Raw genomic sequence first — 53,046 nt, forward strand, 5'->3', positions numbered from 1 at the left:
TCGGCAAAGCCACCCAAACCCACCAGGGAGAAGCCACGAAACTTGACCGCCACCTGACCGCCGACCACCATCAGCCCGGGTCAATTCTCAGTGGAAATCCAGGGTCAGTTCTTCGCGGAAATCAACACGCACGGTATATGAATACGTGTGACCGCTTTCCCCTCGGGGCAGAAAGGCTCTAGGCTCGACGCCATGAACTGGTCCCTGCCGCTGGTCTCCAGCCACATCGCCGTGCTGATCGGCTATCTCCTCGGCTCGATCCCGTTCGGGCTGATCCTGACGCGGCTTGCCGGCACGCAGGACATACGCTCGATCGGCTCGGGCAATATCGGCGCCACCAATGTGCTGCGAACCGGCCGCAAGGGGCTGGCTGCGGCCACCCTGCTCGGCGACGCGCTCAAAGGCACGGTGGCGGTGCTGCTGGTCGGCCGTCTCTACGGCTTCGAGGGCGCGCTGCTCGGCGGGCTGGGTGGCTTCATCGGCCATGTCTTCCCGGTCTGGCTGCGCTTTCGCGGCGGCAAGGGGGTGGCGACCTTCCTCGGCGTCACGCTCGGCCTCGCCTGGCCCTGCGCGCTGGTCTTTGCGGCGCTCTGGCTCGGCACCGCCTTCGCCGCGCGCTATTCCTCGCTGGCCGCGCTCGTCGCCTCGCTCGGCACCGCGGCCAGCGCCTTCTTCCTTGCGCCAACGCCGGTGGGCGTGCTGCTTAGCGTGCTCGCCGCGCTGCTGTGGATCATGCACCGGGCCAACATCGCCCGTCTGCTGGCCGGAACCGAGAGCCGCATCGGCAGCAAGGGCTGAGCGGTGGCGGGGCGCGGGGTTCAGCTCGACGAGACACAGCGCCGCGACTGGCTTCGCCTGATCCGCACCGAGAATGTCGGCCCGCGCGCCTTCCGCAATCTGGTGAACCGCTTCGGCGGCGCGGCTGCGGCGCTGGAAGCGTTGCCCGCCATGGCGCGGCGGGGCGGCGGGCTGTTTCCCCCGCGCATCCCGTCCGTCTCGGAGATCGAGGCGGAAATGGAGGCGCTCGCGCGGCTCGGCGGGCGCTTTATCGCGCTGGGCGAACCGGACTACCCGGCCCTGCTGCGCGAGATCGACGATGCCCCGCCGCTGATCGCGGTGCGTGGCCGCCTGCCGCTGCTCAATCGGCCGACCGTCGGCGTGGTCGGCTCGCGCAACGCCTCGGGCGCCGGGCGGACCATGACGGCGCGGATCGCGCGCGGTCTCGGCGAGGCCGGCTGGGTGGTGGCCTCGGGGCTGGCGCGCGGCATCGACACCACCGCCCATGAGGCCAGCCTCGCCAGCGGCACCATCGCCGTCATCGCTGGCGGGCAGGACCGGCCCTATCCGCGCGAGAACGAGGCCCTGATGGCGCGCATTGCCGAAGAGGGGCTGGTGCTCACCGAAATGCCGATGGGCTGGGAGCCGCGCGCCCGCGATTTTCCCCGCCGCAACCGGCTGGTGTCGGGCTTGTCGCTCGGCATCGTCGTGGTCGAGGCGGCGGAGCGCTCCGGCTCGCTGATCACCGCGCGGCTCGCCGGTGAACAGGGGCGCGAGGTGTTCGCCGTACCCGGCTCGCCGCTCGATCCGCGCGCGGGCGGCGCCAACGCGTTGATCCAGCAGGGCGCCGGGCTGGTGACCAGCGCGCGCGACATCATCGAGGCGCTCGCGCCGCTGCGCGAGCATCTCGGCGCACGATCGATGGAGGAGCCGGCAGGCGAACTAGCCGACGAGGAGCCGAGCGAGGATACGCGCTCGCGCATCGTCACGCTGCTCTCGCCCTCGCCAATGAAGGTCGACGATCTGGTGCAGCTTTCCGGCGCGAGCGTCGCCGAGGTGCTGATCGTGCTGCTGGAGATCGAGTTGGCCGGCCGGCTGGAGCGTCACTCGGGCGGCAGCGTTTCCCTGCTGTGACCGTCCGACGCCACTGAGGCCGCCTCCTCGCGCGCCATCTCCAGGAGATAGCGCAGCACAGGCAGGCTGGCGGCGTCGGCCATTTCGGCCAGTTCACCGGCGAGTGAGGCGATGTAATGCGCCGTGTCGCGCGCACCATTCCGCCGGTCGCGAAGGGGGTCGGTCAAGGTCGACTCGTCGCTGTCCAAGGATGGCGAAACGCTAACATCGAAACCAGCCACAATCTATCAGTGGTTTATTCGGCGGCCATAAAAAACACCAGAAGTTGTAATTTCGCACGATTCATCCCGATTGACCGACACTCCAGCCGCCCTGCGGCAGCTTCCCCGCCTGTCGGATGCCCATCCCGCGGGCAGCGGAACCGATTGCCCATTTGACAGGGCGTGAAGGCTACCCCATTTTCCGCCCTCTTCCGGGGGACGGGCCTCTCTTTCAAGGACACGGCGGGCGCATGCAGGTCGTCATCGTCGAATCGCCTGCCAAGGCGAAGACGATCAACAAATATCTGGGTTCGGACTACGAGGTCATCGCCTCGTACGGCCATGTTCGCGATCTTCCGGCCAAGGATGGCTCGGTGGACCCCGAGCAGGATTTCCGCATGCTGTGGGATGTCGATCCGAAGGCGCAGAAGCGCCTGTCCGACATCGCGAAGGCGGTGAAGGCGGCCGACGGCCTGATCCTCGCCACCGACCCCGATCGCGAGGGCGAGGCGATTTCCTGGCATGTCCTGGAAATCCTGAAGGAGAAGCGCGCGCTCAAGGACCAGCCGGTCTCGCGCGTGGTGTTCAACGCCATCACCAAGCAGTCGGTGCTGGAGGCGATGAAGAACCCGCGCCAGATCGACGCCGCGCTGGTCGACGCCTATCTCGCCCGCCGCGCGCTGGACTATCTGGTCGGCTTCACCCTGTCGCCGGTGCTGTGGCGCAAGCTGCCCGGCGCCCGCTCGGCGGGGCGCGTGCAGTCGGTGGCGCTGCGCCTGGTCTGCGACCGCGAGCGCGAGATCGAGACCTTCGTCAAGCGCGAGTACTGGTCGATCGCCGCGACGCTGGCGACGCCGCGCGCCGAGACCTTCGAAGCGCGCCTCACCGGGGCGGACGGCAAGAAGATCACCCGGCTCGACGTCGGCACCGCCGAGGAAGCCGCCGATTTCCGCAAGGCGCTGGAAGCGGCGGACTATGTGGTGCGCTCGGTGGAGGCCAAGCCCGCCCGCCGGCACCCCTACCCGCCCTTCACCACCTCGACCCTGCAGCAGGAGGCCAGCCGCAAGCTCGGCCTCGCCCCGGCGCAGACCATGCGCATCGCGCAGCGGCTCTATGAGGGCGTCGATGTCGGCGGCGAGACCGTCGGCCTCATCACCTATATGCGTACCGACGGCGTCGACATGGCGCCGGAAGCGGTCGCGGGGGCGCGCAGCGTCATCGGCCGCGACTATGGCGCGCGCTATGTGCCCTCCGTTCCGCGCAAATACACCACCAAGGCCAAGAACGCGCAGGAAGCGCACGAGGCGGTGCGCCCCACCGACCTGTCGCGCCGCCCGAAGGATGTCGTGCGCCATCTCGAACCCGAGCAGGCGAAGCTCTATGAGCTGATCTGGCTGCGCACGGTCGCGAGCCAGATGGAATCGGCCGAGCTGGAACGCACCACGGTCGAAATCGAGGCCAAGGCCGCCGGCCGGGCGCTGGAGCTGCGCGCCACCGGCTCGGTCATCAAGTTCGACGGCTTCCTCACCCTCTATCGCGAGGGGCAGGACGATGCCGCCGAGGGCGACGACGACGAGAATCGCCGCCTGCCCGCCATGTCGTCCGGCGAGAGTCTGGCGAACAAGGGCATCAAGGCCGACCAGCACTTCACCGAGCCGCCGCCGCGCTATTCCGAAGCCTCGCTGGTCAAGCGCATGGAAGAGCTCGGCATCGGCCGGCCCTCGACCTATGCCTCGGTGCTCGCCGTGCTGCGCGACCGCGAATATGTGAAGCTCGACAAGCGCCGGCTGGTGCCCGAGGACAAGGGCCGGCTGGTCACCGCCTTCCTGCAGAGCTTCTTCGACCGCTATGTCGAATACGACTTCACCGCCGATCTGGAGGAGAAGCTCGACCAGATTTCCGCCGGCGACCTCGACTGGAAGCAGGTGCTGCGCGACTTCTGGGAGAACTTCGCCGCCGCCATCGGCGAGACCAAGGATCTGCGCGTCTCCGAGGTGATCGAGCGGCTCGACGAGTTGCTGACCGCTCACATCTTCCCGCCGAAGGAAGACGGCAGCGACCCGCGCCTGTGCCCGACCTGCGGCACGGGGCGTCTCTCGCTCAAGGTCGGCAAGTTCGGCGCGTTCATCGGCTGCTCGAACTATCCCGAGTGCAAATACACCCGCCCGCTCGCGGTTCAGGGCGAAGGCGACGGCGACGGAGCCGCCAATGGCACCCGCGTGCTGGGCACCGATCCGGTCACCGGGCTTGAGGTCACGGTGCGCGACGGGCGCTTCGGCACCTATCTCCAGCTCGGCGAGGGCAAGGACGGCGAGAAGCCCAAGCGCTCCAGCCTGCCCAAGGGGCTGGCCCCGGCGGATGTCGATCTGGAGACCGCGCTCGCCTTGCTCTCTCTGCCGCGCGAGATCGGCCGCCACCCCGACACCGGCGAACCCATCCTCGCCGGCATCGGCCGCTTCGGCCCCTATGTCCAGACCGGCAAGACCTACGCCAATCTCGACAAGGGCGACGACGTGCTCTCGGTCGGCCTCAACCGGGCGGTCGCGCTGATCGCGGACAAGCAGAACAAGGGACCGGGACGCGGGCGCGGCGCCACGGGGGGCCGCGAACTCGGCGAGCATCCCTCGCTCGGCGGGCCAGTTACGGTGCGGCCCGGCAAGTTCGGCGCCTATGTCAGCCATGGAAAGGTCAACGCCACCCTGCCCAAGAGCATGGACCCGGAACAGGTCACGCTCGAACAGGCCGTGGAGCTGATCACCGCCAAGGCCGCCTCGGCGCCCGCCAAGCCCGCGCGCCGTACGGCGGCGAAAAGCGCGGACAAGCCCGCCGCGCCCCGCAAGGCACCGGCGGCCAAGAAGACCACCAAGACCGCCGCCGAGAAGAAGCCGGCCACGAAGAAGGCCAAGAGCGCCGAATAAGCGAAGCAGCTGAGATACGGCGGGGCGCCGGTGAACTGGCGCCCCGCCGTCACTCGCTGAGCGGGGGCGGCGTGCTGGAGCGCAGCGGGCGCTCCTCCATCGCGATCATGCCGGCGAGCGACAGCACCAGCGCGCCCGCCGCCGCGATGAACACCCAGCGGAACGCATCCGCCAGCGGCCCCGTCGTGGCCTGACCGTCCAGCATCCGCTCCAGTATCTCGTGGCCTTGCAGACCCGACATGCCGATCACGATGGCGCCGAAGCCGGCCGTGATCACCGCGCTGCCGAGCGAGCGGAAGAAGTTGATCACGCCCGTCACGATGCCGAGCTGTGGCATCGGCACCGCGTTCTGCACCGAGACCGTGGCCAGCGGCAGCACCGTGCCGAGCCCGATGCCGGTCAGCGCCAGCACGCCGCCCAGCACCGCGACCGGCAGCCCCGCCGGCATCAGCGCCAGCACGGCGAGCGAGGCGATGCCCATGGTCAGCCCGACCAGCGGGATGCGCTTGTAATGCGTCAGCCGGCCCATCAGCTTGCCGCTGCCAGTGGCGCCCACCACCACGCCGGCCATCAGCGGGATCAGCGCGAGGCCCGACTGGCTGGCGCTGAGGCCGAGCACGCCTTCGAGATAGAGCGGCAGTTCGATCGACAGGCCCACCAGCGTGCCCATGGCGAAGGCCGCCGACACCACGCCGGTGCGCACCACACGGTTGGACAGCACGGCCAGCGGCAGCAGCGGCTCGGTGGTCGAGACCAGCCGCAGCCCGAAGCCGACCCACAGCACCACCGACGCGCCCAGCAGGCCGAGGATGGGCGCTGAGCCCCAGGCGAAGCGCACCCCGCCCCAGCTCAGCGCCAGCATCATCGCGATGGTCGCCGCGCACATCAGCAGCGCGCCCACCACGTCGAGCCGGTGCGGATGATGATGCGCCGGCAGCTTTGTGAGCGCGCGAAAACTCATTGCCGCCGCGACGAGGCCGAGCGGAACGTTGATCCAGAAGATCAGCGACCAGTGCAGATGCTCGGCGAAGAAGCCCCCGAGCACCGGCCCGGCGATCGAGGAGGTGATGAACACGGTGGCGAAATAGCCCTGGTAGCGTCCGCGCTCGCGCGGGGCGACCATGATGCCGATGATGATCTGCGCCAGGGCGATCAGCCCGCCGCCGCCCAGCCCCTGCACCGCGCGCGCCAGGATCAGCCACAGCATGTTGGGCGCCACCGCGCACAGCACCGAACCGACGAGGAACAGCCCGATGCTGCCCATCAGCACCGGACGCGGCCCGTGGATGTCGGCGAGCTTGCCGATCAGCGGCGTGACCGCCGTGCCGGTCAGCAGATAGGCCGTCACCACCCAGGACAAGCTTTCGAGGTCGCGAAACTGGACGCCGATGGTCGGCAGCGCCGTGGCGACGATGGTCTGGTCGAGGGCACTGAGGAACATGGCGAGCATCACGCCGGTCAATACCGACCGAATCTCCTCGTGCCCCAGCACAGGAGAGCCGGGTTGCTCGGAACGCGCATCCATCCGTTGATTCTTTCTGTCGCGGCTGCCCCCGCGCGGGCGGCAAAATCGGCGCTCGGGCGAGGAAATGCAAGTGGATACGCCGATACCGCGCTCCGGGGGTGGCGAAGACGGGAGGCTGACGCGAGGAGGTCGACGCCGGGCCGGGATGGGTCTAGCGTCGCCACGACCCATCCGATGGACGAGGAATCGTGCGAAAGCCCGTCAGACCGAAAGTGAAGAAGCCCCCGGCGCCGCGTCTGAAGCAGGGCCTGCCCTCGCGCGAAGATCTGATCGCCTTCATCTCGTCCCATGGCGGCGATGTCGGCAAGCGCGAGATTTCGCGCGCCTTCGGCCTCGACGGCTCGGATCGCATCGCGCTCAAGCAGATGCTGCGCGAGCTGGCGGACGAGGGCATCGTCGGCACCAAGCGCCGCAAGCTGCATCTGCCGGGCGCCCTGCCCGCCGTGGTGATGGCGGAGGTGATCGAGCGCGACGAGGACGGCGAACTGATCGCCACCCCCATCGACTGGGACGAGGAGGAACACGGCGCGCCGCCGCGCATTCTGGTGCGCCTTGCCCGTCGCGGCCGCCTCGCCGGCCCTGCCCCGGCCATCGGCGACCGGGTGTTGCTCAAGACCGAGGAAATTCCCGAGGCCGACGGCGTCATCCGCCACAATGGCCGCGTGCTCAAGCTGATCGAGAAGGCGCGCGCGCTCACGCTCGGCATCTATCGGCGCGACCCGAAGGGCGATGGCGGCCGGCTGATCCCGGTCGACAAGCGCAATATGGGCCGCGAGCTCGCCATTCCCCCCGGCGCGGAAGGCGGTGCCGAGGATGGCGACCTGGTGTCGGTGGAGATTCTGCGTCACCACGCCTATGGCCTGCCCACCGCCAAGGTAAAGGAGCGGCTCGGCTCGCTCGCCACCGAGAAGGCGGTGAGCCTGATCGCCATCCACGCCCACGGCATTCCCAGCGTGTTCCGGCGCGAGGCGCTGGCCGAGGCGGAAGCCGCCAAGCCCGCCACACTGTCCGGCCGCGAGGACTGGCGCGACCTTCCCCTCCTCACCATCGACCCGCCCGACGCCAAGGACCATGACGACGCGGTGCACGCCGCGCCGGATGACGACCCGGCCAATGCCGGCGGCTTCATCGTCACCGTCGCCATTGCCGATGTCGCGGCCTATGTGCGGCCCGGCACCGCGCTCGACCGCGAGGCGCTGGTGCGCGGCAACTCGGTCTATTTCCCCGACCGCGTGGTGCCGATGCTGCCCGAGCGCATCTCCAATGACCTGTGCTCGCTCCGCCCGGACGAGGATCGCCCGGCGCTGGCCGTGCGCATGGTGATCGGCCCGAACGGGCGCAAGAAAACCCACTCCTTCCACCGCATCATGATGCGCTCGGCTGCCAAGCTCGCTTATGCGCAGGCGCAGGCCGCCATCGAGGGCCGCGCCGACGAGGCGGCGGAGGCGCTGGTGGAGCCGGTGCTGCGCCCGCTCTATGCCGCCTATGAGGCGGTGAAGAAGGCGCGCGACGCCCGCTCGCCGCTGGAACTCGACCTCCCGGAGCGCAAGATCCTGCTCACCCCCGAGGGCACCGTCGACAAGGTGGTGATCCCCGAGCGGCTCGCGGCGCACAAGCTGATCGAGGAGTTCATGATCCTCGCCAATGTCGCCGCCGCCGAGACGCTGGAGGAGAAGCAGACCCCGCTGATCTACCGGGTGCACGACCAGCCCTCGATGGAGAAGATGCTGTCGCTGCGCGAGTTCCTGCAGACGCTCGACATCAAGATGGCGAAGACCGAGACCGTCCGCCCCGCGCAGTTCAACGAGATTCTGGCGCGGGTCGAGGACACGGAGATGGCGCCGCTGGTCAATCAGGTGATCCTGCGCTCGCAGGCGCAGGCGGAATACGCCAACGAGAATTACGGCCATTTCGGCCTGCACCTGCGCCGCTACGCGCATTTCACCTCGCCGATCCGCCGCTATGCCGACCTGATCGTGCACCGCGCGCTGATCCGGGCGCTGCATTTCGGCCGCGACGGCCTGCCGGACGGCACCACGCCGGAGGGCCTCGCCGAGACCGCCGCCCGCATCTCGGCGAGCGAGCGCCGCGCCATGGCGGCCGAGCGCGAGACCATCGACCGGCTGATCGCCCATCACATGGCCGAGCAGATCGGCGCCACCTTCAAGGGCCGCATCGCCGGGGTGACGCGGGCGGGACTTTTCGTCGCGCTCGACGACACCGGCGCGGACGGTTTCATCCCCGCCGCCACGCTCGGGCAGGATTATTACCGCTATGACGAGACCCGCCACGCCCTGATCGGCGAGCAGACCGGCGAAATGCACCGTCTCGGCGATCCGGTGGATGTCAAGCTGGTCGAGGCGGCGCCGGTCGCCGGCGCGCTGCGGTTTGAGCTTCTGAGCGAGGGGCGCTATGTACCCGGGGGCAAGCGGCCCATGCGCGGCCGGCGCGGCGACGGGCCGGTGCGCGCGCGCCAGGCCCAGCGCCCCACGCCGCCCTCTCGCCGCGGTCCGCCGCGCGGCAAGCGCAAGTAGCGGCACGCGCGAATAGACGCCCTCCTGCGGGCGGGAAGGATGACATGACCATGGCGCAGATGCCCCCGAGGTCGATCGGCATGGCGATGATGAACGGCCTGCGCCTGCGCTGCCCCGCCTGCGGCGAGGGCAAGCTGTTCTGCGGCTATCTCAAGGTCAACGAGCATTGCCCGTCCTGCCATGAGGAACTGTGGCACCAGCGCGCCGACGACGCGCCGCCCTACATGGTCATCACCCTTGTCGGCCACATCGTGGTGCCGCTGCTACTGGCGGTGGAGATGGCGTTCCGCCCGGCGATCTGGATCCACCTCGTGACCTGGCTGCCGATGACGCTGGTGCTGTGCCTCGTGCTGCTGCCGCCGGTGAAGGGGGCGCTGATCGGCTATCAATGGGCGATGCGCATGCACGGCTTCGACCCGGCCGACCCGGAGCGCGAACCGACGCCGCCGAGCCGGCGCGACCTGCCCAAGGCCAGCCAGCCCGCGGGTGCCCGCCCGCTATGACCCTCACCGAAAGCCCGAGCCTTCCCGATCCCGCCCTCGGCACCCATCCCAATCTCCGCCCCGCCGACGCCGCGACGCTGATCCTCGTCGACCGCTCGCAGCGCGCGCCGCGCCTGCTGCTCGGCCGGCGCAATGCCCGGCAGGCCTTCATGCCCGGCATGTTCGTGTTCCCCGGTGGCCGGGTCGAGGCGCAGGACCGGCAGATGCCGGTGTTCGGCATGCTCGACGAGGTGACCGAGCGCCGGCTCAATGCCCGCGTCTCCCGCCCCAGCGCCAGCCGCCCCCGCGCCCTCGCGCTCGCCGCCATTCGCGAGACCTGCGAGGAAACCGGCCTGCTGCTCGGCACCACCGACGCCGGCGCGCCCGAGACCGCCGCTGCCGGCTGGTCCGCCTTCGTCGAGGCCGGCGTCTATCCCGATCTCGAAGCCCTGACCTTCGTCGCCCGCGCCGTCACCCCGCCACGGCACTCCCGGCGCTTCGATACCCGTTTCTTCATGGCGGAGGCGAGCAACATCGCCCATCGGCTGGAGGGCGTGGTCGGCCCGGATTCCGAATTCGTCGACGTGCAGTGGATGACCTTCGCACAGGCCCGCAAGGCCGAGGTGCCCGCCATCACCCTCGCCGTGATCGAGGAGATCGAGACCCGGCTGGAGCGCGGCAACAAGCCGTGGCTGCCCGTGCCGTACTTCTTCTCGCGCAACGGACGCTTCCACCGCGAGACGCTGGACTAGCCACGCGCGAGGGCCTAGAGCAGCGGGGCGTGCCGGCCGAAGCGCCGCCACGATGGGTTCAATCGACTGTGTGATAATACTTTTCGCGTCCGCCCACCGCGGTGCGAAAGGGCGCTCCGCGTGATCGCGACAGCATCACGCTCACGTCCAGGTGCCTTTCCATGCATGCCTCCGCTTCCTCGCGCGGCGTCGACATCGGCTCGATCTCCGCCGCGATCGCCGCCATCTCCATCGTCGGCTTCGGCCTGACGCTCTCGATCCCGCTGCTCGCCATCGAGCTCGACCAGCGCGGCATCTCCAGCACCTGGATCGGGGTGAACACCGCGTTCGGCGGGATCGCGACCATCGTCACCGCGCCGTTCCTGCCGCGGCTGGTGCGGCTGCTCGGTGCCGGTCCGCTGCTGATGGCGGCGATCGCGGCGGCGGCGCTCAGCCTGCTGGCGTTCAAGGTCACCGGCTCCTTCGCGCTGTGGTTCCCGCTGCGCTTCATCTTCGGCATGGCGCTGTGCGTGCTGTTCGTGGTGAGCGAGTTCTGGATCAACGCCGCCGCCCCGCCCGACCGGCGCGGCCTGGTGATCGGCATCTACGCCACCGTGCTCTCTGCCGGCTTCGCCGCCGGGCCGCTGGCGCTCGCCCTCGTCGGCACGCAGGGCTGGACGCCCTATCTCGTCGGCGCCGGCTTCTTCATGCTCGGCGCGATCCCGGTCCTGCTCGGCGCGTCCAGCGCGCCCGCCATCGAGAAGGACAGTGCGCGCGGCGTGTTCAGCCTGATGCGCATCGCTCCGGCGGCGACGCTCGCCGCCTTCATTTTCGGCGCGGTGGAAACCGGGCTCATCAACTTCCTGCCGCTCTATGGCCTGCGGCGCGGGCTGATGGAGGGCGAGGCGACGATCCTGCTCACCGTCGCCGAACTGGGCAATGTCGCGCTCCAGCTCCCGCTCGGCCTGCTGAGCGACCGCGTGGACCGGCGCAAGCTGCTGCTCGGCTGCGGGCTGGTCGGCCTTGGCGGATCGGCGCTGATTCCCTTCCTCGCCATCGACGGCTGGGCGATGTGGGGAGCCGTGTTCGTGACCACCGGCATCGTCGCCGGGCTCTACACGCTCGGGCTGGCCTTGCTCGGCGCGCGATTCGACGGCGCGGCGCTCGCCACTGCCAATGCCGCCTTCGTGATGCTGTACGCGGTCGGCCTCATCGTCGGCCCCACCGCGGTCGGCGCCGGCATGGAAGCGATGAACCCGGACGGATTCGCCTGGGTTCTGGCGGCGTTGCTGGGTTTCTACGTCGTGGTGGTGGCCGCCCAGATGGCGCGCGAGCGTTGAAATCGCGCCGCCTTCCTTGACAATCGGGCCGCGATCACGGATAGGAACGCGCAACGAGCGGCACGGATGCCGCGCGAACCCATAGATTTCGACGTGGCCTAGGCCACGCCTCCAGGAGAGCGGTCAATGGCCAAGGCAACGACCATCAAGATCCGGCTCGTGTCGAGCGCCGACACCGGCTTTTTCTACGTGACGAAGAAGAACTCGCGCACCATGACCGACAAGCTGGTCGTCAAGAAGTACGACCCGGTCGCGAAGAAGCATGTCGAGTTCCGCGAAGGCAAGATCAAGTGATCGCTTGATCGCCACGCTTTGAACGACGAAAGGCGCCGCGAGGCGCCTTTTTCGTTTTCGGGCTTGGTCGTTTCCGGCCGGCCGTTCAGCGTCGCTCAGTCCAGCGGCACGAACTGGCGCACCTTTTCCAGGAACTTCGCCACCGAGATCGGCTTGGACAGGTAAGCCTCGCAGCCGCCCTCGCGAATCCGCTCCTCGTCGCCCTTCATCGCGAAAGCGGTGACGGCGATGACGGGGATCGCCTTCAGCTCGGGATCGGCCTTCAGCCAGCGCGTGACGTCGAGCCCGGAGACTTCGGGAAGCTGGATGTCCATGAGGATGAGGTCGGGCCGGTGCTTGCGGGCAAGGTCCATAGCCTCCACGCCATTGCGCGTACCCAGCGTCACATAGCCGTGGGCCTCCAGCAGATCGTTGAAGAGCTTCATGTTGAGCTCATTGTCTTCCACGATCAGAACGGTCTTGGACATGAAGCGCTCGGCATGTGAGTCTGAAGAGGGAGTCGGGCACGCACCGTAGCGCAAACCCGTATAATCCTAGTGGCCCATTCCTTACGGAACCCCAAATGCTGAACCGTAAAAGCCGCCCTATCTCCACCGAGACCGCCGCCCGCGAGGTGGCGATGGGCGCCCTGCTCTATCTCGCCGGCGATCCCGAGCGCATCGGCCCCTTCCTCGCGCAGAGCGGGCTGGCACCTGGCGACCTGCGCGGGGTCGCCGGCCAGCCGGCCTTTCATGTCGCCGTGCTGGATTATCTGATCGAGCGGCAGGACCTCCTGATCGCCCATGCCGGGGAAGCGGGCATCGATCCGGGCCATGTGGTCGCCGCCCGCGAGATACTGGCCCATAAGGGCCACCGGGCGCTATGATCGCGCCTCACCATGACCCGCGAGCCCGCCTTCTGCCGTGATTGCCTGAAGGATGCCGGCGCCGCCCCGCGCTGCCCGCATTGCGGCAGCCCGCGCCTTGCGCGCCATGCCGAATTGCACACGCTGCACATCGCCCATATCGACTGCGACGCCTTCTACGCCGCGGTGGAGAAGCGCGACGACCCGGCCTTGCGCGACGTGCCGGTGATAATCGGCGGCGGCAAGCGCGGCGTTGTCTCCACCTGCTGCTATCTCGCCCGTGTGAAGGGCGTGCGCTCGGCGATGCCGATGTTCAAGGCGCTGGCGCTGTGCCCGGAAGCGGTGGTGGTGAAGCCGAACATGGCGAAATATGTCGCGGTCGGCCGGCAGGTGCGCGAGCGCATGCTGGCGCTGACCCCGCTGGTCGAGCCGCTCTCCATCGACGAGGCGTTCCTCGACCTCGCCGGCACCGAGAAGCTGCACGGCGCCTCCCCGGCCCGCTCGCTGGCGCGGCTCGCGCGCGAGGTGGAAGCGGAGATCGGCATCACCCTGTCGATCGGGCTCGCGGCCAACAAGTTCCTCGCGAAGATCGCCTCCGACCTCGACAAGCCGCGCGGCTTCGCCATCATCGGCCAGTCCGAGGCGGCGGCGTTCCTCGCCCCGCGCGATGTCGGCACCATCTGGGGCGTCGGCAAGGCCACGCAGGAGCGGCTCGCCCGCGAGGGCTTCCGCCTGATCGCCGACCTTCAGGCGGCCGACGAGGCGACGCTGATGCGCCGCTTCGGGGCGGAAGGGCTGCGGCTCGGCCGGCTGGCACGCGGCATCGATCCGCGCCCGGTGAACCCGGAGCGCGAGACCAAAAGCGTCTCGACCGAGACGACATTCGACAATGATATCCGTGACTTCCGCGAACTTGAGCAGACGCTGCACAAGCTCTCGGGCAAGGTGTCCGCGCGGCTGAAGGCGGCAGGCTTCGCCGGGCGCACCATCACGCTGAAGCTGAAGACCGCCGAGTTCCGGCTGATCACCCGCTCCCGCTCGCTGGAGGACCCGACCCGCCTCGCCCACCGCATCTTCGATCACGCCCGCGAGCTGCTGCGCCGCGAGGCGGACGGGCGGGCGTTCCGGCTGATCGGCGTGGGCGTGTCGGAACTCACCGACCCTGCATCGGCCGACCCGGACGATCTGGTGGACGTGCAGGCCACCAAGCGCAGCAAGGCCGAACTGGCGGCGGATGCGCTGCGCGCCCGATTCGGCCGCAGCGTGGTGGAGCACGGCATCGCGCTCGACGCCCCGCGCCGGCCGGGCGCCGGGCGCGAGAGCACCGACCGGCCCGCTATTTCGGGCACGCCTCCTGAGGCAGGGGCTCGTAGGAAGTGAGCGTGCCGCGCAGGGCGAAGTCGCCATAATCGAGCCGCAGCGCGCGGCTGACGCCGTTGTCGTAGAGGTCGAAGCTGATCACATAATCCGGCGTGGTCTCGGCCCCGCCCTTCTCGTAATAGCTGATGACCACCGGATAGCGGGTGCGCCCGGCGAGGTCGCCCTTCGCCGCGCTCGCCTCCAGACCGTCGCTGCCGGTCAGCGGCTTGCCGATCACCGAGAGCGTCTCGTAGATCTTGCGCGCGTCCGGCGAGCCGTCGAACACCGGCGCCTGCAGGATGGCGTCGCCGCGCGCGGCGGCGTCCAGCACTTCCAGCACGTGCTGGGTCGGCAGCAGCACGCCCTTGGCCAGTTCGATGGTCTCGACCTCCGGCTTGGTGGCCTTCACCACCAGCTTGCCGTCGCGCCGCTCGGCCACGCCGTCGGCCTCGTCCGGCCGCTCGCCATTCACGGTGTTGGTGACGCGGAAGCGGTAGGCATTGCCCTCGCCGTCCTCCCAGGTCGCGGTGGACAGCGCCGTGGAGAGGCGCCCGCCGCCCTCGGTGTCGAGGTCGGTGCTCTGGCGAAGCTGAATGGAATAGCCGGCGCAGGCACTGCCGCGCATCTCATAGACGATCTGCCCCTGCGCCGAGCTGACCCGCTTGGCAGCCTTGGCGGCGTCCAGCGAGATCGTATAGGTGGCGCGGTGCGGCGAAAGCTGGATCGCCGCCTGCGCGCCCGAGCCGGCGGACAGGCCCGCCAGCAGCAGCGGCGCGAGAGTGAAGGCACGAAAGGCGGTGGCCGCAGACATCAATACTCGCTCCCGAATGCCGGCCCGCCCGCTTGCGCGCGGGAGGCCGATCGGCCAAACATCACCAACCGAATATCCTGCAAAAACATGAGCCAAAGTTGGCGCCTGTCAACAGCGGCCCGCCTCGTGGAGAACCGAATGTCCGGCACCGTCGAAGCCAAACTCGCCACCCTCGGCATCACCGTCCCGGTCGCCAATCCGCCGGTGGCCAATTATGTGCCGACCGTGATCAGCGGCAACCAGCTCTGGATTTCCGGGCAGATCTCCGCCGCTGACGGCAAGCCGATCGCCGGCAAGCTCGCCACCGCCGACGACATCGCCCACGGCCAGACGGCCGCCCGCGCCTGCGCCATCAACCTCATGGCGCAGATGAAGGCCGCGCTCGGCGACCTCGACCGGGTGAAGCGGATCGTGAAGCTGGTCGCTTTCGTGAACTCGGCCCCCGACTTCACCGACCAGCCCAAGGTGGTGAACGGCGCTTCCGACCTGTTCGTCGAAGCCTTCGGTGATGCCGGCCGCCATGCCCGCTCCGCCGTGGGCGTGGCCGCCCTGCCGATGAATGTCAGCGTGGAAATCGACGCCGTCGTCGAATTCGTCTGATCCCCAGACTCATGAATGCCCCCGGCTGGCTCACCGCGCGCCCTGTCGCCCATCGTGCCCTGCACGATGCGGCGCGGGGCATCATCGAGAACACGCCCTCGGCGGTGGCGGCCGCGCTCGCGCGCAACTACGCCATCGAGGTGGACATCCAGCTCTCCGCCGATGGCGAGGCGCTGGTGTTCCACGACGATGATCTCGATCGCCTGACCCACGCCACCGGGCCGTTCCACGCGCTGAACGCGGCCGCGCTCAAGGCGGTCGAGATGCGCGGCACCGCCGACCGCATGATGACGCTGCGCGAGCTGCTGGATCAGGTCGCCGGGCGCGTGCCGCTGGTGATCGAGCTGAAAAGCCGGTTCGACGGCGACACGGCGGTGGCCGCCCGCGCGGCCGAGGTGCTGGCGGGCTATGACGGGCCGGCGGCGCTGATGTCGTTCGATCCCGATCTGGTCGCCGCCGTGCGCCGGTTCGCCCCGCATATACCGCGCGGCATCACCATGGAGCATCGCTATGACGATCCCGAATGGGACATGCTCTCGCCGGCCACCAAATTCGCGTGGGGCAACCTGCTGCACTTTCCGCGCACGCGGCCGGACTTCATCGCCCATTACGTGAAGGAGCTGCCCGCCACCGCGCCTTCGATCCTCAAGCGCGTCACCGGCCTGCCGATCCTCACCTGGACGGTCCGCAGCGAGGAAGACCGCCGCACGGCCGCGCGGCATGCCGACCAGATGATCTTCGAGGGCTTCACGCCCTGACGGCCGGAACGTCGCAATCGCGTGAGAAGGGCTTTCGCGCCGCGCCACCAGCGCGCACATTCACCTTCATGATCGCAGCCGCGCCTCCGCCCCTTGCCGACACGATTCCCGCATGAGCGACCCGACCTTCACCCTGCGCGTCGGGAGCGAGATCGCCCGGATTCCGGCTGCGGCGTGGAATGCGCTCGCGCGCAGCGGCTCGTGCGTCGGTTTAGATAATTCCATCAACCCGTTTATATCACACGAATTCCTGTCCTCTCTTGAGGAGTCGCGCTGCGTCGCGGCCGAGACCGGCTGGCTGCCGCAGCATCTGGTGCTCGAAGCGCCGGACGGGGTGGTGCTTGGCGTCTGCCCGGCCTATCTCAAGTCGCACTCGCAGGGCGAATATGTGTTCGACCATGGCTGGGCGGACGCCTATGAGCGCGCCGGCGGGCGCTATTATCCCAAGCTTCAGGTCAGCGTGCCCTTCACCCCCGCCACCGGCCCGCGCCTGCTGGTCGGCACCGGCGCGCCGGCGCAGACCGCCCGCCTTGCGCTCGCACAGGGGCTGAAGGCACTGGCCGGCATGCGTAACGCATCCTCGGTCCACGCGACCTTCCTCACCGAGGCGGATGCGGCCGCGCTGGAGGCGGAAGACTTCCTGCCCCGCATCGACCAGCAGTTCCACTGGACCAATAAGGGCTATGGCAGCTTCGAGGATTTCCTCGGTGAGCTGGCCTCGCGCAAGCGCAAGGCGATCAGGCGCGAGCGGCGCGAGGCGCTGGCGGACGGCATCGAGATCGAGGCGCTCACCGGCGCGGCGATCACCGAGGAGGCGTGGGACGCCTTCTTCCGCTTCTACATGGACACCGGCTCACGCAAATGGGGCCGCCCTTACCTCAATCGCCAATTCTACACGCTTATCGGCGAGCGCATGGCGGATCGCGTGCTGCTGGTCATGGCCCGCCGCGCCGGGCGCTACATCGCCGGGGCGATCAATTTCATCGGCGCCGACACGCTCTATGGCCGGCACTGGGGCTGCATCGAGGACCACCCCTTCCTGCACTTCGAGGTCTGCTATCATCAGGCCATCGACTTCGCCATCGCGCGCGGCCTCACCACCGTGGAAGCCGGCGCGCAGGGCGAGCACAAGCTGGCGCGGGGTTATCTCCCCGTCACCACGCGCTCGGCGCATTACATCGCCGATCCCGGCTTCCGCGAGGCGGTCGCGCAGTATCTCGTGCGCGAGCGGCGCCATGTGGAAAGCGCGGGCGAGGAACTGGCGGCGCTCGGCCCGTTCCACCGCATCCCGGACGAGGCGTGAGGGCGATCGCCGCTTGACCCCGGCCCGCCGGCTTGCCATCGAAGCGCACCCGATTTGAAGGAGCCTGCGATGACCTATGATCCCGGCAACATCTTCGCGAAGATCCTGCGCGGCGAAATCCCCGCCTTCAAGGTCCATGAGGATGACAGCGTGCTCGCCTTCCTCGATATCTTCCCGCGCGCACCGGGCCACACGCTGGTCATCCCCAAGGCGCCGGCCCGCAATCTGCTCGACGTCGAGCCGGCCGATCTGTCCAAGGTGATGGCGGTCGCCCAGCGCATCGCGCGGGCGCAGCTCACGGCGTTCGACGCCGAGGGCATCACCCTCACCCAGCACAATGAGCCGGCGGGCGGGCAGGAAGTGTTCCACCTCCACGTCCACGTCATCCCGCGCGTGGCCGGCGTCGAGTTGAAGGCCCCGCTGTCCTATAAGGAAGAGATGGACGTTCTGGCCGCGCAGGCGGAAAGGCTCAAGGCCGCGCTGGCGGCCTGAGCGGGTGCGTCAGGCGGCCCCTAACCACCAGGCGCCGCCGGCCAGCACCGCCTCGCCGAGCAGCACGCCCGCGAGCACGGAACGACGCATCGCGATGAAGCCGCCGACCCCGGCGCCGACCGCGGCGAGGCGTAGCCACAGCGGCAGCGCCACCAGCGCGCCGCTCGGGATCAGGATCAGCCGGGCGACCACGGCGGCCAGCAGCGCCGTCGCCACCGCCTTGACCCATTGCATCCACGCGCCTTCCTCGTCGATGCCGCGCCCCAGCAGCGCGCCGAGCACGCGCCACACCTCGTTCGGCAGGAAGCCGACGATCAGCACCACCATGATGGCGGCATATTCGCTCTGATAGGCGCTCATGCCCGCCGCCTCTGCCAGATCCGCGCGGCGAAGAAGGCAAGCGTGCCCCCGCCCACCCCGCTCCAGAACAGATCGAGCCCGCCAGGCGAATTCGCCACCAGCGGCGACAGCGCCGCGCCCAGCCCGATCGCCAGCCAGTCCACCGCCGCCTTGGCATTGCGCACCAGCAGGATGGTGAAGGAAATCGGCGTCACCAGCAGCAGCGCCACCGCCAGCGGTCCCGGCAGGGCGCCGGAAAGATAGAAGCCGAGCAGCGTGCCCGCGCAGCTTATCGCGATCAGCCCGGTGCCGATGCCGATGGTGAAGGCCGGCCGCGCATCACGCTCGACGCCCGGCAAGATGCGGAAGCCCTCGACCCACAGCGTGACGGCGACGAAATGGGCACAGATCAGCTCGACGACGATATTGGAGCGCCGCCCGCGCATCAGCGGCATCAGCGACACCACCATCGGAAACAGCCGCACGCCGGACAGGCACACCGCGAGCGCCAGCGCCGGCAGCGAGGCACCCGCCGCCAGCCCGCCGATCAGAATCACCTGCGCCGGCAGCGCCCATATCAGGATGGTCGACAGCAGCCCGGCGATGATGGGAAAGCCGACATCGTGCATCAGCCCGCCAAAGCCGACAAAGGTCGCCACCAGCACGAGGCCGGGCGCGCTGACGCAGGCCCGCATTCCCTGCAGGAACCAGAGCAGCGGGCGGCCGGATGCGGCACGAGGGGAACTGGATGATGAATGCATTGACGACCTGTGGCGGCCGTTGATCCTCCCCCGCACCCGCGAGGTCAAGCCGAACCTTGGTTCGCGGAGCGGCCATGCCGAAATCGCAGAGCTTCCACTCTCTGGGCGCCGGCCGGCGGCCCGGCGGGAGGGCGACAGTCCTGAAACGCGAACGGCCCCGCCGGGGTGTCTCCCGGCGGGGCCGTCTGTGTCGGTTGAAGCGATGCCGCGATCAGGCCTTGACCAGCGGCACCTTCGGCACGCGCGAGCCGGAAGGGCGCGACTTCGCCTCGCTGGCCGGCTTCTTCGCCTTGGCGGCCGGCTTGCGGCGCGGCGCGCGCTTGGGCTTCTCGGCGACGATCTTGTCCGGCTTCGGCGTGACCGGCCCTTCCGGGAACTCGAAGCCGAGTTCGCTCATGCCGTCCTCGTCCTTCGTCACCACCACGCGGACATGCCCGCCATTCTTCAGCTTGCCGAACAGCACCTCGTCGGCCAGCGCCTTCTTGATGTGCTCCTGGATCACGCGCCCCATCGGGCGCGCGCCCATCTGCACGTCATAGCCGCGCTCCACCAGCCAGGCGGTGGCGTCGTCCGAGAGCTCGATCGTCACGTTGCGGTCCGCAAGCTGCGCTTCGAGCTGAAGCACGAACTTCTCCACCACCAGCGCGATGATGTCGTTGGTGAGGTGCGCGAACGGGATGATCGCGTCGAGCCGGTTGCGGAATTCGGGGGCGAACAGGCGGTTGATCGCCTCCACATCGTCCCCTTCCCGCTTCGAGCGGGTGAAGCCATAGGCCGACTTCGACAGATCGGCGGCGCCCGCATTGGTCGTCATGATGAGAATGACGTTGCGGAAGCTCACCTGCTTGCCGTTATGGTCGGTCAGCTGGCCGTGGTCCATCACCTGCAACAGGATGTTGAACAGGTCGGGATGCGCCTTCTCGATCTCGTCGAGCAGCAGCACGCAATGCGGATGCTGGTCGACGCCATCGGTCAGCAGGCCGCCCTGGTCGAAGCCGACATAGCCGGGAGGCGCGCCGATCAGCCGGCTGACCGTGTGGCGCTCCATATATTCCGACATGTCGAAGCGCAGCAGCTCGACGCCGAGCGACGACGCCAATTGCTTGGCGACCTCGGTCTTGCCGACGCCGGTGGGGCCCGAGAACAGGTAGGAGCCGATCGGCTTCTCCGGCTCACGCAGCCCGGCCCGCGCCAGCTTGATCGCGGAGGACAGCGCCTCGATCGCCTTGTCCTGCCCGTAGACCACGCGCTTGAGCGTGGTCTCCAGCCCGGCCAGCACCTCGGTATCGTCCTTGGAGACGGTCTTGGGCGGGATGCGGGCGATGGTGGCGATGGTCGCCTCGATCTCCTTCACGCCGATGGTCTTCTTGCGCCGGCCCTCCGGCAGAAGCATCTGCGCCGCGCCGGATTCGTCGATGATGTCGATCGCCTTGTCCGGCAGCTTGCGGTCATGGATGTAGCGCGCGGAAAGCTCCACCGCCGCCTTGATGGCGTCGTTGGTGTAGCGCAGCCGGTGATAGTCCTCGAAATAGGGCTTGAGGCCCTTCAGGATCTCGATCGCGTCCGGCACGGTCGGCTCCGGCACGTCGATCTTCTGGAACCGGCGCACCAGCGCGCGGTCCTTCTCGAAATACTGGCGGTATTCCTTGTAGGTCGTGGAGCCGATGCAGCGCAGCGTGCCCGAAGCCAGGGCAGGCTTGAGCAGATTGGAGGCATCCATCGCCCCGCCGGAAGTCGCGCCGGCGCCGATCACCGTGTGGATTTCATCGATGAACATGATGGCGTCGGGATAGGCCTCGATCTCCTTGACCACCTGCTTGAGGCGCTCCTCGAAGTCGCCGCGATAGCGGGTGCCGGCCAGCAGCGTGCCCATGTCGAGCGAGAACACCGTGGCCTTGCGCAGCACCTCCGGCACCTCGCCATTGACGATGCGCCGCGCGAGGCCCTCGGCGATGGCGGTCTTGCCCACGCCGGGATCGCCCACGAAGAGCGGGTTGTTCTTGGAGCGACGGCACAGCACCTGGATCGTGCGCTGGATCTGGTCGTCGCGGCCGATCAGCGGATCGATCTTGCCCTCGCGCGCCTTCTTGTTGAGGTTCACGCAATAGGCGTCGAGTGCGTCGGCCTTCTTCTTGGTATCCTCTCCCGCTTTCGTCTCAGTCTCCTCCTCGGCGCCGCGGACAGGACGACTTTCCGACATGCCGGCGCGCTTGGCGATGCCGTGACTGATGTAATTGACCGCGTCGTAGCGGGTCATGTCCTGCTCTTGCAGGAAATAGGCCGCGTGGCTCTCGCGCTCGGCGAAAATCGCCACAAGCACGTTGGCCCCGGTCACCTCCTCGCGGCCGGACGACTGGACATGGATCACCGCGCGCTGGATCACGCGCTGGAAGCCGGCGGTCGGCTTGGAATCCTCGCCCGCGTCCTGGACCAGATTGTCGAGTTCGGTGTCGATATATTCGACGAGGTTGCGGCGCAGCTTTTCGAGATCGACATTGCACGCGCGCATCACGGCGGCGGAGTCCTGATCGTCGACCAGCGACAGCAGCAGGTGTTCCAGCGTCGCGTATTCGTGGTGACGCTCATTGGCAAGCGCCAGCGCCCGGTGGAGAGATTGCTCGAGGCTGCGGGAGAAGGTAGGCATCGGGACCTCTTCGTTTAGCCGCTGCGGAGCGTCACTTCTTCTCCATGACGCACTGCAAAGGATGCTGGTGCTTTCGGGCGAAGTCCATCACCTGCGTGACTTTTGTTTCGGCCACTTCGTAAGTGAAGACACCGCATTCACCCACGCCATGCTGATGCACATGCAGCATGATCTGGGTGGCCTCCTCCCTGTTCTTCGCGAAGAAGTGCTCCAGCACGTGCACGACGAACTCCATTGGCGTGTAGTCGTCGTTGAGCAGAAGCACCCGATAGAGACTCGGCCGCTTGACCTGCGGCTTGGTACGCGTGATCACCGCCGTCCCGGGCACATTGTCGCCGCGCCGGCGACGCTCGTCGTCGGACATCGTAAGCGGGGTGAAGCGGAGCGGATGAGGCACGGGCATTGAGGCTCGGTTCGGGCCGGCCGGGGTGGCCGGGTTCGCGAGACTTATAATAGGTACGCCAGATGGAGCGCGCCAGAGTCTTCCGCCAACATCTCCTGTCGCAATCCGGTGACAAATGCGGCATCGCCCGTCGCCACGCCTTGGAAACGCAGGCGTCGCGCGGCTCTTCGCAGATTGCGCGAACATGACGCACCGCACGGCCGGCGTTCAAAAACAAAAAGGCCCGGCGTGAACCGGGCCTTTATTGCCTGCTTTGGAAGGCTTCGCCGCCGCGTCAGGGCGTCTGTCTGGATCAGCTAAAATAACATGACCGATCGATAAAAATTCGAAACTTCAAAAGATCGGGCATAAACCCTTTGCCCGCCCCCACAAACCGACCAGACACGTCCCGTGACGCGGCGACGAATTCACTTGGCAAGCGGAAGCTTGCCGATCATGCCCTCATACGGCTTGTACACTTCCTTCGCGAGGTCAGCGTACAGCTCGCCGAGCTTGGTCGCCTGGGCCACGAAGCCCTCATAGGCGCCCTTGAAATAATCGGTCTGGATCTCGACCGCCTTGTCGAGGGTCTTGGCGCCGAGCAGCTTCTCAGCCGCGGCAGTGCCATCCTCGAAGGACTTCTTGGAATAGTCGGCAACTTCGACGGCGATCGCCTGCACGCCCTTCGAGACCACGCCGAAACCCTTCATCGCGTTCTCGAGGTTATCCTTGCCGAGCTTCTGTAGCTCGTCGATGTTCTGGACCATGGGCCGCCTCCTAAATCGTGCTTCCTCGCGTCCCATGCGCCGTTAGCGCTGGCACGCCCCGGGAATTTCTCCCTGCACCAATGAATAATGCAGCGCACCATCGCCGTCAAGAATTTTGTGCATCGCACAACGCAACCGGATACCCCTCGCGCAACGCCTGCCGCATGGTGTCCATGATATTGCCAAATCCGGCAGGTTCATAAGCTCCGGTTTACGACTTCGTAACCGCGCTCTCCCTAACATTCGGGGAGTGTTCGTCCGGCAACGTTTTTCGAAACACCCGCCCGCTCACCGATTGGATCGGGGCGGCGGATTTCGGGCATTTTCCGGGACGTTCAAGGACTTGGGTGGTATCCGGCGTCAGCCGGCTGTGAGTAACGGGACGGATTCATGCGGGCTCCGGGCAGTGTCGGCACCTATTTCCTGCGTGCGGGAATGGTGCTTCTGGCGGCTTCTCTGGTCAGCGGCGGCGTCGCCGAGGCGGCGACGAAGAAGAAGAAGACAGTCGCGAAGCCGACCGCTTCACGCGTCGTCGACAGCGGCGTCTGGCAGCGCGGCTATTCGGATATCGTCATCGACGCCAATACCGGGCGCATCCTGCATCAGGACAATCCCGACGCTCTGCGCCATCCCGCCTCCGTCACCAAGGTGATGACGCTCTATCTCCTGTTCGAGCAGCTCGAAGCGCGGCGCCTGCGCCTTGATTCCCAGCTCCAGGTCTCCGCCAACGCCGCCCGCCAGCAGCCGTCCAAGCTCGGCGTGAAGGCCGGCCAGACCATCTCGGTCGAAGACGCGATCCAGGCTCTCGTCACCCGCTCGGCCAATGACGTCGCCGTGGTGATCGCCGAGAACATTTCCGGCGACACGAACAGCTTCGCCCAGCTCATGACCCGCCGCGCCCGCCAGCTTGGCATGTCGCGCACCACCTTCAAGAATCCCCACGGCCTGCCCAATCCGCAGCAGGTGACCACCGCGCGCGACCTCGCCACCCTTGGCCGCGCGGTGCAGGAGCGCTTCCCGCGCTACTACGCCTATTTCGAGACCCGGTCGTTCAACTATCGCGGCGCCACCATCCGCACCCATAACCGGCTGCTCGGCCGCATCGACGGCGTGGACGGCATCAAGACCGGCTACACCAACGCCTCCGGCTTCAACCTGCTGACCAGCGTGAAGCGCGACGGCCGCTATGTGATCGGCGTGGTGCTCGGCGGCACCAGCGGCGCCTCGCGCGACAACCGCATGGCCGCCCTCATCACCGAGGCGCTGCCCAAGGCCTATTCCGGCCGCCAGCAGGTCGCCCGCATGGACCGGGCCCCGAGTGGCGCCGTCGACGACACGCCGGTCGAGATCGCCAGCGCTCCCGCCCCGACGCCGGCGCCCAACCCGGTCGCCCTCATCGAGCCGGTCGCCTCCGCTGCGCCGGCCGTCATTCCCGTGCCGCAGAGCAATCCGCGCATCGCCATGGCCTCCGCCGCCGGCCCTGTCGCCACGGCCGAGGCTGATCCGGTGGTGACCGGCGCCGTGCCGACGCCGCCGGCCGCTCCGGTCCGCGTCGCCTCGATCGATCCGGCCGCCGCGCTGCCGGCCGCCGGCTCCGCCGCGCCGATCGTTCCCACCACGGTGAAGACCGTCGCCGTGGTCCGCCCCTCCGCCGCGCCCACCGCGACGTTCAGCAACCAGCCCGGCATTCTCGGCACGCTGTCCTTCTCCAGCCCCGAGGCGTCCTCGCAGAAGGTCGCCGCCGCTCCGGCCCAGCAGGCCCTCAAGAAGGCGGCGCCCGCGCAGCCGGTGCAGGTCGCGAGCCTCGGCTCCGGCGACATCCCGCTCCAGGCCGCGCAGGCCGCCGGTCAGGCCGCCGCGCCGCGTTCGGGCTGGGCGATCCAGATCGGGGCTTTCGGCTCCGAGGCCGACGCCCGCGCCCAGCTCGCCAAGGCCAAGGGCAAGGCGCCGCAGGCGCTGTCCAACGTCGACCCGTACACGGAGACCGCGGTGAAGGGCTCGACCCCGATCGTACGCGCCCGTTTCGCCGGCTTCGACGCCGAATCCGCCGCGCGCAAGGCCTGCCAGGCCCTGAAGCGCAGCGACTTCGGCTGCATGGTCTTCCGCAACTGAGAGGGGTCGTGCTCAATGACCCTGGATCAGGATATCCTTGGCTTCGTTCACCCGGGCGGCCAGATAGTTCGACCCGCCCTGGTCGGGATGCAGTTTCTTCATAAGGGATCGGTGGGCCTTGCGGATGTCGTCCGGCCCCGCCCCCGGCTGAAGCCCCAGGACTTCGTAGGCCTCCTCTTCCGTCATCGCGCCGCGGCGCGCCGGATGAGCATTCCCCCCGCCCGCTTCGCCCTGAGCGTGTTCACGCCAGCCGGGCGCCCGGCGGTCCAGATAAGCTTCGAGTAGCTGCCGACTTTCGGCATCGACCTCCAGCGCCAGACGCGCGACGGCGCTGGTCTCCAGCCCGTCGAGTTCCCTCCCCGCCAGAGCCCCGGCGATCACCGTTCCGCTCAGTTTTCCGCTGTCATGGTCGAGCCGCATGTCCAGCATGGCGGTGCGCACCGTGGATGTCCGCCCCGGCGTGCGGCGCGAACGGCCGGGAATGCCGCGCCACGGCATGCGCTGCCCGAGATTCCAGCCCAGCAGCGAGAGGCCGAACAGGCCGAGCGGGATCGCGGTGGCGATCTGCCCGCGCGCGCCGAGAAACCCGGCGAGCAGCACCGTCGCCCAGCCGCCGCCGCTGCGGGCCAGCCGCGCGAGCTTTTTCGGGTCGCTGCGGCTGAACGACTTCAGCCCCCAATAGAGCAGCCCGACGATGATGGCGGCCATCAGCAGCGTGATCATCGCGCGTCCTGCATGGCGGCGATCAGGGCCCGGGCGCCGGGCGAGGCACCCGCCAGCGCGGTCAAAGCCTTCTGACCGCCGGCCGCATAGCTCGCTGCCGCCCTCAGCAGCGCCCGAAGCTGCGCCGAGGCGCCGGCATCAAAGCGGCACCAGGCGCCTTTGGTCAGCCGGGCGATCTCGCGGAATGCCCGCTCGGCATGCGGGTCGGCGCCCTCCTGGAACAGAAACACCGGCACGCCGTGCAGCGCGAGCGCCCCGGCCTGCGCGCAGAGCTCGTCGACCGTCTCTTCCATGGCGTCACCGACGAAGACCAGCGCCCCCACCGGCCCGCTCGCCGCCTCGCGCCCGGCATGGCCGAGCACGCGCCCGATCTGGGTGCGCCCTCCCCGGCAGTCGATCTTCGCCATCATCGCGCCGAGCTTGCGCGGCTCCGTGATCCAGGGCGAGGCGCGGCACTCATCGAGGCCGCGATAATAGACGAGTTGCACGTCGAGCCCGCCGACCGCGGCCGCCTCCTCGAACATCTCGGCCTGCAGCGCGCAGGCGAGGTCCCAGGTCGCCTGCCGGCTCATGGTGGCGTCCATGGCGAAGATCAGCCGCCCGCGCTGCGACGCCGCCACCGGCGGGCGCGCCTTCACCTCGGCGAGGAACGCCGCAACGCCGGCGGAAGCGGGCGCGCCGGCTAGCTCGGCGGCAAGCTTGTCGGGACGGGTCTTCTTCAGGTCGGAACTCATCGTGTCTCGAAACGCGGGCACGCCCGCAGCCACGGGAATCGTGGCCCGGCACGGCCGGATGTCAGGGTTAAGTTAGGGTAAAGACCGCCGCCCGCAACCGCCATCGACGGCGAGGCCTGGTTGACCCGCGACCTTCGTCTGATAGGTTCGCGCGCCCGGACGGGACAGTTGCGAGCCGCTCACATGCCTTCCACCGCCCCCGCCTTCTCTCCGAACGTTGCGGTCGTCCACACGGTCGCCGATCTGCGCGCGCAGGTAGGCGCGTGGCGAAAGGCGGGGAAGAGCGTCGCGCTGGTGCCGACCATGGGCGCGCTCCACGCCGGCCATGTCGCGCTGATGGAGGCCGCGCGCCGGCAGGCGGATATGGTCGTGCTCTCGATCTTCGTGAACCCGACTCAGTTCGCCCCGACCGAAGATCTCAGCCGCTACCCGCGCACGCTGGAAGCCGACCTCGCCAAGGCGCAGGGCGCCGGCGTCGCGCTCGCCTTCGTCCCGTCGGCGGCCGACATGTATCCGGACGGCTTTTGCACCACCATCTCGCTCGCCGGCCCGGCGCTGGGGCTGGAGACCGATTTTCGCCCGACCCATTTCGCCGGCGTCGCCACCGTGGTTGCCAAGCTGCTGATACAGGTTGCGCCGGATATCGCGCTGTTCGGCGAGAAAGATTACCAGCAGCTCGCCGTGGTGAGCCAGCTCGCGCGCGACATCGATCTGCCGGTCACCATCCAAGGCGTGCAGACGGTGCGCGAGGCGGACGGTCTCGCCCTCTCCTCGCGCAATGTCTATCTCTCGCCCACTGAGCGCGCGACGGCGCCAGTTCTCCACCGCGCGCTGACCCAGGCGGCAAAGGCCATCGCCGAAGGCGCGCAGCCTGCCGCCGCCGTCGAGACCGCGCGGGTGCAGGTGACCGCGGCAGGCTTTGCGCTCGATTATCTCGAACTGCGCCACGCCCGCACGCTGGCGCCGGTGGCCTCGGTGACCGAGGGCCCGCTGCGCCTGCTGGTCGCCGCGCGGATCGGCACCACGCGGCTCATCGACAATATTCCCGTCCCGCTGTGACGGAAGATCAGGTCAGCGGGTTCAGGTGAAGCTGATATAGCTGATCGCCATGCCGATGATCACGGCCGCGAGCCCGATACCGAGCACGTAGCGCATCGGCTTCACTTCCACCGCCTGCCGCTCCTCGGTATCCGCCTTCACCACCACCTCGCCATTCTCGACGACGCGATGATCGTCAGAATCCTGATGCGTCATGTTGTCGGCCATCTTCGCCTCCTCTGCGTTCTGCCTTCCCAAAGGCAACGCATGAAAGGCGGATTTGCTCCCGCGCGCGATCAGATCAGCCCGAGCGAGCGCAATTCCCGGCGCATCTCTTCCGGCAGCACGGGCGCCGCGCCCCCCGCGCCGAGGTCCGCCGGCGCCTCCTTGGGCTGAAGGTAGCGCCAGCCCTGGAACGGACGATGCGGGCGCGGCTCGACCCGGTGCACGACGGGATCGAGGATCAGCCGGCAGCGGCGGATGCCGTCGCTGTCGACAAAGGGGCGGATATCCACCAGCGCCTGCCGGCACGCGGTCTCCCCCTTGATCACCCAATACAGCGAGCCGCCATCCAGCAGCTCGCCGGTACGCGTCGGCACCATGCGCGTGGTGTGGAAGGTCTCGACCGCCTCGCCGCGCGCGGCCTTCTCCGCGCGCTTCTCCACGATCCACTCCTCAAGGTCCTGGATCGATTCGGCACCAACGCAGAGCTTGAGCAGATGAAGGGGCATGGCATTCCGGCAGGCGGCGACGGGAGGAGGCCCCTCTATACCCGCTTCACGACGGGCCAGTCGACCTCGTCCTCGGCGAGAATCCCGGTCTCCTTCAGCGCGGCATCCTTCCACGCCACGAAGGCCGGGTGCTCGTGTATCGCCGTGACATAGGCGTCGAGTTCCGGCTCGATCGGCAGCGCGTAGGTGCGGATGCGGGTGGCGACCGGAGCATACATCGCGTCGGCGGCACTGAAGGCGCCATAGAGGAAGGGGCCGCTCTGCCCGAAGCGGTCACGCGCTTCCAGCCAGCGGCGGCCGATCTTGCGCAGGTCGCTGGCAGCGGCCTCAGGCACCACGCGCGCCTCGACCGGGCGCCAGAGGTTCATCGGGAAGGCAGAGCGCACGCCGCCGAAGCCGTTGTGCATCTCGGTCGCCAGCGAGCGAGCATGGGCGCGGGCGGCCGGCTCGGACGGCCAGAGCGGGCGGTCGGGGAAACGCTCGGCGAGATGTTCGAGGATCGCGATCGATTCCCAGACCACGGCCTCGCCGTCGATCAGCACCGGCACCTTGCCAGCCGGCGAATGCTCGCGGACGCGCTCCTTGAAGTCCGGCGCGTCCAGAGGCACCAGCACTTCCTCGAAGGGAATCGAGAAGGCGGTCAGCGCCAGCCAGGGCCGCAATGACCAGGACGAATAATTCTTGTTTCCGATGATGAGCCTGAGCGCCATCGCCATCCCCCGTGCGATTGAACAGGTGAGCAGCATCGGCCAGCCGGCGACGTTCGGCAAACGCGCAATGTTGATGGCCGTCATCACCGCCCGCAATGGGAACCGCACACCGGCGCGGGCGCCGTAGCGTGTGCCGCCGCGGGCGCCGCACAATGAAAAAGCCCCGGCTTGAGAACCGGGGCTTTCAATTGCTGGGGCGGTGCCGCGCGGGTCGCTGCGGCGATGTGCCGGAACTGAACCGGAAGCCCGGTGTCAGCTGGCCATCTGGGTGGCGGACTGGAAGCCGCCGAACAGGTAAACCAGTGCAACTGCCGTCAAAAACGCCACAACGGCCCAGCGTGCGACTCCCCAACAGGAGCGCTCGGAAACCGAATTCATGTGGAACTCCGGGATTAAACCTTGCCACCGCGCCGACATGTGGGAACGACTCCCTGTCCGACGCTCGGAACGAAACAATATTTAATAAAAGGTTACCGATTTCGCAATCGCAATATCGTCACAATCCACTGCACCAGGCGCAGGTCTCGTGCGTGGGACGCGCATGCCGCAGCGCGATGCGGCCTCCCCTTGCCCGCACTTGAACCGCGGCGTGCGGGCCGTCATCCTGCGCCGGCCGGGCATCGCCTCCCGCCCGGGCAGCCGCTGGAAAGACGGGTCCAACCCCATGATGGGTTTCAGTTTTCTCGATGCCATTGCCTTTGCGGCCTTCATTGCCGCCTGGATCGCCTACCATTACCTGATGGAGGGCGATTGGTCCGAGCGCCGCACGCTCAACCGGCGCATGGACGCCTACCGGATCGAGTGGATGCAGCGCATGCTGTCGCGCGAGAATCGCATCGTCGACGCCCAGATCGTCGCCGCGCTGCAAAACGGCACGGCGTTCTTCGCCTCAACCTCGCTGCTGGCCATCGGCGCCGCGCTCGCGATTCTGCAATCCACCGACGCGGTGATGAAGCTGTTCGCGGACCTGCCCTTCGTCTCGCCCCACCGCACCAGCTGGGAGCTGAAGACGCTCGGCATCACGCTGATCTTCGCCAACGCGTTCTTCAAGTTCGGCTGGGCCTACCGGCTGTTCAACTACACCACCATCCTGCTCGGCTCGACGCCCCCTCCCTCCGAGGCCCACACCCCGCAGGCCAAGGCCCATGTGCTCAAGGCCGCGCGCATGGCGACGCTGGCCGGCCGGCACTTCAACCGGGGACAGCGCTCGTTCTTCTTCGCCATCGGCTATCTGGGCTGGTACATCAACGCCTGGGCCTTCATGGCCGCCACGCTCGCGATCTTCATCGTGATGACCAATCGGCAATTCGGCCCGGATTCCCACTGGGTGCTCGACGATCAGGAGCCGCTATGACCGCCGAAATGACCGCCGATCTTGCGCCGGAAGGCGCCGATTCCGCCGATCCGATCGCCGCCGATGCCGTGGCCGACGCCATCCTCGCCGCTGCCGGCCAGCCCGATGCCGGCCGCAGCATCGCCCCCGAACAGGTCGCGCGCACGCTCGCCGACGGCGCGGACTGGCAGCGCCTGCTGCCGTCGGTCCGGCAGGCGGCGGTTCGCCTCGCGCGCGAGGGACGGCTGGTCATCTATCGCAAGGGCAAGCCGGTCGATCCCGAGAATTTCCGCGGCGTCTACCGGCTCGGCCTGCCGCAGCGCGACGAAGCGTAACCCGTTCAGGGAGCGGGCATCGGCGCGTCGGTGCGGCCGGTCAGGTAGTAGACCGCGAGCCCGACCCACTCGCGCAGCGCAAGGTCGGTGAAGGCCAAACCCTCGGCCACATTGCGGAAAGGCTCGGTCCAGCGTGGATGGCCGGTGGTGCGGAAGTCCACCGGATAGGCCGTGACGTCGAAATCGGCGACGCGGAAACAACCCATGGCGCGGGGCATGTGATAGGCCGAGGTCACGAGCAGCCAGCGCTCGCCCGGCTTGGGATCGACCAGATCGCGGCTGAAGGCGGCGTTCTCGGCGGTGTTGCGCGAACGGCTCTCGAAGCTGACGCGCTCGACCGAAATACCGAGCTGGGGTAGCGCCATGCGCACCACATCGGCCTCGCTCATGCGGGCCGAGGGGACAAGCTCCCCATTGCCGCCCGAGAACACCACGCGCGCGTCCGGATAGCGGCGGGCAAGGTCCGCCAGCGCGGTGATGCGCTCGCCAGCCTCCTGGAACGTCGCCTGCCCCCGCGCTTGAGTGACCAGAGGCAGTTCGCCCCCGCCGAGCACCACGACGCCGTGCACCGGCTTGCCGTCGTCGACGAAGATCGGGAAGCGGTTCTCCAGCGGCACCATCATCGCCCGTCCCGGAGCACCGAGACCGAATACCACGAGGCCAACGAGCCCGACGCAGATCAGCGAGAGGCCGGTGCGTCGCAGCCGGCACAGCAGCAGCACCACACCGAGCAGGGCAACGAAGGTCAGGAAGGTCGAGGGGACGGCGATCGCCCAGAAGATCTTGGAAAGCTGAAAGAACATGCGTCCGGGCCGTTCTCCTCACACCCGCTGGCGGCGGTGGTGCGTCACGCTGTTGGGACTGGCCGTGCGCTCAAGATAGCGCCCGACACTCTCCACCGGCATCGGCCCGGCGAGCAGGAAGCCCTGCACATGGTGGCAACCGACCGATTGCAGGTAGCGAAGCTGCTCGCGCGTCTCGACCCCTTCCGCCGTGACCGTGATCGCCAGCGCGCGCGCGAGGCGCACCACGCAATCGATGATGGCGGCGGCATCGTCAGTGTGGGCGATGTTCTGGGTGAAGCTGCGGTCGATCTTGATGGTGTCGACCCGGAAGCGGCGCAGATAGCCGAGCGAGGAATAGCCGGAGCCGAAATCGTCCAGCGCGATGCGCACACCCATGTGCCGCAGTGCCGAGAGCGCGGCAAACGCCTCCGGCTGGTTCTCGAACAGCAGGTTCTCGGTGATCTCGATCTCCAGCCGTTCCGCCGGAAAGCCCGTCTCCGCGAGAATCGCCGCCACAGCGCCCGCAAGGTCCGGCGCGCGGAAATCAACCGGCGACAGGTTGACCGCCAGCCGCGTTTCACCCCAGCCCCTCGCCTGCTCGCAGCCGCGGCGCAGCACCATCATGTCGAGCTCGGTCACGAGCCCGGTACGCTCGGCGATCGGCACGAACTCGGCCGGCGAGATGAGGCCCTTGACCGGGTGAATCCAGCGCACCAGCGCCTCGAACCCGATCACGCTTTCTCCGTCGACCGAGAATTGCGGCTGGTAATAGACGGTCAGTTCGTTCTCCACGAGGGCGCGCTGCAGTTCGAGCTCGATGTCCCGCCGGCGCAGCAGTTCGCTTTCCATCTGGGGCTCGAACACGATCATCGTGCCGCGGGCCTCGGTCTTGGCGCGGTAGAGCGCGATGTCGGCGAGGCGGATGAGCTGGGTCGCCTCGCGGCTGTGGTCCGGCACCAGCGTCGCGCCGATGGTGCCACCGACGACCATGGTCTGGCCGGCGATCGACATCGGCTGGCGCACGGTGTCGATGATCACCGCGCCGGCCTCGGCCACTGCCTGCGGGCCCGGCCCCACCGGCACCAGCACCACGAACTGGTCGCCGCCGAAGCGCGAGGCCACGCCGTCGGGAAACGGCAGGGTCTGGAGCCGCGTGCCGATCTCCATCAGCAGCATGTCGCCGACATGATGACCCAGCGTGTCGTTGATGTCCTTGAACCCGTCCAGGTCGAGGAAGAACACGGCAAGCCGCTCGCCATTCTCCAGTTCCATGATGCGGGAATCCAGTTCGCGCATCAGCATGGCGCGGTTGGCGAGCCCACAGAGCGGATCGACATACGCAAGATGGGTCGCGAGCGCCTCGCTATGGGCGAGGTCCTGCGTGGCGCGGCGGGCGTACCACAGCACGATGGCCGCCGAGGACAGCAGCAGAACCGCCGTCCCGAGCAGCGCCGGCAGCAGCGCCCGGATCAGCGAGCCGCCGGGATTTTCGGGTTGCCAGCTCAGCCAGGCCGGCACCGCGTTCGCGCTTGCGAACGGGATCGCCACCGCTTCAAAGTCGGCTGGCGGCGGCTGGTCCGAGATGGCCGGTTTGACGATCTGCAATTCGCCGAGCAGGTCGCGCAGGAATCCCTCGTCGAGGAACAGCACGGTAACGGCGATGGGCGTCATGTGGTCCGGCGAGACCACCCGACCGTAATCGGGCGTGATGCTGATGGCACCGACCAGCGCCGGTCGGCCTTCCACGCGAACATAGCCGGATTCAAAAACCGGCTGCAGGTTGCCGAGGTCCTGCGGAGCGGCCTCGGCCATCCGCTCGACGCGGCTAACGCGGTCGAGATAGGACGCCCGCACCTTCTCGACCACCGGCATGATGGCGTGTTCGTCGAAAGTGGCGACGTCGGGCGGGACCAGATCGCCGTCGATGGATGCGTAGGCAACCCCGCTCTCGACGACGATATAGGAGCGGTCGTGCTGCTGGGTGTCATGCAGCCAGCGGCCGAAATTGCGATGCACCCATTCGGTGTCGAGATAATAGGCGGTGCGCAGCACCGACTCGTCCCAATGGGCGAAGCTCGCGAGATCGCGCTGCAGCGACACGGCCCGGCGTTCCAGCGAATTACGCACCAATTCGGTGCCGCGGACGCGGGCAGCCGCGTCGATGCGCTCGGCGGCCAGCAGCGAGAATGCGCCCATGGCCACGACCGCCGCCAGGATGACCAGAATGACCGCGGCGATCATCCGGTCGCCGGCCCGGATCGACACCGAGCCGCGCAAGCCTTCGGAAGACCATCCACGCATCATGACCGACACGTAACCTTTTGGCGGAGCCCGATGAAGGGCGCCGGTGGGCGTCCTCATTAGCTCCTCCCGCTCACGGAGCAATCTAGACGCGATCGGTTAATGCTGCGCGAAGCGGCGGGATTTTTCCAGTGCCCTTTGCGGTATTTAGAACCACAGCGACGCTATGCCGAGAAAGGCGAAGAATCCGACAACATCGGTGATCGTTGTCACAAACGGCCCCGACGAGACCGCCGGATCGACCTTCAGCCGATCAAGCATCAGAGGGATCAGGATACCTCCCAGCGCCGCCGCCACCAGATTGATGATCATGGCGAGTCCGATGACGTATCCCAGATCGGCGATGCCGAAGCGCGCGAACACCACGCCGGCCATGATCACCGCGAACACCACGCCGTTGAACAGGCCGACCAGCAGCTCGCGCGCGATGACCCGCCGGGCGTTGCTCGGGCGCAGATCGCGGGTCGCCAGCGCGCGCACCGCGACCGTCATGGTCTGGGTGCCGGCATTGCCGCCCTGGCTGGCGACGATCGGCATCAGCACCGCGAGCGCGACCATTCGCTGCAGTTCGTTCTCGAACAGCGAGATCACGAAGGACGCGATGTTGGCGGCGATCAGGTTCAGCAGCAGCCAGGAGAAGCGGCTGCGGGCGATGTACCAGAAGCTGTCGGACAGTTCTTCGTCGCCGGCGACGCCGCCCAGCGCCTTCAGGTCCTCGTCCGCCTCTTCCTGGATCACGTCCACGATGTCGTCGACGGTAAGCACGCCGACGAGACGGCCGGCATCGTCGACGACGGGCGCGGAGATCAGGTTGTAGCGCTCGAAGACGCGCGCGACGTCCTCCTGGTCGTCCACCGCCTTGACCACGTGGCGGTCGGGCGTCACCACGTCGCCGAGCTTCATGCCGCGCTTGGTGCGCAGCAGCCGGTCGAGCGGCACCGAGCCGGTGAGCCGGTAGGTCGGATCGACCACGAACACCTCGAAGAAGGTCTCGGGCAGCCCCTCGGTCTCGCCGAGATAATCCAGCGTCTGCCCCACGGTCCAGAACGGCGGCAGCGCGATGAACTCGGTCTGCATGCGCCGGCCGGCGCTTTCTTCCGGGTAGTCGAGGCTGCGCTGCAGCGCAGCGCGCTCAAGCGTCGGCAGATGACCGAGAATCTCCTGCTTGTCGGCATCGTCGAGGTCTTCGAGAATGTAGACCGCATCGTCGGAATCGAGGTCGCGCACGCCCTCGACCACGGTCTTGGTCGACAGTTCCTCAAGGATCTGCACGCGGACGGTTTCGTCGAGCTCGGTGAGCGCGGTAAAGTCGAAGTCCGAGCCGAGCAGTTCGATCAGGCGGGGCCGCTCGGCGGCGGGCAGCGCTTCCAGCAACCGGGCGAGGTCGGTCTCGTGCAGGTCGGCGATCTGCGCGCGTAGCGCGTCGACGTCACCCTCGTCGACGGCGGCGACCACGCGCTCGATGAAGGCGGGCTCTTCGGCCGGGTTGCGCTCCGGCTCCGGCGGGCGCGCAGCCGGAGCGCCGGCGAGCTCGTCTTCGTCGCGCATGCCGCACTCCGGGTTCGGCCACTGAATCGAGGGATGGGTTCGTTCTATGAAGCATTTGCGCCGAACGCAAATCGGCTTTCGCCCCGCGTGGCGCCCGGAAACGACCGGCTTCCCGCACAGGCGCGCCGCTCGGCACGGGACCGTGCGCGGGGCGGTATCATGACGGCGGAAAAGGCGGTCCGCCTGCTGGTTCACGGCCGGGTTCAGGGCGTTGGCTACCGGGCCTGGCTGGCGAGCGAGGCACGTCGCCGCAGCTTGCGGGGATGGGTGCGAAATCGCCGCGACGGTACGGTGGAAGCCGAGATCGAAGGCGAGGCCGGTGCGGTGGTACAGATGATCGCCGCCTGCCGTCAGGGGCCGCCGGCGGCGAGCGTCGGCGACATCGAGGTGTCCGAGGTTGCCGGATCGGGGGACGTCGGCTTCGAGGTGCGGCCGACCGTGTGAGGCCAGCTATTCGGTCGGGCCGAACAGCGTCTCGAATTCGCGGCGCAGGGCGATGTCAACATCGGCCATGGTCACCGGCAGGCCAAGTTCCACCAGGCTGGTCACACCGTGCTCGCGCACGCCGCACGGTACGATGCCCTCGAAATGCGACAGCTCGGGGTCCACGTTCAGCGAGATACCGTGCATGGTCACCCAGCGCCGCACGCGGATGCCCAGAGCAGCGATCTTGTCCTCGCCCGGACCGGCCTTGGTGGGATGCACCACCCACACCCCCACGCGGTCCTCGCGCCGCTCGCCGCGGACATGGAACGACCACAGCGTACGGATCAGCCATTCCTCCAGTGTCGCCACATAGCGCCGCAGGTCGGGCGTGCGCCGTTTCAGGTCCAGCATCACATAGGCTACGCGCTGGCCGGGGCCGTGATAGGTGAACTGCCCGCCCCTGCCGGTCTCGAACACCGGGAAGCGCTCCGGCTCCACCAGATCCTCGCGCCGCGCGCTGGTGCCGGCGGTGTAAAGCGGGGGATGTTCCAGCAGCCAGACCGTCTCCGGCTCGCGCCCGCTCGCGATCGCCTCGGCGAGGCGGTCCATCTCCGCCAGCGCCTCGGAATAATCGACAAGACCGTCCGACACGCGCCAGCGTACCGGCGCCGCGCCGGGCGACGGCAGCAATGTGGTTTCCAGCTCCTGCCGCGCAGGCGCGCGCATGGTCTCGGTGGTGTTCATGTGCGGCTCCTGCCCACACACATAATCATCGCCGCGCCCGCTGTCTGCCCTGCCGGCATGCAGAGCAAGGATGACGAGCCCGCACGACTGTTCACAGCCCTGTGCGGAACTGCTCCTCGCGGGTCTTGTGGACGCTCAGGCGATCTGTTAGACGATGCCCGCCCGCGTCGGGAGCCACTCTTCGGCTTTTCCGGCGATTGGCGATGCGGTCGTGGCGGAATTGGTAGACGCGCTGCCTTGAGGTGGCAGTGGGTAACACCGTGGAGGTTCGAGTCCTCTCGACCGCACCATTTTCTTCAGGTGCACATTCGTTCGATGCCTGAACGTAGGAGCCGGCCCGGGCCGCCCTGCCCCGGCGGCTGGTAGCAGGCCGCGAAACGGCCCTTCCCCTCACCTTCCGTGAAAGATTGCCGTGCTCAGAGCAGCGGCAGCAGGCGCGGCAGCCATCCCGCCGCGCGCGCATAATCGATGATTTCCGCGATCGGCAACACCAGCAGGAACAGAAGCGAATCGCGCAGCGCGCGGGTGAGCACGCGCGGATGAAAGCGCGGCGCCTCCGCCTCCCGATATAGCGCGAGGCGCGGCCAGAGCAGCGGCACCCGGCGAGCATAGGCCGCATAGGCGGTGCCGAAATGGCTGGCGAGCAGATGCTGCTCCCGCCGCGCGGTGCGGCGGAGCTGGAAACAGGTGACGCTCCCCAGCACCAGCGCCGCAACGAGGCTGCCAAGCGCGAGTCCCGCCCCGGCGGCACAGATGATCGAGAACAGATAGAGCGGGTTGCGCGTGACCGAGTAAGGCCCCTCGATGACCAGCGCCGCGTTCTTGCGCCCGCCGATGTAAAGCGTGCTCCACAGGCGGCCGAGCACGCCCGTGAGGATCAGGCACTGACCGCCAGCCCTCAGCAGGCTCGGCACAGCCGATTCCGGCGTCCAGACGCTCCGCGAGACCAGCAGAACCGCCGCCACAACGCCGACGCAGGTGCCCAGCACCGCGATACGCGCGTGCTGGTCGAGATAGATGCGCCGCGCGCGGGCGCCACCGACGGCGAGGGGTTGCTCGTCAGCCACTCTCATCGAAACCATCCCCGATAGCGGAATGACGGAAGAGCGGCGAAAGCAGGCCGACGCACGGGCCAGCGGGGGACGACGGGCAGGGTCACGGGCGAACTCGATCCATGGACTAGAAGACAAGCGATGGCTGCATTGCTCTGCTCCCGCCCATCGCGCGCCATGGCGGCTTCGCAATTGCGTCAGATTCTTCGCTACCGTGACGACAGGGGCGGCAGGGAAGCTTTGGCGATGCGCGAATTCGCGAATGTCTGGGACGAGCTGTGGTTCCGGCAGCGTTCGGCCGAGATGATGGTGGCGCTGGCCCTGAGCCCCGCTTTGAGCTGGATCGGCCCGTTCGACCTCGTTGAGGAGAGCTTCCTCGCGCGGATGGGCTTCTGGAGCGGCGTACTGGCGAGCTGGTTCATGCTGGTGGCGCTGACCGATTTACTGGTCGCCCGCAGCAGGATGATCGCCGCGCTCGGCAATGTGTGGCGACGCGCCGTCACCCTCGCGCTTGCCGCCGTGCCGATGATCGGCGTCGCAGGCTTCGCGATCGAGACCTTGCACGGCTGGAAACCTTCCGTGGCCGAAATCACCGAGCTTTACTTCCAGATCGTGCTGCTCGGCTCGGCCATGATTCCACTGAGCGACGTGTTAATCGCGCCGCTGATGCGGTCGCCGCGGGTCGCGGGGCGGCCGTTGATCGAACCGAATGAGGACCATGTGCCCCCACCGGAGGCACCGTCTGCTCTGGCCTGCCCGCTGCTGGCGCAGCTTCCTCCCGAAAATCGCGGTCGGCTCGTCTGCCTGGAGATGCAGGATCACTATGTGCGCGTGCACACGACACAGGGCTCGGCGCTGGTGTTAACGCGCCTGCGCGACGCCATTGCGAACACACAGCCGGTGCCCGGCCGGCAGGTGCATCGCTCCTGGTGGGTGGCCGACAGCGCAGTGGAGCGCTTCGAACGCACCGGCCGCACGGGAATCGTCCGGCTCAGCGGCGGACGGCGCGTGCCGGTGTCGCAGCGCTATCTTCAGGACGTCTCCGACGCCTTCGCGTCGCCGGATCGGCCCATGATCGCTCGGGAAGTCGGCCGATAAGCGGTTGTCTTGTGCCTATTGCGGCCCGGCAGCGGTCGCGGTTGCAGCCGGGACGATGTGCACCACTTTATAGCCGCCGGCCTGAAGTGCGGCGAAAAAGGCGGGCAGCATCTTCACGGTCTGCGCGCGGGTGTCGTGGAACAGGATGATGCCGCGCTTGGCATGAGCAAGGCGCTCCATCACCAGATGGAGCTGCACCTCGGGCGTCATCTGCACCCAATCCCCGGCCCACAGGTCGGCCCCGAACACGCCGATGCCGCGCGTCTTCATATAGTCGAGCAACTCGGGCGAGGAGCCGAAGCCGGGAAAGCGGAAGAACGGCACGCGCGGATGCGCGCCAGCCGTGCCGTAAGCCGCCTTCTCGTCCGAGGCGATGCCCTTTTCGATGTCGGCCACCGCCTTGTCGTAAGGCAGGTCCGCCAGCGTCATCGGGTGGGTCTGGCTGTGATGACCGACCGTGTGGCCTTCCTTGATGATGCGCCTGAGCAGATCGGGATGCGCCGCCGAATTGCGGCCGACCACGAAGAAGGTCGCCTGCACGCACGCCTCGCGCAGCGCCTTCAGCGCGGCGGGCGTGGTGGCGGGGAACGGTCCGTCGTCGAAGGTGAGCACCACCTCGCCCTCGGCGAGATCGAGCGTCTGGGGAAAGTGCTTGGTGCCGACCTGAAGGCCGCGCGGATCGACCTCCATCACCCGCGAGGTGCCGAGCTTACCCTCGCAGGAGGCCGCGGCACGGGAAGCTCCGGCCGCCAGCGGCAAGGCGCAGGAGGCCGCGATGAGCAGAGCGGCAAGCCGGGAGAGCGACGGCATCTCAAATTCCAAGCCAGTATCGGGAACCCGTGCCTAGCTCCTTTTCGCGCGAGATGGAATGACGCGATTGGCGGGAATGCCCTGCAAAACCGGCATGCCCGCCCTTGTCCGCCCTCGCCCGACGCGCCCGCTCGCGGCCTAATAGGCGTTGTGGTGCACGGTAACGCGCACGGTCATCAGCAGGATCTTGATGTCCAGCCACAGCGACCAGCCGTTGATGTATTCCAGATCGGCAGCGACGCGCTGTTCGATATCGGCGCGATGATGGGTCGCGCCGCGGAAGCCGCGCACCTGCGCCAGTCCGGTGACGCCGGGCTTCATGGCGTGGCGGCTCCAATAGTCCGGCACCAGTTCCCAGAACAGCGCTCCCTCGGCCCGCGAGCCGAGCGCGTGTGGCCGGGGGCCGACCAGGCTCATGTCGCCGATCAGCACGTTGAAGAGCTGCGGCAGTTCGTCGATGCTGGAGCGGCGCAGGAACTTTCCGAGCCGGGTCACGCGGTCGTCATTGCGCGAGGCCGAGACGCCGCCGGTGTCGTCGGTGCGATCGGTGCGCATCGAGCGCAGCTTGAAGCAGCGATAGGAACGGTTGTTCCGGCCCACGCGCTCCTGCACGAAGAAAGCGGGCCCGGGCGAATCCAGCTTCACCAGAATGGCGAACACGCCGATAATCGGACCGAAGACCACCAGCATGGCGCTGGTCACCACCAGGTCGAAAAGCCGCTTCACAAAGCGCTCGCCGAGATTCAGCGGGCCGCGCGAGATCACCAGGGTGGGATGGTTCTCCCAGCTCGACAGGGCGATCGGCAGCATGTCACCGGTGTCGGCGACCACTTCCGCGTCGAAGCCGCTGAGCCGCATCGCGCGCGACCACAGCATCCGGTCGCGTGGGTCGGCGAAGGACAGCACGATGCGATCGACATCGCGGGCGAGCCGGCCTATGCGGTCGAAGAAGGCGGGATCGCTCAATTCCGGCACGAGGCCGCTGTTGCGCACGTCGACCAGCGTCGTCGAGCGGTTGCCCGAGCGCCGCTCGATCCCCACCCCGTCGGTCAGCACCACGATGCGCGGCTCGATCGCCGGCGCCAGCATGCGCCGCAGCAGGCGGTAGCCGATGAGTCGACTAGCCCACAGCAGGGAGAGCACGATCACCAGCGTGTTCGCGGTTTCGACACGCGACAGATCCTGGCTCACCTTCAACGCAAACACGACGAAGAAGCCGACGGCGACCGCGATGCAAAGCGCCAGGAACGCGGCCAGTAGCGTGCGCCCCAGCACACGCAACGTGCGTATGTCATAGGCATGCAGCAGGAAGGCGGCGAGGAAATAGATCGGCGCCAGCAGCGCGGCGGCGTCGGAAATGTTCTCGATGTCAAAGACGCCATAGCGGATGGCCGACGCCAGCCAGCCGGCGGCCAAGAAGCATAGCATGTCGAGCAGCGCCGCCCCGACAACGAGGGCATAGCGCACGAAATGACGGTAGCGGCTCATAAGGCCGCTGGAAAAACGCCGCGAGCGCCGCCTGTCGCGCGGGGCATCGGCAAGATTGTAAAGTCGAATATCGCTCATGGCCGACTGTTCCAATTCCCCCAACAGTCAGTTTCAAAAAATGCCGGAAAGGGTAGCGTCGCAAACCGCTCCCAGCTCCAAAAAACTACTCCAAGCAATTCACAGACCATAATCCTGGCCTTCGGCTTCGACCGGGAGCCGGATAAGCTCTCGGCAGGCAATCCTGAGCCACTACCCCGATACTTTCGCATCGTTTGAGACGGCGCAGCCGCACGGACATGTCGGCGCCAATTCGCAACAAGACTCCGCACGAGACTCGATTCACGCCAAAAGAATGCGTGCCTATAAGCGGATGATATGACGGGCTTATAGCAGCCGCCAGATGTCCGGCATAATTTGAGGCGCCGCAGCTCGGCGTCAGCTTTCCGGCGCGTCGACGATCGGGTCGTAATGCGAGGCGTCGAAGCCGAGCACGTTCCAGCTCTGCTGCATATGGGGCGGCAACGGCGCGGAGACGTCGATCAGGCGATCGTCGCCACGCGGATGCGGAATCACCAGACGGCGCGCCAGCAGATGCAGGCGGTTCTGCAGGCCACCCGGCAACGGCCAGTTTTCGATGTCGAAATATTTCGGATCGCCGACGATCGGATGGCCGATATGGGCGGCATGGGCGCGCAATTGGTGGGTGCGCCCGGTGACCGGCTTCAGCGATAGCCAGGACAGCTTCTGCCCGGCGTGATCGACCACGGCGTAATAGGAAATGGCGTGGCTCGCCTCATCCTCGCCGTGGCGGGCGACGCGCATGCGCTCGGCCGCCTCGTCCTTGGCGAGATAGGTCGAGATACGGCCCTGCCGGGGCTTGGGAACACCGGGGACCAGTGCCCAGTATACCTTGCGCGCCGAGCGCGAGCGGAAGGTCTTGGCCAGCGTCGAGGCGGCAAGGCGCGACTTCGCCACCAGCAGGATGCCCGACGTGTCCTTGTCGATTCGGTGCACCAGGCGCGGCTTCTGCCCGTCGGCGCCGCGCAGCGCCTCCAGCATGCCGTCGACATGGCGATAGGTGCCCGAGCCGCCCTGGACCGCGAGGCCGAACGGCTTGTTGAGCACCAGCACGTCGCGGTCCTCGTAAAGCGTCATGTCGCGCAGCGCGGCGGCGTCCTTGTCGTCGGAGGAAGCCCGCTTCACGACCGGCGCGGCCAGCGGCTCGCCGGACGGCGCACGCGGCAGCCGCGGGGGCGCCTCGCCGCGCGCCACGGCCTCCTGCGCCTCAAGGAAATCGGCGGCGGAAGGTTGCGGCTTTTCTTCAAGCGGAGGGATGCGGATCGCCTGCCCGGCCGCCAGCCGCGTATTGGTCTTCACCCGCCCGCCATCGACGCGGACCTGCCCGCTACGCAGCAGCTTCTGGAGATGGCCGAAGGACAGATCGGGGAAATGCGTCTTGAACCAGCGGTCCAGGCGCATGCCCTCTTCGTCGCGCTCGACGTTGCGTGTCTCGACGGCCATGGAATGACATCTCCTCAAACCCCAGCAGATAGCCGAGACCGGCCTCCGCGTCACGCTTTACGCGCAACGATTCGCCTGCCGGGCGTTCACGCCAGCGCGCGAATGAGAGCCAGACCGCCAAACACGCCGATCAGCGAGAGCGCGACCGAGCCGCCGACATAGAGCGCGGCAAGCCCCGCCTCCCCACGCTCCACCAGCAGCGCGGTCTCCAGCGAGAATGACGAGAAGGTCGTGAAGCCGCCGAGAATGCCGGTGATCGCGAACAGCCGCGTCGGCAATGCCCAGGGCGCCGCCATGCGGAACGCCAGCCAGCCCGCCAGGCAGCCGATGATGAAGGAGCCCAGCACGTTCACACACATGGTGGTGGCGGGAAACCCGGCACCCAGCAGGCGTGGCAGGAACATGTTGGCGCCATGGCGCAGCAGGCCGCCAATTCCGGCACCCACAAAGACCAACAGCAGTTCCTTCATTCCTTCCCCCGCCGTTCCGCGCGCAGCCTCGCCCAATAATCGAGCCGCTTCTTAACCTCGCGCTCGAAGCCGCGCTCATTGGGCCGGTAAAGGTCGAGATGGCCGTCCGGCGCCAGCTCCTGCGGGAAGAAGCTCTGCCCGGCATAGGCGTCCGGGTAATCGTGATCATATTGATAGCCGGCGTGGTAGCCGAGCTCCTTCATCAGCTTGGTCGGCGCATTGAGAATGTGCCGCGGCGGCTGCAGCGAGCCGGTCTTCTGCGCCAGCGCCATGGCGGCGTTGAAGGCGGAATAGGACGCGTTTGATTTCGGAGCGGTGGCGACATAGGCGATGGCCTGCGCCAGGAACAGCCTCCCTTCCGGCCAGCCGACCCGCTCGAAGGCGGTCCAGGCGGCGACCACCTGCGGCATGGCCTGCGGATCGGCCATTCCGACATCCTCGGAGGCCGCGCAGCACAGCCGGCGGAAGATGGTGCCGGGGTCCTCGCCGCCCACGATCATGCGCGCCGCCCAATACATGGCAGCGCTGGCATCCGAGCCGCGCAGGCTCTTATGGAAGCAGCTCAGGAGATTGTAGTGCTCGTCCTGAGCCTTGTCGTAGACCGGGGCGCGCTTCTGCATGGCGGCAGCCAGCGCGGCGACGTCGAGATCCGGCCCCGGCGGCAGCGACAGCAACTCTTCCACCAGCCCAAGAAGATAGCGCCCGTCGCCGTCCGCCATGCCGGAGAGCGCGGCCCGCGCTTCCGCGTCGACCGGAAGCCGCCGTCCCTCCAGCGCTTCGGCGCGCTCCAGCAGGCCCTCGATGGCCGCGGCGTCGAGCGGCTTGAACACCAGTACCCGCGCGCGCGACAGCAGGGCGGCGTTCAGCTCGAAGGACGGGTTCTCCGTGGTGGCGCCGATCAGGGTGACCGTGCCGTCCTCCATGACGGGAAGGAAACTGTCCTGCTGGGCGCGGTTGAAGCGGTGGATTTCGTCGACGAACAGCAAGGTCCCCTGCCCGATTGCACGGCGACCGCGCGCGGCCTCGAACACCTTCTTGAGGTCGGCGACGCCAGTGAAGATCGCGGAAATCTGCTCGAAATGCAGATCGGTCTGCCGCGCCAGCAGCCGCGCCACCGTGGTCTTGCCGGTGCCGGGCGGGCCCCAGAACACCAGCGAGCCAAGCGAATGATTGGCGATCATCCGCGTCAGCATGCCGCCCTCGCCCGTCAGGTGCTCCTGCCCGACCACCTCTGAGAGCTGCTGCGGACGCAGCCGGTCCGCCAGCGGCCGCGGAGCGGCGTTATCGAGGCCGGCAGAGGCGAACAGATCGGCCACCAGCCCTCACCCCGGAAGCATGGCGGTGAGCTTGCGCCCGCCGCGCTGGAGGGTGATGCGCCAGATCCGCGCGCGCTGGGCCGTGACCTGCGCGAGGTCGGCAGTGCGCGCGATCTCGGTGCCGTTCACCTCCAGCACCACATCGCCGGCACGCAGGTTGAAGCGCTCGGCCGGTGAATTCTCGGCGATGGCGGTCACCACCACGCCGGTCTCGACCTCGATTGTGCGCATTTCCTCGGCAACGGCGGGCGACAGGTTGACCACTGTCGCGCCGGCGAAGGGGGAGCGGTTGTCTAGCGTCAGCTCATCGCGCGGCGTGGTCTCCGGCGCCGATTGCAACGCGACGTCCAGCGACATCTCTCGGCCCTGCCGGATTATGCCGAGTTGCGTCGACCCGCCAAGCGGACGGGTGGCGAAACGGTAGCCGAAACCGTCTGGGTCCTCGATCGCCTGCCCCGCCACCGAGATGATCAGGTCGCCCGGCTTGAGCCCTGCGCCCGCCGCCGGGCTGCGCGGCACCACGCTCTGCACCAGCGCGCCGGTCGGGCGCGGCAGGTCGAGTCCTTCGGCGATATCGGCGGTGACCTTCTGGAGATTGGCGCCGAGCCACGGGCGGCGCACCACCTTGCTGCCGCCGAGCGCGGATTGCAGAACCACGCGCACCATGTCGGACGGAATCGCGAAGCCGATGCCCTGAGAGCCGCCAGAGCGCGAGAAGATGGCGGTATTGATGCCGACCACCCGGCCGGCGCCGTCGACCAGCGCGCCGCCCGAATTGCCGGGATTGATCGCGGCGTCGGTCTGGATGAAGAAGCCGTAATCGGTGATGCCGAGTTGGGTGCGGGCAAGCGCGGAGACAATGCCCTGCGTCACCGTCTGCCCGACGCCGAACGGATTACCGATGGCGAGCACGATGTCGCCGACCTCAAGATCGTCGGACGAGCCGAGCGTCGCGAACGGGAAGCCCCCCTTCCCGCCTTTCAACCGGAGGATGGCGAGGTCGGTGCGTGGATCGCGCAGCACCAGCTCGGCATCGAACTCGCGCTTGTCCGCCAGCGCGACCCGCACCTCGTCGGCGCCTTCGATGACATGGTTGTTGGTCACCACGATGCCACTGGGATCGACCAGCACGCCGGACCCCAGCGAACGCTGGATACGCTCGCTGGGCGCATCGAAGCCCGGCACGTCCGGGCCGCCGCGATCGCCGAAGAAGCGGCGGAAGAATGGGTCGTCCAGCAGCGGATTGTTCCGCGGCATGCTCTTCATCGCGTAGACGTTCACGATCGCTGGCGCGGTGCGCGCCACAACGGGAGCGAAGGACAGGCCAATCTCGGCGCGTGACACCGGCACACGCGGCTGCTGGGCCTGCGCGGGAACGATGGTGGCGACGAGGGTGAAAGCGAGGGCGAAGCGCGTCAGCATGTTCATGGCGCAGATATAAACCTCGCCCCATGGCGGAGAAAGGGCAGCGAGGCTCCACACGAGCCTTGCCGGCAACGAAAAAAGGGCGACCCGAGGGCCGCCCTTTTAAAATCCGTCGCAGACGAAGTGCCAGCGGCCCGATCAGGCCGCGACTTCCTCGGACTTGGTGGCTTCGTGGCGGGCGAGATCCGCCGCGCCCTTCGCCGACTCGTCGCGATCGACCAGCTCGATCACGGCGATGGCCGCCGAATCACCATGGCGGAAGCCCGCCTTGATGATGCGGGTGTAGCCGCCGTTGCGCTCCTTGTAGCGCGGGCCGATCACATCGAACAGCTTGCGCACCACGGCCACGTCGCGGACTTCCGCGATGGCCTGGCGGCGGGCATGCAGGCCGCCGCGCTTGCCGAGGGTGATCAGCTTCTCGACCACCGGGCGAAGGTCCTTGGCCTTCGGCAGGGTGGTGATGATCTGCTCATGGGTCAGGAGCGCCTGAGCCATGTTGGCAAACATGGCCTTGCGGTGTTCGGCGGTCCGGTTGAACCGGCGATAGGTCTTGCCGTGGTTCATGGCGAATTTCCTAAAATGCGGCGGCTTTCGAGCCGGGATAAGGGAGGAGCGGCTCGAACGCCGCGCGAATGCTCAGTAGTGATCTTCGAACCGCTTGGCGAGATCCTCGATGTTCTCCGGCGGCCAGCCCGGCACTTCCATGCCGAGGTGCAGGCCCATGGAGGCGAGAACTTCCTTGATCTCGTTCAGCGACTTGCGGCCGAAGTTCGGGGTACGGAGCATCTCCGCCTCGGTCTTCTGGATCAGGTCGCCGATATAGACGATGTTGTCGTTCTTCAGGCAGTTGGCGGAACGGACCGAAAGCTCCAGTTCGTCCACCTTCTTCAGCAGCGCGGGGTTGAACGGCAGCTCCTGCATCGCAGGGCTCTCGGTCTCGCGCTTGGGCTCCTCGAAATTCACGAAGATTTCGAGCTGGTCCTGCAGGATGCGCGCGGCAAAGGCAAGCGCGTCCTCGGGGCCGATCGAGCCGTTGGTCTCGATGGTCATGGTCAGCTTGTCATAATCGAGAATCTGGCCCTCGCGGGTGTTCTCGACCTTGTAGGAGACCTTCTTGACCGGGGAATACAGGCTGTCGACCGGGATCAGGCCGATCGGCGCGTCTTCCGGGCGGTTACGGTCGGACGCCACATAGCCCTTGCCGGTATCGACCGTGAACTCCATGCGGATCTCGGCGCCGTCGTCGAGGGTGCACAGCACCAGCTCGGGGTTCAGCACCTGCACGTCGCCGACAGTCTGGATGTCGCCGGCGGTCACGATGCCGGGACCCTGCTTCTTCACCACCATCCGCTTCGGGCCATCGCCGGCCATCTTGATGGCGATGTCCTTGATGTTGAGGATGATGTCGGTCACGTCCTCGCGAACGCCCGGGATCGAGGAGAACTCGTGCAGCACGCCGTCGATGTGGACAGACGTCACCGCCGCGCCCTGGAGCGAGGACAGGAGAATACGACGGAGCGCATTGCCGAGCGTCTGGCCGAAGCCGCGCTCCAGCGGCTCGGCGACCACGGTCGCGAGGCGCTTGGGATCGCTGCCCACGGCAACTTCGAGCTTCTCGGGCTTGATCAGCTCTTGCCAGTTCTTCTGAATCACTTGCGTCACCCTTGCTTGCGACAGCGCCCGGAACCTTCACCCGGCGGCGCCATCCCCGCCCAGCGGCGGGAGCGAATGCCAAACGCGGCGGCCCCGCGACGCCCGGCGTCGCGGGATTGAAACTGCGTCAGACGCGCCGACGCTTGCGCGGACGGCAACCATTGTGCGGGATCGGGGTCACGTCGCGGATCGACGTCACCATGAAGCCCGCCGCCTGGAAGGCGCGCAGCGCCGACTCGCGGCCGGAGCCGGGACCGGAGACCTCGACCTCGATGGTGCGCATGCCGTGCTCGGCAGCCTTGCGAGCGCAATCCTCGGCCGCGACCTGCGCGGCATAGGGGGTGGACTTGCGCGAACCCTTGAAGCCCATGGCGCCGGCCGAGGACCAGGCAATGGTGTTGCCCTGGGCGTCGGTGATGGTGATCATGGTGTTGTTGAACGACGCGTTCACATGGGCAACGCCCGACGCGATGTTCTTGCGCTCGCGGCGTTTAACGCGGGTAGCTTCCTTGGCCATAAATCTCTCGATCCTTCAGGCGCGCCCGTGATGCCAGGCGCTCGGGACAATAAATGTCATGCGGAACCGGCGGCGCGCTGCCGCCGGCGGTGGAGAGCGGGCGCGAAGCCCGCCCGCCTCACTTCTTCTTGCCGGCGATCGCCTTGGCGGGACCCTTGCGGGTGCGCGCGTTGGTGTGCGTACGCTGACCGCGCACCGGCAGGCCGCGGCGATGACGCAGGCCGCGATAGCAGCCAAGGTCCATCAGACGCTTGATGTTCATCGAAACTTCGCGACGCAGATCACCCTCGACGAGATAGTCGCGGTCGATGGTCTCGCGAATCTGAAGCACTTCCTGGTCGGTGAGCTGGTTCACGCGACGTTCGGCCGGAATGCCGACCTTCTCGACGATCTCGGACGCGAACTTCGCGCCGATGCCGTGAATGTACTGGAGCGCGATGACGACGCGCTTGTTGGTCGGAATGTTTACGCCTGCGATACGGGCCACGAGCCGTCTCCATCTGTACCGGGCAAGCCGGTGATACGTTCCGCCCCGCGTCCGGTGGAGGCCGGCCCTTGCGGGGATACGCGCGAAACCGATCGACATCTGCGAATGATGTCGATCGGCGACGCTCGCTTAAGTGAAGCGCGGCACATAGAGCGATTCACGCCCCATGTCAAGCGCCGCAGCAACTGCAATCCTCAGGCCGTCTCCAGAACCTGGGAAATCGCCTGCTCGACCTCGTCGATCGGGCGCATGCCATCAACCGCCACGAGAAGCCCGTGAGCCTGGTAATAGGGACCGACGACCGCGGTGTCGCGGTTGAAGGCTTCGAGGCGGGTCTTGAAGATCTCCGGGTCGTCATCCTTGCGCACCGGCTCGCCGCGTTCGGCAGCCTCGCGGGCGCGCTGGAGGATACGGCCGACCAGCTTCTCCTGGTCGACCTTGAACTCGATCACTGCGTCGAGCTTCAGGCCCTTCTCGGCGAGGATGCGATCCAGCGCCTCGGCCTGGGCCACAGTCCGCGGGAAGCCATCGAGGATAAAGCCATTGGCGGCGTCCGGCTGGTCGATTCGGTCCGAGATGATGCCGATCACGATGTCGTCGGAGACAAGCTGGCCGGCATCCATCACGGCCTTGGCCTTGAGGCCGATCGGCGTGCCATCGCGAACAGCCTCGCGCAGCATGTCGCCGGTCGAGAGCTGGACGATCCCGTGCCGGGCAACCAGGCGCTGCGCCTGCGTGCCCTTGCCCGCCCCCGGCGGACCGAGCAGAATCAACCTCATCGACGCTTCCCCCTGAGCTTTGCCTTCTTGACCAGCCCCTCATACTGATGGGCCAGCAGATGTCCCTGCACCTGCGCCACGGTATCCATCGTCACGCTCACCACGATGAGCAGCGAGGTGCCGCCGAAGTAGAAAGGCACCGCCGCGTAGGAAATGAGGATCTCCGGAAACAGGCAGACGATCGCAAGGTAAGCCGCACCGAGGACGGTGATGCGAGTCAGCACATAGTCGATATACTCGGCGGTGCGCTCACCCGGACGAATGCCAGGAATGAAGCCGCCATGCTTCTTGAGGTTGTCCGCGGTTTCGGTCGGGTTGAACACGATCGCGGTGTAGAAGAAGCAGAAGAAGACGATCAGCAGCACATACAGCAGCATGAACAGCGGCTGGCCGTGGCCAATCAGTGTCGTCACCGTCGTCAGCCACGCCGGGCCGGACCCCTGCGTGAAGCTCGCGACCGTGGTCGGGATCAGCAGCAGCGAGGAGGCGAAAATCGGCGGGATGACACCCGAGGTGTTGAGCTTCAGCGGCAGGTGCGAGGACTGGCCCTCATACACCTTGTTGCCGACCTGACGCTTCGGATACTGGATCAGCAGCCGGCGCTGGGCACGCTCGACGAACACGATGAACATGATCACCGCAGCAGCCATCAGCAGCACGGCGAGGATCAGGCCGGTCGACAGCGCGCCCTGGCGGCCGAGTTCCAGCGTGTTGACCATCGCGGCCGGGAGTTCCGCCACGATGCCCGCGAAAATGATCAGCGAGATGCCATTTCCGATGCCGCGCGAGGTGATCTGCTCACCGAGCCACATCAGGAACATCGTTCCGCCGGTCAGCGTGATCACGGTGGAGATGCGGAAGAACCAGCCGGGATCCGAAACCACGGCGCCCGAGCCCTCAAGGCCGACAGCGATGCCGTAGGACTGGAACACGGCGAGCACCACCGTGAGGTAGCGCGTGTACTGGTTGATGGTCTTGCGGCCCGCCTCGCCTTCCTTCTTCAGCGCTTCGAGCGTCGGGGAGACGGTGGTCAGCAGCTGGATGATGATGGAGGCGGAGATGTACGGCATGATGTTCAGGGCGAAGATCGCCATGCGCGAGACCGCGCCGCCCGAGAACATGTTGAACAAGCCGATAATGCCCTGAGACGCGGTGCGGAACACGTCGGCGAGCGCGTCGGGATTGATGCCCGGCATGGGGATGTAGGTGCCAAGCCGATACACGAGAAGCGCACCCAGTGTGAACCAGATGCGCTTCTTGAGTTCATCAGCTTTTGCGAGAGCACCGAAATTGAGGTTTGCCGCGAGTTGTTCCGCTGCGGAGGCCATATGGCTCGCTCCTCACTTGATGCCCTGAAAGGTAGTCTAGGCCTGAGGTAATCCTCAGGCCGCCGTTTCGCCAGCCTCGGCCTTGGCCGCAAGCAGCGTCACAGTGCCGCCGGCCTTCTCGATCGCTTCCACGGCCGACTTGGTGGCGTGGGCCACTTCGAGCTTGACCTTGGCCTTCAGCTCGCCCGAGCCGAGCACGCGCACGCCGGCCTTGGCGCGGCGCAGCACGCCGGAAGCCACCAGCGCCGCCTGGTCGACGGTCGCGGAAGCGTCGAGCTTGCCGGCCTCGATCGCGGTCTGGATGCGGCCGAGGGTGACCTCGTTCCAGTCCAGCGCGAAGATGTTGTTGAAGCCGCGCTTGGGCAGGCGACGATGCAGCGGCATCTGGCCGCCCTCGAAGCCCTTGATCGCGACGCCGGTACGCGAGGTCTGACCCTTCACGCCGCGGCCGCCGGTCTTGCCCTTGCCCGAACCGATGCCACGACCGACGCGCATGCGCTTCTTGCGCGCGCCTTCGTTGTCCTTGATGCCGTTGAGGCTGCTCATCGCCTGTCTCCTTTGCCCGTCGTCACGCTTCGACGACGCGCACCAGGTGGCGGACCTTGAAGATCATGCCACGCACGGCGGGGGTGTCTTCGAGCGTCGAACGACGCCCGAGCTTGTTGAGGCCGAGACCGATGAGGGTCGCCCGCTGCTCGCTGGGACGGCGGATCGGGCTGCCGGTCTGCTCGACGGTGATCTGCTTGGCGTTCGCCATGATGCGCTCCTATCAGTCGGTCGCTTCGGCGTCGTCGACGCGACGGCGCGACTGAAGCTGCGACACCTTGAGGCTCCGGCGCGCCGCGACGAGGCGCGGGCTGTCCTGGTTCTTCAGGGCGTCGAAGGTCGCGCGGACCATGTTGTACGGGTTGGACGAGCCAAACGACTTCGCCACCACGTCCTGCATGCCGAGCGTCTCGAAGACGGCGCGCATCGGGCCGCCAGCGATGATGCCGGTACCGGCCGGGGCCGCGCGCAGCACGACCTTGCCGGCGCCGTGATGGCCGTGCACGTCATGATGCAGGGTGCGGCCTTCGCGCAGCGGCACGCGGATCAGCGCGCGCTTGGCGGCTTCCGTGGCCTTGCGGATGGCTTCCGGCACTTCGCGGGCCTTGCCGTGGCCGAAGCCGACGCGGCCCTTCTGGTCGCCGACGACGACCAGGGCGGCGAAACCGAAACGACGGCCGCCCTTAACAACCTTGGCAACACGGTTGATGTGGACCAGCTTGTCCACGAACGTGTTGTCGCGATCCTCGCGTTCACGCTCACGTTCACGAGCCATGATCTTATCCTCAGTAGTTCCGCGGGGGATCCCGCTCGTGATCAGAAGTTGAGGCCGCCCTCGCGGGCGGCATCGGCGAGGGCCTTGACGCGGCCGTGATAGATGAAGGCGCCGCGGTCGAACACCACGTCCTTCACGCCGGCCGCGACGGCACGTTCCGCCACGAGCTTGCCGATAGCCTGGGCCGCCGCGACATCCGCGCCGGTCTTGAGGCTGCCCCGCAGATCCTTCTCAAGGGTCGACGCGGCGGCGATGGTCACGCCCTTCGCGTCGTCAATGATCTGCGCGTAGATGTGCTTCGACGAGCGATGCACCGAAAGGCGCGGCCGCCCGTTCGCCGTCGCGCGGATTGCGCGGCGGACACGCGCCTTGCGGCGCTCGGTAGCGTCCTGATGCTGTGCCATGTTCCGATTCCGTTACTTCTTCTTGCCTTCCTTGCGGAAGATGAATTCGCCGGCGTACTTGACGCCCTTGCCCTTATAGGGCTCGGGGCCGCGATACTCGCGGATCTCGGCGGCGACCTGACCGACCTTCTGGCGGTCGATACCGGACACGACGATCTCCGTCGGCTTCGGCGTTGCGATCTGGATGCCTTCCGGGATCGCGTAGATCACGTCGTGGCTGTAGCCGAGCGCGAGGTTCAGGTTCTTGCCCTGCACCGCGGCGCGATAGCCGACGCCGTTGATCTCAAGCTTCTTCTCGAAGCCCTTGGTGACGCCTTCGACGATGTTCGACACCAGCGTGCGGGAGAGGCCCCACATCGCGCGGTGACGGTTGGTCTCGCCGCGCGGCTTGAACTCGATCACGCCGTTCTCAAGGCTGGCGCCGATCTCGTCGACGATGGTGACTTCCAGGGCGCCCTTGGGGCCCTTGACCTTGACGGTCTGGCCGTCGACCGAGGCGGTGACGCCGGCGGGGACGGTAATGGGGGCTTTGCCGATCTTGGACATGTGCTCTCTCTCCTTCTCCGATCAGAAGACCGTGAAGAGGACCTCGCCGCCCACGTTCTTGTCGCGGGCTTCGTGGTCCGCCATCACGCCCTGCGGCGTGGAGACGACAGCGACGCCGAGACCGTTGGCGACGCGGGGAAGGGTCTTGACGGACGAGTAGACCCGGCGGCCGGGCTTCGACACGCGCGAAATCTCGCGGATCACGGGCTCGCCGTCATAGTACTTGAGCTCGATCTCGAACTCCGAACGTCCGTTCACCGGCTCAGACGCGGTGTAGCCGCGAATGAAGCCCTCGGTGGTCAGCACGTCCAGCACC

General features: G+C 67.5%; 58 protein-coding genes and 1 tRNA gene (1 of these 59 only partly in view). 21 read left to right on the forward strand and 38 right to left on the reverse strand.

Annotation, left to right across the window (positions count from 1 at the left end):
* The first annotated feature begins 192 nt into the window (after positions 1–192).
* Positions 193–798 carry a glycerol-3-phosphate 1-O-acyltransferase PlsY gene (plsY, locus tag VRZ77_RS13160; RefSeq protein ID WP_414593112.1) on the forward strand — a complete coding sequence of 202 codons (606 nt, stop codon included), beginning with the start codon at positions 193–195 and terminating at the stop codon, positions 796–798.
* A gap of 3 nt (positions 799–801) precedes the next feature.
* Positions 802–1,911, forward strand: coding sequence for a DNA-processing protein DprA (gene dprA, locus VRZ77_RS13165; RefSeq protein WP_414593113.1), 1,110 nt, complete (start codon positions 802–804; stop codon positions 1,909–1,911).
* On the opposite strand, the gene VRZ77_RS13170 is transcribed toward dprA, so the two are convergent.
* Complete coding sequence (locus tag VRZ77_RS13170; protein WP_414593114.1) at positions 1,881–2,078, reverse strand: hypothetical protein; 198 nt, start codon at positions 2,076–2,078, stop codon at positions 1,881–1,883. The genes dprA and VRZ77_RS13170 overlap by 31 nt on opposite strands.
* Before the next feature lie 284 nt (positions 2,079–2,362).
* On the opposite strand from VRZ77_RS13170, the gene topA reads away from it, so the two are divergent.
* Complete coding sequence (topA, locus tag VRZ77_RS13175; protein WP_414593115.1) at positions 2,363–5,029, forward strand: type I DNA topoisomerase; 2,667 nt, start codon at positions 2,363–2,365, stop codon at positions 5,027–5,029.
* A 49-nt stretch (positions 5,030–5,078) separates the two neighbouring features.
* Here topA and VRZ77_RS13180 read toward each other — a convergent pair whose 3' ends face one another.
* On the reverse strand, positions 5,079–6,554 hold the full coding sequence (locus VRZ77_RS13180) for an MDR family MFS transporter (protein ID WP_414593116.1): 1,476 nt from the start codon (positions 6,552–6,554) through the stop codon (positions 5,079–5,081).
* A 212-nt stretch (positions 6,555–6,766) separates the two neighbouring features.
* Between VRZ77_RS13180 and rnr the strand changes: the two genes are divergently transcribed.
* The 5 genes from rnr (at position 6,767) to rpmG (ending at position 11,935) form a co-directional block, all read left to right on the forward strand.
* The gene (gene rnr / locus VRZ77_RS13185; RefSeq protein WP_414593117.1) at positions 6,767–9,088 is read left to right on the forward strand and encodes a ribonuclease R; all 2,322 of its coding nucleotides are present in this window, start codon (positions 6,767–6,769) and stop codon (positions 9,086–9,088) included.
* A gap of 50 nt (positions 9,089–9,138) precedes the next feature.
* Complete coding sequence (locus tag VRZ77_RS13190; RefSeq protein WP_414593118.1) at positions 9,139–9,591, forward strand: DUF983 domain-containing protein; 453 nt, start codon at positions 9,139–9,141, stop codon at positions 9,589–9,591.
* A complete protein-coding gene (locus tag VRZ77_RS13195; protein WP_414593119.1) occupies positions 9,588–10,322 on the forward strand; it encodes an NUDIX hydrolase in 735 nt (244 codons plus the stop codon). The genes VRZ77_RS13190 and VRZ77_RS13195 overlap by 4 nt, the downstream gene beginning before the upstream one ends.
* Before the next feature lie 161 nt (positions 10,323–10,483).
* Positions 10,484–11,641: an MFS transporter gene (locus tag VRZ77_RS13200; protein ID WP_414593120.1), complete on the forward strand. Its 1,158-nt coding sequence runs from the start codon at positions 10,484–10,486 to the stop codon at positions 11,639–11,641.
* Positions 11,642–11,767: 126 nt separating this feature from the next.
* Entirely contained in the window at positions 11,768–11,935 is a 168-nt protein-coding gene (gene rpmG, locus VRZ77_RS13205; RefSeq protein ID WP_241616119.1) for a 50S ribosomal protein L33, read from the forward strand.
* Positions 11,936–12,030: 95 nt separating this feature from the next.
* Here the strand turns inward: rpmG and VRZ77_RS13210 are convergent, their stop codons facing one another.
* The gene (locus VRZ77_RS13210) at positions 12,031–12,402 is read right to left on the reverse strand and encodes a response regulator (protein WP_414593121.1); all 372 of its coding nucleotides are present in this window, start codon (positions 12,400–12,402) and stop codon (positions 12,031–12,033) included.
* A gap of 95 nt (positions 12,403–12,497) precedes the next feature.
* Between VRZ77_RS13210 and VRZ77_RS13215 the strand changes: the two genes are divergently transcribed.
* Positions 12,498–12,800: a DUF3572 domain-containing protein gene (locus tag VRZ77_RS13215; RefSeq protein WP_414593122.1), complete on the forward strand. Its 303-nt coding sequence runs from the start codon at positions 12,498–12,500 to the stop codon at positions 12,798–12,800.
* Positions 12,801–12,812: 12 nt separating this feature from the next.
* The gene (locus VRZ77_RS13220) at positions 12,813–14,159 is read left to right on the forward strand and encodes a DNA polymerase IV (RefSeq protein WP_414593123.1); all 1,347 of its coding nucleotides are present in this window, start codon (positions 12,813–12,815) and stop codon (positions 14,157–14,159) included.
* Here VRZ77_RS13220 and VRZ77_RS13225 read toward each other — a convergent pair.
* Positions 14,116–14,949 carry a cell envelope integrity EipB family protein gene (locus VRZ77_RS13225; protein ID WP_414593124.1) on the reverse strand — a complete coding sequence of 278 codons (834 nt, stop codon included), beginning with the start codon at positions 14,947–14,949 and terminating at the stop codon, positions 14,116–14,118. The two genes, VRZ77_RS13220 and VRZ77_RS13225, sit on opposite strands and share 44 nt — an antisense overlap.
* Positions 14,950–15,087: 138 nt before the next feature.
* Between VRZ77_RS13225 and VRZ77_RS13230 the strand changes: the two genes are divergently transcribed.
* The 4 genes from VRZ77_RS13230 to VRZ77_RS13245 all read left to right on the forward strand — a co-directional run bounded on the left by VRZ77_RS13230 (position 15,088) and on the right by VRZ77_RS13245 (position 18,102).
* A complete protein-coding gene (locus VRZ77_RS13230) occupies positions 15,088–15,549 on the forward strand; it encodes a RidA family protein (protein ID WP_414593125.1) in 462 nt (153 codons plus the stop codon).
* Positions 15,550–15,560: 11 nt separating this feature from the next.
* On the forward strand, positions 15,561–16,307 hold the full coding sequence (locus VRZ77_RS13235) for a glycerophosphodiester phosphodiesterase family protein (RefSeq protein WP_414593126.1): 747 nt from the start codon (positions 15,561–15,563) through the stop codon (positions 16,305–16,307).
* Positions 16,308–16,419: 112 nt separating this feature from the next.
* Positions 16,420–17,610 (forward strand): GNAT family N-acetyltransferase, encoded by a 1,191-nt coding sequence (locus VRZ77_RS13240; protein WP_414593127.1) that lies wholly within the window; start codon positions 16,420–16,422, stop codon positions 17,608–17,610.
* 69 nt (positions 17,611–17,679) lie between these two features.
* Positions 17,680–18,102, forward strand: coding sequence for an HIT family protein (locus VRZ77_RS13245; protein WP_414593128.1), 423 nt, complete (start codon positions 17,680–17,682; stop codon positions 18,100–18,102).
* A 9-nt stretch (positions 18,103–18,111) separates the two neighbouring features.
* On the opposite strand, the gene VRZ77_RS13250 is transcribed toward VRZ77_RS13245, so the two are convergent.
* The 5 genes from VRZ77_RS13250 to VRZ77_RS13270 form a co-directional block, all read right to left on the reverse strand.
* A complete protein-coding gene (locus VRZ77_RS13250) occupies positions 18,112–18,462 on the reverse strand; it encodes an AzlD domain-containing protein (protein WP_414593129.1) in 351 nt (116 codons plus the stop codon).
* Positions 18,459–19,136, reverse strand: coding sequence for an AzlC family ABC transporter permease (locus VRZ77_RS13255; protein ID WP_414593130.1), 678 nt, complete (start codon positions 19,134–19,136; stop codon positions 18,459–18,461). The genes VRZ77_RS13250 and VRZ77_RS13255 overlap by 4 nt, the downstream gene beginning before the upstream one ends.
* A gap of 277 nt (positions 19,137–19,413) precedes the next feature.
* Positions 19,414–21,846 carry an ATP-dependent Clp protease ATP-binding subunit ClpA gene (clpA, locus tag VRZ77_RS13260; protein WP_414593131.1) on the reverse strand — a complete coding sequence of 811 codons (2,433 nt, stop codon included), beginning with the start codon at positions 21,844–21,846 and terminating at the stop codon, positions 19,414–19,416.
* A gap of 31 nt (positions 21,847–21,877) precedes the next feature.
* Complete coding sequence (gene clpS, locus VRZ77_RS13265; protein ID WP_414593188.1) at positions 21,878–22,210, reverse strand: ATP-dependent Clp protease adapter ClpS; 333 nt, start codon at positions 22,208–22,210, stop codon at positions 21,878–21,880.
* A 446-nt stretch (positions 22,211–22,656) separates the two neighbouring features.
* Complete coding sequence (locus tag VRZ77_RS13270; RefSeq protein WP_414593132.1) at positions 22,657–22,995, reverse strand: phasin family protein; 339 nt, start codon at positions 22,993–22,995, stop codon at positions 22,657–22,659.
* Between the two features lie 390 nt (positions 22,996–23,385).
* Between VRZ77_RS13270 and VRZ77_RS13275 the strand changes: the two genes are divergently transcribed.
* Positions 23,386–25,107: a D-alanyl-D-alanine carboxypeptidase gene (locus VRZ77_RS13275; RefSeq protein ID WP_414593133.1), complete on the forward strand. Its 1,722-nt coding sequence runs from the start codon at positions 23,386–23,388 to the stop codon at positions 25,105–25,107.
* A gap of 12 nt (positions 25,108–25,119) precedes the next feature.
* Here VRZ77_RS13275 and VRZ77_RS13280 read toward each other — a convergent pair whose 3' ends face one another.
* Positions 25,120–25,830: a DnaJ domain-containing protein gene (locus VRZ77_RS13280; protein WP_414593134.1), complete on the reverse strand. Its 711-nt coding sequence runs from the start codon at positions 25,828–25,830 to the stop codon at positions 25,120–25,122.
* Positions 25,827–26,564 (reverse strand): VWA domain-containing protein, encoded by a 738-nt coding sequence (locus VRZ77_RS13285; protein ID WP_414593135.1) that lies wholly within the window; start codon positions 26,562–26,564, stop codon positions 25,827–25,829. Before VRZ77_RS13285 ends, VRZ77_RS13280 begins: the two co-directional genes overlap by 4 nt.
* Before the next feature lie 183 nt (positions 26,565–26,747).
* Here VRZ77_RS13285 and panC point away from each other — a divergent pair, with 183 nt between their 5' ends.
* Positions 26,748–27,623, forward strand: a complete 876-nt coding sequence (panC, locus tag VRZ77_RS13290; RefSeq protein WP_414593136.1) for a pantoate--beta-alanine ligase — start codon at positions 26,748–26,750, stop codon at positions 27,621–27,623.
* A gap of 21 nt (positions 27,624–27,644) precedes the next feature.
* Here the strand turns inward: panC and VRZ77_RS13295 are convergent, their stop codons facing one another.
* The 4 genes from VRZ77_RS13295 to VRZ77_RS13310 form a co-directional block, all read right to left on the reverse strand.
* On the reverse strand, positions 27,645–27,830 hold the full coding sequence (locus VRZ77_RS13295) for a hypothetical protein (RefSeq protein ID WP_241616102.1): 186 nt from the start codon (positions 27,828–27,830) through the stop codon (positions 27,645–27,647).
* A 68-nt stretch (positions 27,831–27,898) separates the two neighbouring features.
* Entirely contained in the window at positions 27,899–28,333 is a 435-nt protein-coding gene (locus VRZ77_RS13300; RefSeq protein ID WP_414593137.1) for a DUF1489 family protein, read from the reverse strand.
* A 35-nt stretch (positions 28,334–28,368) separates the two neighbouring features.
* Positions 28,369–29,043: a glutathione S-transferase family protein gene (locus VRZ77_RS13305; RefSeq protein ID WP_414593138.1), complete on the reverse strand. Its 675-nt coding sequence runs from the start codon at positions 29,041–29,043 to the stop codon at positions 28,369–28,371.
* A gap of 252 nt (positions 29,044–29,295) precedes the next feature.
* A complete protein-coding gene (locus tag VRZ77_RS13310) occupies positions 29,296–29,421 on the reverse strand; it encodes a hypothetical protein (RefSeq protein WP_414593139.1) in 126 nt (41 codons plus the stop codon).
* Positions 29,422–29,707: 286 nt separating this feature from the next.
* Here VRZ77_RS13310 and VRZ77_RS13315 point away from each other — a divergent pair, with 286 nt between their 5' ends.
* Positions 29,708–30,397 (forward strand): DUF599 domain-containing protein, encoded by a 690-nt coding sequence (locus tag VRZ77_RS13315; protein WP_414593140.1) that lies wholly within the window; start codon positions 29,708–29,710, stop codon positions 30,395–30,397.
* A complete protein-coding gene (locus tag VRZ77_RS13320) occupies positions 30,394–30,711 on the forward strand; it encodes a DUF3253 domain-containing protein (RefSeq protein ID WP_414593141.1) in 318 nt (105 codons plus the stop codon). Before VRZ77_RS13315 ends, VRZ77_RS13320 begins: the two co-directional genes overlap by 4 nt.
* A 5-nt stretch (positions 30,712–30,716) precedes the next feature.
* On the opposite strand, the gene VRZ77_RS13325 is transcribed toward VRZ77_RS13320, so the two are convergent.
* The 3 genes from VRZ77_RS13325 to mgtE all read right to left on the reverse strand — a co-directional run bounded on the left by VRZ77_RS13325 (position 30,717) and on the right by mgtE (position 35,345).
* Positions 30,717–31,514 (reverse strand): YdcF family protein, encoded by a 798-nt coding sequence (locus tag VRZ77_RS13325; RefSeq protein WP_414593142.1) that lies wholly within the window; start codon positions 31,512–31,514, stop codon positions 30,717–30,719.
* Positions 31,515–31,532: 18 nt separating this feature from the next.
* On the reverse strand, positions 31,533–33,800 hold the full coding sequence (locus VRZ77_RS13330; protein WP_414593143.1) for a putative bifunctional diguanylate cyclase/phosphodiesterase: 2,268 nt from the start codon (positions 33,798–33,800) through the stop codon (positions 31,533–31,535).
* Positions 33,801–33,944: 144 nt separating this feature from the next.
* Positions 33,945–35,345 (reverse strand): magnesium transporter, encoded by a 1,401-nt coding sequence (mgtE, locus tag VRZ77_RS13335; protein ID WP_414593144.1) that lies wholly within the window; start codon positions 35,343–35,345, stop codon positions 33,945–33,947.
* Positions 35,346–35,504: 159 nt separating this feature from the next.
* Between mgtE and VRZ77_RS13340 the strand changes: the two genes are divergently transcribed.
* Entirely contained in the window at positions 35,505–35,789 is a 285-nt protein-coding gene (locus VRZ77_RS13340; RefSeq protein ID WP_414593145.1) for an acylphosphatase, read from the forward strand.
* A 6-nt stretch (positions 35,790–35,795) separates the two neighbouring features.
* Here the strand turns inward: VRZ77_RS13340 and lipB are convergent, their stop codons facing one another.
* Positions 35,796–36,515, reverse strand: a complete 720-nt coding sequence (gene lipB, locus VRZ77_RS13345) for a lipoyl(octanoyl) transferase LipB (protein WP_414593146.1) — start codon at positions 36,513–36,515, stop codon at positions 35,796–35,798.
* A gap of 205 nt (positions 36,516–36,720) precedes the next feature.
* Here lipB and VRZ77_RS13350 point away from each other — a divergent pair.
* Positions 36,721–36,805, forward strand: a tRNA-Leu gene (locus VRZ77_RS13350).
* A 126-nt stretch (positions 36,806–36,931) separates the two neighbouring features.
* Here the strand turns inward: VRZ77_RS13350 and VRZ77_RS13355 are convergent.
* On the reverse strand, positions 36,932–37,588 hold the full coding sequence (locus VRZ77_RS13355; RefSeq protein WP_414593147.1) for a methyltransferase family protein: 657 nt from the start codon (positions 37,586–37,588) through the stop codon (positions 36,932–36,934).
* 120 nt (positions 37,589–37,708) lie between these two features.
* Between VRZ77_RS13355 and VRZ77_RS13360 the strand changes: the two genes are divergently transcribed.
* Positions 37,709–38,665 carry a LytTR family DNA-binding domain-containing protein gene (locus VRZ77_RS13360; RefSeq protein WP_414593148.1) on the forward strand — a complete coding sequence of 319 codons (957 nt, stop codon included), beginning with the start codon at positions 37,709–37,711 and terminating at the stop codon, positions 38,663–38,665.
* Between the two features lie 15 nt (positions 38,666–38,680).
* On the opposite strand, the gene VRZ77_RS13365 is transcribed toward VRZ77_RS13360, so the two are convergent.
* The 18 genes from VRZ77_RS13365 to rpsH all read right to left on the reverse strand — a co-directional run.
* Positions 38,681–39,475 (reverse strand): polysaccharide deacetylase family protein, encoded by a 795-nt coding sequence (locus VRZ77_RS13365; RefSeq protein WP_414593149.1) that lies wholly within the window; start codon positions 39,473–39,475, stop codon positions 38,681–38,683.
* 138 nt (positions 39,476–39,613) lie between these two features.
* Positions 39,614–41,041 (reverse strand): exopolysaccharide biosynthesis polyprenyl glycosylphosphotransferase, encoded by a 1,428-nt coding sequence (locus tag VRZ77_RS13370; protein WP_414593150.1) that lies wholly within the window; start codon positions 41,039–41,041, stop codon positions 39,614–39,616.
* A 357-nt stretch (positions 41,042–41,398) separates the two neighbouring features.
* A complete protein-coding gene (locus VRZ77_RS13375) occupies positions 41,399–42,484 on the reverse strand; it encodes an RluA family pseudouridine synthase (RefSeq protein WP_414593151.1) in 1,086 nt (361 codons plus the stop codon).
* A gap of 86 nt (positions 42,485–42,570) precedes the next feature.
* On the reverse strand, positions 42,571–42,954 hold the full coding sequence (gene crcB, locus VRZ77_RS13380) for a fluoride efflux transporter CrcB (protein ID WP_414593152.1): 384 nt from the start codon (positions 42,952–42,954) through the stop codon (positions 42,571–42,573).
* Positions 42,951–44,270, reverse strand: a complete 1,320-nt coding sequence (locus VRZ77_RS13385; protein ID WP_414593153.1) for a replication-associated recombination protein A — start codon at positions 44,268–44,270, stop codon at positions 42,951–42,953. The genes crcB and VRZ77_RS13385 overlap by 4 nt, the downstream gene beginning before the upstream one ends.
* Before the next feature lie 6 nt (positions 44,271–44,276).
* The gene (locus tag VRZ77_RS13390; protein ID WP_414593154.1) at positions 44,277–45,698 is read right to left on the reverse strand and encodes a DegQ family serine endoprotease; all 1,422 of its coding nucleotides are present in this window, start codon (positions 45,696–45,698) and stop codon (positions 44,277–44,279) included.
* Positions 45,699–45,833: 135 nt separating this feature from the next.
* Positions 45,834–46,259: a 50S ribosomal protein L17 gene (rplQ, locus tag VRZ77_RS13395; RefSeq protein WP_414593155.1), complete on the reverse strand. Its 426-nt coding sequence runs from the start codon at positions 46,257–46,259 to the stop codon at positions 45,834–45,836.
* Between the two features lie 72 nt (positions 46,260–46,331).
* A complete protein-coding gene (locus VRZ77_RS13400) occupies positions 46,332–47,357 on the reverse strand; it encodes a DNA-directed RNA polymerase subunit alpha (RefSeq protein WP_414593156.1) in 1,026 nt (341 codons plus the stop codon).
* Positions 47,358–47,475: 118 nt separating this feature from the next.
* A complete protein-coding gene (rpsK, locus tag VRZ77_RS13405; RefSeq protein WP_241616082.1) occupies positions 47,476–47,865 on the reverse strand; it encodes a 30S ribosomal protein S11 in 390 nt (129 codons plus the stop codon).
* 118 nt (positions 47,866–47,983) lie between these two features.
* Positions 47,984–48,352 carry a 30S ribosomal protein S13 gene (gene rpsM, locus VRZ77_RS13410; protein WP_414593157.1) on the reverse strand — a complete coding sequence of 123 codons (369 nt, stop codon included), beginning with the start codon at positions 48,350–48,352 and terminating at the stop codon, positions 47,984–47,986.
* Positions 48,353–48,546: 194 nt separating this feature from the next.
* Positions 48,547–49,131: an adenylate kinase gene (locus VRZ77_RS13415; RefSeq protein WP_414593158.1), complete on the reverse strand. Its 585-nt coding sequence runs from the start codon at positions 49,129–49,131 to the stop codon at positions 48,547–48,549.
* Positions 49,128–50,459, reverse strand: coding sequence for a preprotein translocase subunit SecY (secY, locus tag VRZ77_RS13420; RefSeq protein WP_414593159.1), 1,332 nt, complete (start codon positions 50,457–50,459; stop codon positions 49,128–49,130). Before secY ends, VRZ77_RS13415 begins: the two co-directional genes overlap by 4 nt.
* 54 nt (positions 50,460–50,513) lie before the next feature.
* Positions 50,514–51,005 carry a 50S ribosomal protein L15 gene (gene rplO, locus VRZ77_RS13425; RefSeq protein WP_414593160.1) on the reverse strand — a complete coding sequence of 164 codons (492 nt, stop codon included), beginning with the start codon at positions 51,003–51,005 and terminating at the stop codon, positions 50,514–50,516.
* Between the two features lie 22 nt (positions 51,006–51,027).
* Entirely contained in the window at positions 51,028–51,216 is a 189-nt protein-coding gene (gene rpmD / locus VRZ77_RS13430) for a 50S ribosomal protein L30 (protein ID WP_414593161.1), read from the reverse strand.
* A 12-nt stretch (positions 51,217–51,228) separates the two neighbouring features.
* Entirely contained in the window at positions 51,229–51,780 is a 552-nt protein-coding gene (gene rpsE / locus VRZ77_RS13435) for a 30S ribosomal protein S5 (RefSeq protein ID WP_241616076.1), read from the reverse strand.
* A 41-nt stretch (positions 51,781–51,821) separates the two neighbouring features.
* Positions 51,822–52,184: a 50S ribosomal protein L18 gene (rplR, locus tag VRZ77_RS13440; RefSeq protein WP_414593162.1), complete on the reverse strand. Its 363-nt coding sequence runs from the start codon at positions 52,182–52,184 to the stop codon at positions 51,822–51,824.
* 12 nt (positions 52,185–52,196) lie between these two features.
* Positions 52,197–52,730, reverse strand: a complete 534-nt coding sequence (rplF, locus tag VRZ77_RS13445) for a 50S ribosomal protein L6 (protein ID WP_414593163.1) — start codon at positions 52,728–52,730, stop codon at positions 52,197–52,199.
* A 21-nt stretch (positions 52,731–52,751) separates the two neighbouring features.
* Positions 52,752–53,046: the 3' portion of a 30S ribosomal protein S8 gene (rpsH, locus tag VRZ77_RS13450; RefSeq protein WP_414593164.1), read on the reverse strand. The gene runs 104 nt beyond the window's last position; 295 of the gene's 399 nt are visible here — the last part of the coding sequence; the start codon falls outside the window, past its right edge; it ends in the stop codon at positions 52,752–52,754.

The organism is Ancylobacter sp. G4_0304 (assembly GCF_047501495.1).
Lineage (GTDB): Bacteria > Pseudomonadota > Alphaproteobacteria > Rhizobiales > Xanthobacteraceae > Ancylobacter.

Excerpts from the sequence above, each read along its gene's own strand:
- VRZ77_RS13355 (WP_414593147.1), bottom strand. The coding sequence starts at position 37,588 with ATGAGAGTGGCTGACGAGCAACCCCTCGCCGTCGGTGGCGCCCGCGCG.
- lipB (WP_414593146.1), bottom strand. The coding sequence starts at position 36,515 with ATGAACACCACCGAGACCATGCGCGCGCCTGCGCGGCAGGAGCTGGAA.
- rplR (WP_414593162.1), bottom strand. The coding sequence starts at position 52,184 with ATGGCACAGCATCAGGACGCTACCGAGCGCCGCAAGGCGCGTGTCCGC.
- VRZ77_RS13390 (WP_414593154.1), bottom strand. The coding sequence starts at position 45,698 with ATGAACATGCTGACGCGCTTCGCCCTCGCTTTCACCCTCGTCGCCACC.
- VRZ77_RS13300 (WP_414593137.1), bottom strand. The coding sequence starts at position 28,333 with ATGCCCCTTCATCTGCTCAAGCTCTGCGTTGGTGCCGAATCGATCCAG.
- panC (WP_414593136.1), top strand. The coding sequence starts at position 26,748 with ATGCCTTCCACCGCCCCCGCCTTCTCTCCGAACGTTGCGGTCGTCCAC.
- mgtE (WP_414593144.1), bottom strand. The coding sequence starts at position 35,345 with ATGCGCGACGAAGACGAGCTCGCCGGCGCTCCGGCTGCGCGCCCGCCG.
- rpsK (WP_241616082.1), bottom strand. The coding sequence starts at position 47,865 with ATGGCCAAGGAAGCTACCCGCGTTAAACGCCGCGAGCGCAAGAACATC.
- VRZ77_RS13200 (WP_414593120.1), top strand. The coding sequence starts at position 10,484 with ATGCATGCCTCCGCTTCCTCGCGCGGCGTCGACATCGGCTCGATCTCC.
- VRZ77_RS13215 (WP_414593122.1), top strand. The coding sequence starts at position 12,498 with ATGCTGAACCGTAAAAGCCGCCCTATCTCCACCGAGACCGCCGCCCGC.
- rplO (WP_414593160.1), bottom strand. The coding sequence starts at position 51,005 with ATGAGCAGCCTCAACGGCATCAAGGACAACGAAGGCGCGCGCAAGAAG.
- VRZ77_RS13340 (WP_414593145.1), top strand. The coding sequence starts at position 35,505 with ATGACGGCGGAAAAGGCGGTCCGCCTGCTGGTTCACGGCCGGGTTCAG.
- rpmG (WP_241616119.1), top strand. The coding sequence starts at position 11,768 with ATGGCCAAGGCAACGACCATCAAGATCCGGCTCGTGTCGAGCGCCGAC.
- VRZ77_RS13280 (WP_414593134.1), bottom strand. The coding sequence starts at position 25,830 with ATGATCACGCTGCTGATGGCCGCCATCATCGTCGGGCTGCTCTATTGG.
- VRZ77_RS13295 (WP_241616102.1), bottom strand. The coding sequence starts at position 27,830 with ATGGCCGACAACATGACGCATCAGGATTCTGACGATCATCGCGTCGTC.
- VRZ77_RS13320 (WP_414593141.1), top strand. The coding sequence starts at position 30,394 with ATGACCGCCGAAATGACCGCCGATCTTGCGCCGGAAGGCGCCGATTCC.
- VRZ77_RS13275 (WP_414593133.1), top strand. The coding sequence starts at position 23,386 with ATGCGGGCTCCGGGCAGTGTCGGCACCTATTTCCTGCGTGCGGGAATG.
- VRZ77_RS13305 (WP_414593138.1), bottom strand. The coding sequence starts at position 29,043 with ATGGCGCTCAGGCTCATCATCGGAAACAAGAATTATTCGTCCTGGTCA.
- VRZ77_RS13315 (WP_414593140.1), top strand. The coding sequence starts at position 29,708 with ATGATGGGTTTCAGTTTTCTCGATGCCATTGCCTTTGCGGCCTTCATT.
- VRZ77_RS13360 (WP_414593148.1), top strand. The coding sequence starts at position 37,709 with ATGGCTGCATTGCTCTGCTCCCGCCCATCGCGCGCCATGGCGGCTTCG.
- rplQ (WP_414593155.1), bottom strand. The coding sequence starts at position 46,259 with ATGAACCACGGCAAGACCTATCGCCGGTTCAACCGGACCGCCGAACAC.
- VRZ77_RS13225 (WP_414593124.1), bottom strand. The coding sequence starts at position 14,949 with ATGTCTGCGGCCACCGCCTTTCGTGCCTTCACTCTCGCGCCGCTGCTG.
- rpmD (WP_414593161.1), bottom strand. The coding sequence starts at position 51,216 with ATGGCGAACGCCAAGCAGATCACCGTCGAGCAGACCGGCAGCCCGATC.
- plsY (WP_414593112.1), top strand. The coding sequence starts at position 193 with ATGAACTGGTCCCTGCCGCTGGTCTCCAGCCACATCGCCGTGCTGATC.
- VRZ77_RS13255 (WP_414593130.1), bottom strand. The coding sequence starts at position 19,136 with ATGCGGGCCTGCGTCAGCGCGCCCGGCCTCGTGCTGGTGGCGACCTTT.
- VRZ77_RS13270 (WP_414593132.1), bottom strand. The coding sequence starts at position 22,995 with ATGGTCCAGAACATCGACGAGCTACAGAAGCTCGGCAAGGATAACCTC.
- VRZ77_RS13330 (WP_414593143.1), bottom strand. The coding sequence starts at position 33,800 with ATGATGCGTGGATGGTCTTCCGAAGGCTTGCGCGGCTCGGTGTCGATC.
- VRZ77_RS13240 (WP_414593127.1), top strand. The coding sequence starts at position 16,420 with ATGAGCGACCCGACCTTCACCCTGCGCGTCGGGAGCGAGATCGCCCGG.
- VRZ77_RS13365 (WP_414593149.1), bottom strand. The coding sequence starts at position 39,475 with ATGCCGTCGCTCTCCCGGCTTGCCGCTCTGCTCATCGCGGCCTCCTGC.
- crcB (WP_414593152.1), bottom strand. The coding sequence starts at position 42,954 with ATGAAGGAACTGCTGTTGGTCTTTGTGGGTGCCGGAATTGGCGGCCTG.
- clpA (WP_414593131.1), bottom strand. The coding sequence starts at position 21,846 with ATGCCTACCTTCTCCCGCAGCCTCGAGCAATCTCTCCACCGGGCGCTG.
- VRZ77_RS13195 (WP_414593119.1), top strand. The coding sequence starts at position 9,588 with ATGACCCTCACCGAAAGCCCGAGCCTTCCCGATCCCGCCCTCGGCACC.
- VRZ77_RS13325 (WP_414593142.1), bottom strand. The coding sequence starts at position 31,514 with ATGTTCTTTCAGCTTTCCAAGATCTTCTGGGCGATCGCCGTCCCCTCG.
- VRZ77_RS13230 (WP_414593125.1), top strand. The coding sequence starts at position 15,088 with ATGTCCGGCACCGTCGAAGCCAAACTCGCCACCCTCGGCATCACCGTC.
- VRZ77_RS13245 (WP_414593128.1), top strand. The coding sequence starts at position 17,680 with ATGACCTATGATCCCGGCAACATCTTCGCGAAGATCCTGCGCGGCGAA.
- VRZ77_RS13190 (WP_414593118.1), top strand. The coding sequence starts at position 9,139 with ATGGCGCAGATGCCCCCGAGGTCGATCGGCATGGCGATGATGAACGGC.
- VRZ77_RS13250 (WP_414593129.1), bottom strand. The coding sequence starts at position 18,462 with ATGAGCGCCTATCAGAGCGAATATGCCGCCATCATGGTGGTGCTGATC.
- VRZ77_RS13310 (WP_414593139.1), bottom strand. The coding sequence starts at position 29,421 with ATGAATTCGGTTTCCGAGCGCTCCTGTTGGGGAGTCGCACGCTGGGCC.
- VRZ77_RS13370 (WP_414593150.1), bottom strand. The coding sequence starts at position 41,041 with ATGAGCGATATTCGACTTTACAATCTTGCCGATGCCCCGCGCGACAGG.
- VRZ77_RS13235 (WP_414593126.1), top strand. The coding sequence starts at position 15,561 with ATGAATGCCCCCGGCTGGCTCACCGCGCGCCCTGTCGCCCATCGTGCC.
- VRZ77_RS13285 (WP_414593135.1), bottom strand. The coding sequence starts at position 26,564 with ATGAGTTCCGACCTGAAGAAGACCCGTCCCGACAAGCTTGCCGCCGAG.
- rpsE (WP_241616076.1), bottom strand. The coding sequence starts at position 51,780 with ATGGCTCGTGAACGTGAGCGTGAACGCGAGGATCGCGACAACACGTTC.
- rplF (WP_414593163.1), bottom strand. The coding sequence starts at position 52,730 with ATGTCCAAGATCGGCAAAGCCCCCATTACCGTCCCCGCCGGCGTCACC.
- VRZ77_RS13415 (WP_414593158.1), bottom strand. The coding sequence starts at position 49,131 with ATGAGGTTGATTCTGCTCGGTCCGCCGGGGGCGGGCAAGGGCACGCAG.
- VRZ77_RS13180 (WP_414593116.1), bottom strand. The coding sequence starts at position 6,554 with ATGGATGCGCGTTCCGAGCAACCCGGCTCTCCTGTGCTGGGGCACGAG.
- VRZ77_RS13210 (WP_414593121.1), bottom strand. The coding sequence starts at position 12,402 with ATGTCCAAGACCGTTCTGATCGTGGAAGACAATGAGCTCAACATGAAG.
- topA (WP_414593115.1), top strand. The coding sequence starts at position 2,363 with ATGCAGGTCGTCATCGTCGAATCGCCTGCCAAGGCGAAGACGATCAAC.
- secY (WP_414593159.1), bottom strand. The coding sequence starts at position 50,459 with ATGGCCTCCGCAGCGGAACAACTCGCGGCAAACCTCAATTTCGGTGCT.
- clpS (WP_414593188.1), bottom strand. The coding sequence starts at position 22,210 with ATGTCCGACGACGAGCGTCGCCGGCGCGGCGACAATGTGCCCGGGACG.
- VRZ77_RS13375 (WP_414593151.1), bottom strand. The coding sequence starts at position 42,484 with ATGGCCGTCGAGACACGCAACGTCGAGCGCGACGAAGAGGGCATGCGC.
- VRZ77_RS13220 (WP_414593123.1), top strand. The coding sequence starts at position 12,813 with ATGACCCGCGAGCCCGCCTTCTGCCGTGATTGCCTGAAGGATGCCGGC.